At 69.7% G+C, this 46890-nt stretch carries 49 protein-coding genes and 1 other RNA gene; 39 read left to right on the top strand and 11 right to left on the bottom strand.

Annotation, left to right across the window (positions count from 1 at the left end):
• The first annotated feature begins 134 nt into the window (after positions 1–134).
• The 15 genes from ssrA to ACT6XY_RS09470 all read left to right on the top strand — a co-directional run bounded on the left by ssrA (position 135) and on the right by ACT6XY_RS09470 (position 10773).
• Positions 135–489: a transfer-messenger RNA gene (gene ssrA, locus ACT6XY_RS09540) on the top strand.
• 86 nt (positions 490–575) lie between these two features.
• The gene (locus ACT6XY_RS09535; protein ID WP_444748100.1) at positions 576–1130 is read left to right on the top strand and encodes an SspB family protein; all 555 of its coding nucleotides are present in this window, start codon (positions 576–578) and stop codon (positions 1128–1130) included.
• A 173-nt stretch (positions 1131–1303) separates the two neighbouring features.
• Positions 1304–1480: a DUF4169 family protein gene (locus ACT6XY_RS09530; RefSeq protein WP_444748099.1), complete on the top strand. Its 177-nt coding sequence runs from the start codon at positions 1304–1306 to the stop codon at positions 1478–1480.
• A 6-nt stretch (positions 1481–1486) separates the two neighbouring features.
• Positions 1487–1717, top strand: coding sequence for a ribbon-helix-helix domain-containing protein (locus tag ACT6XY_RS09525; protein ID WP_444748098.1), 231 nt, complete (start codon positions 1487–1489; stop codon positions 1715–1717).
• A gap of 151 nt (positions 1718–1868) precedes the next feature.
• Positions 1869–2408 (top strand): tripartite tricarboxylate transporter TctB family protein, encoded by a 540-nt coding sequence (locus ACT6XY_RS09520; RefSeq protein ID WP_444748097.1) that lies wholly within the window; start codon positions 1869–1871, stop codon positions 2406–2408.
• Between the two features lie 7 nt (positions 2409–2415).
• Positions 2416–3927, top strand: a complete 1512-nt coding sequence (locus ACT6XY_RS09515; protein WP_444748101.1) for a tripartite tricarboxylate transporter permease — start codon at positions 2416–2418, stop codon at positions 3925–3927.
• Positions 3928–4071: 144 nt separating this feature from the next.
• Positions 4072–4545: a YHS domain-containing (seleno)protein gene (locus ACT6XY_RS09510; protein WP_444748096.1), complete on the top strand. Its 474-nt coding sequence runs from the start codon at positions 4072–4074 to the stop codon at positions 4543–4545.
• Between the two features lie 131 nt (positions 4546–4676).
• On the top strand, positions 4677–4997 hold the full coding sequence (locus ACT6XY_RS09505) for a DUF2853 family protein (RefSeq protein WP_444748095.1): 321 nt from the start codon (positions 4677–4679) through the stop codon (positions 4995–4997).
• A gap of 136 nt (positions 4998–5133) precedes the next feature.
• Positions 5134–5928 (top strand): thymidylate synthase, encoded by a 795-nt coding sequence (locus tag ACT6XY_RS09500; RefSeq protein ID WP_444748094.1) that lies wholly within the window; start codon positions 5134–5136, stop codon positions 5926–5928.
• Positions 5925–6503, top strand: a complete 579-nt coding sequence (locus ACT6XY_RS09495) for a dihydrofolate reductase (protein WP_444748093.1) — start codon at positions 5925–5927, stop codon at positions 6501–6503. The genes ACT6XY_RS09500 and ACT6XY_RS09495 overlap by 4 nt, the downstream gene beginning before the upstream one ends.
• Positions 6504–6658: 155 nt before the next feature.
• Entirely contained in the window at positions 6659–7852 is a 1194-nt protein-coding gene (gene hflK / locus ACT6XY_RS09490) for an FtsH protease activity modulator HflK (RefSeq protein ID WP_444748092.1), read from the top strand.
• On the top strand, positions 7849–8778 hold the full coding sequence (hflC, locus tag ACT6XY_RS09485) for a protease modulator HflC (protein ID WP_444748091.1): 930 nt from the start codon (positions 7849–7851) through the stop codon (positions 8776–8778). Before hflK ends, hflC begins: the two co-directional genes overlap by 4 nt.
• Before the next feature lie 68 nt (positions 8779–8846).
• Positions 8847–9032, top strand: coding sequence for a DUF2065 domain-containing protein (locus ACT6XY_RS09480; RefSeq protein WP_444748090.1), 186 nt, complete (start codon positions 8847–8849; stop codon positions 9030–9032).
• Between the two features lie 106 nt (positions 9033–9138).
• On the top strand, positions 9139–9921 hold the full coding sequence (locus tag ACT6XY_RS09475; protein ID WP_444748089.1) for a succinate dehydrogenase iron-sulfur subunit: 783 nt from the start codon (positions 9139–9141) through the stop codon (positions 9919–9921).
• A gap of 171 nt (positions 9922–10092) precedes the next feature.
• The gene (locus ACT6XY_RS09470; protein ID WP_444748088.1) at positions 10093–10773 is read left to right on the top strand and encodes an AprI/Inh family metalloprotease inhibitor; all 681 of its coding nucleotides are present in this window, start codon (positions 10093–10095) and stop codon (positions 10771–10773) included.
• A gap of 6 nt (positions 10774–10779) precedes the next feature.
• On the opposite strand, the gene ACT6XY_RS09465 is transcribed toward ACT6XY_RS09470, so the two are convergent.
• Together ACT6XY_RS09465 and rpmE are read right to left on the bottom strand one after the other, a co-directional pair.
• On the bottom strand, positions 10780–11373 hold the full coding sequence (locus tag ACT6XY_RS09465; RefSeq protein ID WP_444748087.1) for a GNAT family N-acetyltransferase: 594 nt from the start codon (positions 11371–11373) through the stop codon (positions 10780–10782).
• 231 nt (positions 11374–11604) lie between these two features.
• Positions 11605–11835, bottom strand: coding sequence for a 50S ribosomal protein L31 (gene rpmE, locus ACT6XY_RS09460; protein WP_106746996.1), 231 nt, complete (start codon positions 11833–11835; stop codon positions 11605–11607).
• 150 nt (positions 11836–11985) lie between these two features.
• Between rpmE and ACT6XY_RS09455 the strand changes: the two genes are divergently transcribed.
• A complete protein-coding gene (locus ACT6XY_RS09455) occupies positions 11986–13806 on the top strand; it encodes an ABC transporter transmembrane domain-containing protein (RefSeq protein WP_444748086.1) in 1821 nt (606 codons plus the stop codon).
• Here the strand turns inward: ACT6XY_RS09455 and ACT6XY_RS09450 are convergent.
• The 5 genes from ACT6XY_RS09450 to ACT6XY_RS09430 form a co-directional block, all read right to left on the bottom strand.
• Positions 13763–14230, bottom strand: a complete 468-nt coding sequence (locus ACT6XY_RS09450; protein ID WP_444748085.1) for a GNAT family N-acetyltransferase — start codon at positions 14228–14230, stop codon at positions 13763–13765. The genes ACT6XY_RS09455 and ACT6XY_RS09450 overlap by 44 nt on opposite strands.
• Complete coding sequence (locus tag ACT6XY_RS09445) at positions 14227–15255, bottom strand: peptidoglycan -binding protein (protein WP_444748084.1); 1029 nt, start codon at positions 15253–15255, stop codon at positions 14227–14229. The genes ACT6XY_RS09450 and ACT6XY_RS09445 overlap by 4 nt, the downstream gene beginning before the upstream one ends.
• A complete protein-coding gene (locus ACT6XY_RS09440) occupies positions 15255–16247 on the bottom strand; it encodes a flagellar motor protein MotA (protein WP_444748083.1) in 993 nt (330 codons plus the stop codon). The genes ACT6XY_RS09445 and ACT6XY_RS09440 overlap by 1 nt, the downstream gene beginning before the upstream one ends.
• 117 nt (positions 16248–16364) lie before the next feature.
• Positions 16365–17747 (bottom strand): aminotransferase, encoded by a 1383-nt coding sequence (locus ACT6XY_RS09435; RefSeq protein WP_444748082.1) that lies wholly within the window; start codon positions 17745–17747, stop codon positions 16365–16367.
• 101 nt (positions 17748–17848) lie between these two features.
• Positions 17849–18517: a GNAT family N-acetyltransferase gene (locus tag ACT6XY_RS09430; protein ID WP_444748081.1), complete on the bottom strand. Its 669-nt coding sequence runs from the start codon at positions 18515–18517 to the stop codon at positions 17849–17851.
• Positions 18518–18694: 177 nt separating this feature from the next.
• On the opposite strand from ACT6XY_RS09430, the gene ACT6XY_RS09425 reads away from it, so the two are divergent.
• The 4 genes from ACT6XY_RS09425 to ACT6XY_RS09410 all read left to right on the top strand — a co-directional run bounded on the left by ACT6XY_RS09425 (position 18695) and on the right by ACT6XY_RS09410 (position 23512).
• Complete coding sequence (locus tag ACT6XY_RS09425) at positions 18695–20113, top strand: amidase (RefSeq protein ID WP_444748080.1); 1419 nt, start codon at positions 18695–18697, stop codon at positions 20111–20113.
• Between the two features lie 497 nt (positions 20114–20610).
• Entirely contained in the window at positions 20611–21537 is a 927-nt protein-coding gene (locus ACT6XY_RS09420) for a hypothetical protein (RefSeq protein ID WP_444748079.1), read from the top strand.
• Between the two features lie 68 nt (positions 21538–21605).
• Complete coding sequence (locus ACT6XY_RS09415) at positions 21606–22874, top strand: M16 family metallopeptidase (protein WP_444748078.1); 1269 nt, start codon at positions 21606–21608, stop codon at positions 22872–22874.
• Positions 22871–23512, top strand: a complete 642-nt coding sequence (locus tag ACT6XY_RS09410; protein ID WP_444748077.1) for a GNAT family N-acetyltransferase — start codon at positions 22871–22873, stop codon at positions 23510–23512. Before ACT6XY_RS09415 ends, ACT6XY_RS09410 begins: the two co-directional genes overlap by 4 nt.
• Positions 23513–23521: 9 nt before the next feature.
• Here the strand turns inward: ACT6XY_RS09410 and ACT6XY_RS09405 are convergent, their stop codons facing one another.
• Both ACT6XY_RS09405 and ACT6XY_RS09400 read right to left on the bottom strand, forming a co-directional pair.
• A complete protein-coding gene (locus ACT6XY_RS09405) occupies positions 23522–23863 on the bottom strand; it encodes a DHCW motif cupin fold protein (RefSeq protein WP_444748076.1) in 342 nt (113 codons plus the stop codon).
• Between the two features lie 13 nt (positions 23864–23876).
• Positions 23877–24440 carry a DUF4337 domain-containing protein gene (locus tag ACT6XY_RS09400; RefSeq protein WP_444748075.1) on the bottom strand — a complete coding sequence of 188 codons (564 nt, stop codon included), beginning with the start codon at positions 24438–24440 and terminating at the stop codon, positions 23877–23879.
• 122 nt (positions 24441–24562) lie between these two features.
• Here ACT6XY_RS09400 and ACT6XY_RS09395 point away from each other — a divergent pair, with 122 nt between their 5' ends.
• The 11 genes from ACT6XY_RS09395 (at position 24563) to murD (ending at position 36533) form a co-directional block, all read left to right on the top strand.
• Positions 24563–25291: a TerB family tellurite resistance protein gene (locus ACT6XY_RS09395; protein ID WP_444748074.1), complete on the top strand. Its 729-nt coding sequence runs from the start codon at positions 24563–24565 to the stop codon at positions 25289–25291.
• A complete protein-coding gene (locus ACT6XY_RS09390; protein WP_444748073.1) occupies positions 25288–26079 on the top strand; it encodes a peptidoglycan recognition protein family protein in 792 nt (263 codons plus the stop codon). Before ACT6XY_RS09395 ends, ACT6XY_RS09390 begins: the two co-directional genes overlap by 4 nt.
• Positions 26080–26119: 40 nt before the next feature.
• A complete protein-coding gene (locus ACT6XY_RS09385) occupies positions 26120–26860 on the top strand; it encodes a M15 family metallopeptidase (protein WP_444748072.1) in 741 nt (246 codons plus the stop codon).
• A gap of 71 nt (positions 26861–26931) precedes the next feature.
• Positions 26932–27549 carry an HdeD family acid-resistance protein gene (locus tag ACT6XY_RS09380; RefSeq protein ID WP_444748071.1) on the top strand — a complete coding sequence of 206 codons (618 nt, stop codon included), beginning with the start codon at positions 26932–26934 and terminating at the stop codon, positions 27547–27549.
• A 263-nt stretch (positions 27550–27812) separates the two neighbouring features.
• Positions 27813–28790, top strand: a complete 978-nt coding sequence (gene rsmH / locus ACT6XY_RS09375; protein WP_444748070.1) for a 16S rRNA (cytosine(1402)-N(4))-methyltransferase RsmH — start codon at positions 27813–27815, stop codon at positions 28788–28790.
• Positions 28787–29185 carry a cell division protein FtsL gene (gene ftsL / locus ACT6XY_RS09370; protein WP_444748069.1) on the top strand — a complete coding sequence of 133 codons (399 nt, stop codon included), beginning with the start codon at positions 28787–28789 and terminating at the stop codon, positions 29183–29185. The genes rsmH and ftsL overlap by 4 nt, the downstream gene beginning before the upstream one ends.
• Positions 29185–30930 (top strand): peptidoglycan D,D-transpeptidase FtsI family protein, encoded by a 1746-nt coding sequence (locus ACT6XY_RS09365; protein WP_444748068.1) that lies wholly within the window; start codon positions 29185–29187, stop codon positions 30928–30930. The genes ftsL and ACT6XY_RS09365 overlap by 1 nt, the downstream gene beginning before the upstream one ends.
• A 68-nt stretch (positions 30931–30998) precedes the next feature.
• The gene (locus tag ACT6XY_RS09360; protein ID WP_444748067.1) at positions 30999–32492 is read left to right on the top strand and encodes a UDP-N-acetylmuramoyl-L-alanyl-D-glutamate--2,6-diaminopimelate ligase; all 1494 of its coding nucleotides are present in this window, start codon (positions 30999–31001) and stop codon (positions 32490–32492) included.
• Positions 32489–33928 carry a UDP-N-acetylmuramoylalanyl-D-glutamyl-2,6-diaminopimelate--D-alanyl-D-alanine ligase gene (locus ACT6XY_RS09355; RefSeq protein ID WP_444748066.1) on the top strand — a complete coding sequence of 480 codons (1440 nt, stop codon included), beginning with the start codon at positions 32489–32491 and terminating at the stop codon, positions 33926–33928. Before ACT6XY_RS09360 ends, ACT6XY_RS09355 begins: the two co-directional genes overlap by 4 nt.
• Before the next feature lie 126 nt (positions 33929–34054).
• Positions 34055–35137: a phospho-N-acetylmuramoyl-pentapeptide-transferase gene (mraY, locus tag ACT6XY_RS09350; protein WP_444748065.1), complete on the top strand. Its 1083-nt coding sequence runs from the start codon at positions 34055–34057 to the stop codon at positions 35135–35137.
• A 1-nt stretch (position 35138) separates the two neighbouring features.
• Positions 35139–36533, top strand: a complete 1395-nt coding sequence (gene murD, locus ACT6XY_RS09345; RefSeq protein WP_444748064.1) for a UDP-N-acetylmuramoyl-L-alanine--D-glutamate ligase — start codon at positions 35139–35141, stop codon at positions 36531–36533.
• A 4-nt stretch (positions 36534–36537) separates the two neighbouring features.
• Here the strand turns inward: murD and ACT6XY_RS09340 are convergent, their stop codons facing one another.
• Positions 36538–36945 carry a type II toxin-antitoxin system VapC family toxin gene (locus tag ACT6XY_RS09340; protein WP_444748063.1) on the bottom strand — a complete coding sequence of 136 codons (408 nt, stop codon included), beginning with the start codon at positions 36943–36945 and terminating at the stop codon, positions 36538–36540.
• Positions 36946–37179 (bottom strand): AbrB/MazE/SpoVT family DNA-binding domain-containing protein, encoded by a 234-nt coding sequence (locus ACT6XY_RS09335; protein WP_444748062.1) that lies wholly within the window; start codon positions 37177–37179, stop codon positions 36946–36948.
• Positions 37180–37333: 154 nt separating this feature from the next.
• Between ACT6XY_RS09335 and ftsW the strand changes: the two genes are divergently transcribed.
• From ftsW to ftsZ, 8 genes are all read left to right on the top strand, one after another.
• Entirely contained in the window at positions 37334–38482 is a 1149-nt protein-coding gene (gene ftsW, locus ACT6XY_RS09330; protein WP_444748061.1) for a putative lipid II flippase FtsW, read from the top strand.
• A 1-nt stretch (position 38483) separates the two neighbouring features.
• Entirely contained in the window at positions 38484–39584 is a 1101-nt protein-coding gene (murG, locus tag ACT6XY_RS09325; protein WP_444748060.1) for an undecaprenyldiphospho-muramoylpentapeptide beta-N-acetylglucosaminyltransferase, read from the top strand.
• A gap of 77 nt (positions 39585–39661) precedes the next feature.
• On the top strand, positions 39662–41071 hold the full coding sequence (gene murC / locus ACT6XY_RS09320) for a UDP-N-acetylmuramate--L-alanine ligase (RefSeq protein WP_444748059.1): 1410 nt from the start codon (positions 39662–39664) through the stop codon (positions 41069–41071).
• The gene (murB, locus tag ACT6XY_RS09315; protein WP_444748058.1) at positions 41023–41994 is read left to right on the top strand and encodes a UDP-N-acetylmuramate dehydrogenase; all 972 of its coding nucleotides are present in this window, start codon (positions 41023–41025) and stop codon (positions 41992–41994) included. The genes murC and murB overlap by 49 nt, the downstream gene beginning before the upstream one ends.
• Positions 41995–42008: 14 nt before the next feature.
• Positions 42009–42932 carry a D-alanine--D-alanine ligase gene (locus tag ACT6XY_RS09310; RefSeq protein WP_444748057.1) on the top strand — a complete coding sequence of 308 codons (924 nt, stop codon included), beginning with the start codon at positions 42009–42011 and terminating at the stop codon, positions 42930–42932.
• On the top strand, positions 42929–43918 hold the full coding sequence (locus tag ACT6XY_RS09305) for a cell division protein FtsQ/DivIB (RefSeq protein WP_444748056.1): 990 nt from the start codon (positions 42929–42931) through the stop codon (positions 43916–43918). The genes ACT6XY_RS09310 and ACT6XY_RS09305 overlap by 4 nt, the downstream gene beginning before the upstream one ends.
• Positions 43915–45240, top strand: a complete 1326-nt coding sequence (ftsA, locus tag ACT6XY_RS09300; protein ID WP_444748055.1) for a cell division protein FtsA — start codon at positions 43915–43917, stop codon at positions 45238–45240. Before ACT6XY_RS09305 ends, ftsA begins: the two co-directional genes overlap by 4 nt.
• 121 nt (positions 45241–45361) lie before the next feature.
• Positions 45362–46890 (top strand): cell division protein FtsZ (gene ftsZ, locus ACT6XY_RS09295; protein WP_444748054.1); only part of this gene is annotated, 1529 nt, incomplete at its 3' end.

Raw genomic sequence — 46890 nt, 5'->3', positions numbered from 1 at the left:
GCCATCGGTCGTTCGCCGGGCGCTCGACGGCGCCCGTCCCGCACCGCCGGCTGCCACCGGTGCGCCCCTGTCGATCCTGCCGCCCCTGCCGCCGCCGGTCGAGGTCGGACCTGCGCCGGGGATACGTCGCTGAAGGCCTTTCGCTGGCGCGCGGCCTCCCCTATCTTCAGCGGGCCGGGGCAACCCGGCTATGGTGATAAACGGCCATCGCAATAAGCCTTTCGGACCCGGGGGCAGTACCCGGCGCCTCCACCACGAGCGCCCCTCAGGGGCGTTTCTGATGGGGGCGAAATAGGATCGACGAGGGTGTAAAGGGTGGGCTTTTGCTCGGCATGGTTCCGCCGTTATCGGGCCGTCTCAATAGTTGCCAACGACAACTATGCTCCGGTGGCCGTTGCCGCGTAATGCGGTGATGGTACCGAAATCAAGTCCTTGCGGGTAGCACTGTAAGGCGGGGTTCGGAGGCACCTGGCAACAGAAGCCTCCACTTCTCTCCGGTCCGCGGCGCGGTGGTCCGGGAGGGTCCTCCTCAGCGCGACAGAAGGCCCCGGGTCCGTTCCGCGATCGACCAGCTCATGCCAACAGACCTCATCCGCTACGATCTTCTGGCCCAGGACGCCCTTCGCGGCGTCGTCCGCCGCGTCCTCGTCGATGCAGCGCGCGACGGCCTGCCGGGCGACCATCATTTCTACATCACCTTCGATACCCGCGCTCCCGGTGTCCGCCTGTCGAACCGCATGCGCGAGAAATACCCGCTGGAGATGACGGTCGTCCTCCAGCACCAGTATTGGGACCTGATCATCACCGAGCACAGCTTCGAGGTCGGCCTGTCGTTCGGCGGCATTCCCGAGCGGCTCCTCGTGCCCTTCGACGCGGTGAAGGGCTTCTTCGATCCCTCCGTCCAGTTCGGCCTCCAGTTCGAGGTGGCCGGTGCCGAGACGGAGAAGGGCGACCTCGGCGTGCGGGAGATCGGCCCCCGGCCCTCGGCCGAGCCCGACCCCTCGGGCGTCTCCGCCCTTCCCCCGTCGGCGCCGCGCGCCGAGGCGGGCGATGCGCCGAAGGCCGAGCCCCCGGCTGCCGACGGCGGCGGCGCAGAGGTCGTCAGCCTGGACAAGTTCCGCAAGAAATAGGTCGCTGTCGCGGCATGTCGTCCGACAACGCAGTCCTCCCGTACCAGGGGTGGCGCGTGCGCCGCGCATGGCCGCCCTCCGTGGATGCAGGCCTGCGCCCCTGCGTCATAAGGCTGCCTTTTTTTTTGCCACACCCGGAACTGAAACTCTGCTTGCGAATTTGGACAGGTGCCATGGGTGACATCGTCAATTTGAAGCGCGCACGCAAACGCAAGGCGCGTGAAGCCGAGTCCCTCGGGGCTGACGCCAATCGTCTGCGTTTCGGTCGTCCAGCAAGCGAGCGAAAGCTCGACGAGGCACGCGAGGCCCTCGAGGCCAAGCGGCTGGACGGCCACAAGCGCCCGGAGTGAACCTGAATGAAGAGCCACGTAGTCAAACGTTCGATCGTGGTCGAGGGCCACAAGACCAGTGTCAGCCTGGAAGACGAATTCTGGAATGCCCTGAAGGAGATCGCCTCCGAACGCCGGGAGACGCTGTCCGATCTGGTCGGGCAGATCGACGGCGGACGCACGCAGGGCAACCTGTCGTCTTCGATCCGGCTTTTCGTGCTCGATCATTACCGTACGAGAAGTGCCGCCGCCGGCTGATCGTCGCCCGCGACTGCCCTCGCTCGTACGCATCCTCCCCTATCCGTGAATCGTCCCCGGCTTGTGTTCGGGGAGTTGACATGATGTCATCCGCGCGCAAGAGCACGGGGCGACACAACGTCTCGAGACAAGGCTCCGCAGCGGGGGGACGATGCACGACGATAACGCGAAAGCGGACGACAACACACGCGGTCTGGTCAAGAGCCCCCAGGACATGTTCGCCGGGCTCTTCATCATCGCCTTCGGGCTCGCCTGCCTGTGGGCGTCCTCGAACCTGACCGGTGGACGCGGCGCCAATCTCGGCCCGGGGTCGTTTCCGCGCGGCCTGTCCTTCCTCCTGATGGCGGTCGGCGCCGTGATCGTCGTCCAGGCGCTCACCGTGGTCGGTCCGCGCCTCGAGGCCTGGGCGATCCGGGGGCCGGTCTTCGTTCTCGGAGCCGTCCTGCTGTTCGCCATGACCATCCGTGGCACCACGCTCAACATTCCCGGCCTCGGCCGCACCGATCTCCTGCCGCCCCTCGGCCTCCTCGTCGCGGGGCCTCTGACCCTCATCGTGGCGAGCCTCGCCGCCAACGAGCGGAACTGGACGCAGACCCTGATCTTTTCGGCGTGCATGACGGCCTTCTGCATCCTGCTGTTCAAGGTCGCGCTGAGGCTGCCCATCCCGGTCGCCCCCTGGGCCGGTTGGTGAGGCGCTGATCATGGACATGTTTTCCAATCTGGCGCTCGGCTTCGGCGTCGCGCTCACCATCAAGAACCTCGGTCTCTGCTTCCTCGGCTGCATGATCGGCACGCTGATCGGCGTGCTGCCGGGCGTCGGCCCGATCGCCACGATCGCGATGCTGCTGCCGATCACCTTCGGCCTCGATCCCGTCGGCGCCCTCATCATGCTCGCCGGCATCTACTACGGCGCGCAGTACGGCGGCTCGACCACGGCCATCCTGGTCAACATCCCGGGCGAGGCGACCTCGGTCGTCACCGTGCTCGACGGCCACCAGATGGCCCGCAACGGCCGCGCCGGCGCCGCCCTCGGCATCTCCGCCATCGGCTCGTTCTTCGCCGGCTCGGTCGCGACCCTCGTGATCGCCGCCCTCGCCACCCCGCTGACGCGCGTGGCGCTGCTCTTCGGCCCGGCCGAGTATTTCTCGCTCATGGTCATGGGCCTGATCTTCGCGGTCGTGCTGGCGCGCGGCTCGGTGGTCAAGGCCATCGCCATGGTGCTCTGCGGCCTCATGCTCTCCACCGTCGGCCAGGACCTCGAGACCGGTGCCGACCGCATGACCTTCGCCTGGCCGGAGCTGTCTGACGGCATCGACTTCGCAACCATCGCCATGGGCATGTTCGGCTTCGCCGAGATTCTCCGGAACCTTGAGAATCCCGAGACCCGCGACGTGCTGAAGAGCCGCATTGGCTCGCTGCTGCCCAACTGGTCCGAGCTGAAGCAGTCGATCGCCCCCGTTCTGCGCGGCACCAGCATCGGCGCGGCGCTGGGCATCCTGCCCGGCAACGGCGCCGTTCTCGGCCCCTTCGCCAGCTACACGATGGAGAAGAAGCTCGCCAAGGATCCGTCCCGCTTCGGCAAGGGCGCGATCGAGGGCGTCGCAGGTCCGGAGAGCGCCAACAACGCCGGTGCCCAGACCTCCTTCATCCCGCTGCTCACCCTCGGCATTCCGCCGAACGCGGTGATGGCGCTGATGGTCGGCGCGATGACCATCCACGGCATCGTTCCCGGCCCCCAGGTCATGGAGAAGCGGCCCGACCTCTTCTGGGGCATGATCGCCTCCATGTGGATCGGCAACCTCATGCTGCTGATCATCAACCTGCCGATGATCGGCATCTGGGTGAAGCTCCTGAAGGTGCCTTACCGCATGCTGTTCCCGTCGATCCTGATGTTCTGCTGCATTGGCATCTACTCGGTGAACAATAACCCCTTCGACGTGATGATCACGGCCTTCTTCGGCCTCGTCGGCTACGCCTTCATCAAGATGGGCTTCGAGGTTGCGCCTCTGCTGCTCGGCTTCGTGCTCGGCAAGCTGATGGAGGAGTATCTGCGCCGGTCCATCCTCATGTCGCGCGGCGACTGGTCGGTCTTCGTCGACGTCGTCAACCGCCCCATCTCGGCCGGCCTGATCGCCATCGCCGTGCTGATGCTGCTCATCTCCTTCCTGCCGGCCATCACCAAGAAGCGCGACACCGTCTTCGTCGAGTGATTTCCGGCTCCATGGGAACCCAGCTGCCGGCGGCGCCTTCACGGGCGCCGCCGGTCGCGTTTGAGGCCCGCGTAACGGCGGGGCAGGGCGGTCCGTAGGTGCAGGTGGAGGCAGATGCCTCTCCCCGCACGAAAGGGTCGATCCATGCCGCCCTCCGCCAGCCTCACCCGCCGCGCCCTCGGACCACTCCTCGCGGGCGCCTCCGTCCTGCTCTCGGCCATGGCCGCCGTCGCCGGACCGGAGGTCTACACCGGTACGCTCTCGAGCCTCGCGGCCGACGGCTACGACGTCGTCGCCTATCACCGCGAGGGCCGCGCCACGCCGGGCGATCCCCGCTTCACCCACCGCTGGAAGAACGCCACCTGGCGCTTCGCCAGCGCCGATGCCCGCGACGCCTTCGCCGCCGATCCCGCGCGCTACGCGCCGGCCTATGGCGGCCACTGCTCCTGGGCAGCCGCCCAGGGCTATCGCGCCTCCGGCGATCCCCGCCATTGGCGCATCGTCGCCGGCCGGCTGCACTTCAACTACGACGCGCGGGTCCACCGCACGTGGCTCACCGACCCCGCCGGCTTCATCGCCGCCGCCGACATGAAGTGGCCTTCGGTTCTCGCCCAGTGAGAGGGCCCGCGGCCTCATCGGGGTTTTGACGGAGGCCGCAGCTCGGGACGCCCCGACGGGCCGATGCTAGTCTTCGACCGTTCCCGGTCCGAGAAGCCGGGCCTTGGCCGGAGAGCGTGGGAGAAATCGGCATGAGCGACTGGTTGGCTGACGTAAAGAAATATGCGCCGAAGGCTGACGAAGCCGCGGTCGCGGGCATCGTCAAATATCTCGGAATCGCCCTCAGGAACCGCGATTCCTCGCTCGTGTCCTTCGGCGACCCCGAGGAAGTCTCGCGGGTGAAGAAGAACTTCTGCATGAAGAAGCTGGCGCTGACCGACGAGGCGGCCATCGATGCAGCGCTCGCCAAGGTCGCGGCCGCACTCAAGGGCGACAAGACCAAGAACCGCGTCACCGTCTATTACCTGCTCGCCGAGCACTTCAAGAAGCTCGACCTCTTCGTCAAGAAGTGAGCGCCTGCGGGGCGGCCCGCGGCCGGTCTCGCCGATTCATGTGGGCGGCGCGCCGGTCGTGGCGCGGGCTGCTGCCAGCGGCCCGTCTTCCGCGCTATAGTCTCGCCTCTCGGATTCGCCCCGCCCGGAGGCCGCCATGCGCCAGTACCACGACCTGATGGAGCACGTGCTCAGGCACGGCGCCCGCAAGGACGACCGCACCGGCACGGGCACGCTCTCGGTCTTCGGCCACCAGATGCGCTTCGACCTGTCGGAGGGCTTTCCGATGGTCACCACCAAGAAGCTGCACCTGAAGTCGATCGTCCACGAGCTCCTCTGGTTCCTGAAGGGCGACACCAACATCGCCTATCTCAAGGCGAACGGCGTCAGCATCTGGGACGAGTGGGCCGATGCCGAGGGCAATCTCGGGCCGGTCTACGGCAAGCAGTGGCGCTCCTGGGCCGCTCCCGACGGGCGGACCATCGACCAGATCGCCAACCTCGTGGCGATGCTGCGGAAGAACCCCGATTCGCGCCGCCTCATCGTCTCGGCGTGGAACCCGGCGGACGTCGAGGCCATGGCGCTGCCGCCCTGCCACTGCCTGTTCCAGTTCTACGTGGCGGACGGCAAGCTCTCCTGCCAGCTCTACCAGCGCTCGGCGGACATCTTTTTGGGCGTGCCGTTCAACATCGCCTCCTATGCCCTGCTCACCCTCATGCTGGCGCAGGTGGCAGGGCTGAAGCCCGGCGACTTCGTCCACACGCTGGGCGATGCGCACCTCTACACGAACCATATCGAGCAGGCCGAGCTGCAGCTGACCCGTCCGCTGCGCCCGCTGCCGACCATGACACTGAACCCCGCGGTGACCGACCTCTTCGCCTTCACCTACGAGGACTTCACGCTGGCGGGCTATGATCCGCATCCGGCCATCAAGGCGCCGGTGGCGGTGTGACCCCCATCGTCCTCATCGCCGCCGTCGCCGCGAATGGAGCCATCGGCCGCGACAATCGCCTGCTCTGGCGCCTGAAATCCGACATGGCGCAGTTCCGCGCGGCCACCGCGGGCAAGCCGCTGGTCATGGGCCGCAAGACCTTCGAGAGCTTTGGCGGAAAGCCCCTGCCGAAGCGCCTCAACATCGTCGCCTCCCGCCAGCGCGGCCTGTCGCTGCCCGGCGCCGTCGTCACCGGCTCGCTGGACGAGGCCCTTGCCGTCGCCCGGGCCGAGACCCTGCGCTCGGGCGCCGACGAGATCGCCGTGCTGGGCGGCGCCGACATCTATGCCCAGGCCATGCCGCGCGCCGACCGGCTCCTCATCACCCACGTCGACGCCGCGCCGGAGGCCGACGCCTTCTTTCCCGCCATCGATCCCATGCTCTGGACCGCGCAGGTGATCGCCGAACACCCGGCAGGGCCCGGCGACGACCACGCTTTCCGCGTCGTCGCCTATCGGCGCACCAGCGGCGGAACGCCGCATGGCGCGGGCCGGGGCGCGGACACCTCCCCCCGAGAGGGCGCGTGCGGGGCCTGACGCGCCGCGTCATATTCACCAACTGTCCCTCTGGCACCAACTCGGCGGGCCCTCCGCGTTGAAAGCGGCGAGGCGGTCTTCTATATCCGGGCGTAACGTCAAGCGCCTGAGGGCGTGAGCAGGGCTTCCGTCCTGCCATCAAGCGAGGACAGTTCATGCCGTGGAACAATCAAGGCGGCGGCGGCCCCTGGGGCGGCGGCGGCACGGGCGGTGGCGGCGGCGGCGGACCGCGCGGTCCCTGGGGGCAGGGTCCCCAGGGTGGCGGCGGTGGCGGTGGCGGCGGCAATCAGCCCCCTGACCTCGAGGAACTGATCCGTCGCAGCCAGGAGCGCCTGAAGAACGTCCTCCCGGGCGGCGGCGGCAACATCGGCGCCAAGGGCATCGCCCTGATCGCCATCCTCGGCGTGATCATCTACGGCCTCACCGGCTTCTACACGGTGAGCCAGAACGAGGTCGGCGTGAACACCGTGTTCGGCCGCCACATCGGCAACGCCGCGCCGGGCCTCAACTGGAACCCGCCGGCCCCCTTCGGCGCCGTGTTCAAGGTGCCCGTCACCGACGTGCGCCGCACCGAGATCGGCTACCGCTCCGGCGGCGGCCCGCGCGGCGCCAACCGCGAGGTGCCGGAAGAGAGCCTGATGCTCACCGGCGACGAGAACATCGTCGACATCGACCTCGAGGTTCAGTGGGACGTGAACGCGGCGCAGGTCGCCAGCTTCGTGTTCCAGCTCCAGAACCCCGAGGGCACCGTCAAGGCGGTCGCCGAGAGCGCCCTGCGCGAGTCGATCGGCCGGCGCAACATCCAGAACATCCTGACCGTCGACCAGGCCGCCGTCGCGGCCGAGATCCGCCAGATCATGCAGCGGATCATGGACGACTATCAGTCGGGCGTGAACATCCGCGTCGTGCAGCTGCTGTCGGCCCTGCCGCCGGCCCAGGTGCGCAACGCCTTCCTCGACGTGAACGCCGCCCAGCAGGACCAGACCCGCGTCCAGAATGAGGCGCGCACCTATGCCAACCAGGTGGTTCCCGAGGCGCGCGGTCGCGCCTCGCAGATCCTCCAGGAGGCCGAGGCCTACCGCGACCGCGTCGTCGCAGAGGCCAGCGGTCAGGCGAGCCGCTTCACCCAGGTCTTCGAGCAGTACCGCCAGGCTCCGGACGTGACGCGCGAGCGCATGTTCCTCGAAACCATGGAACGGATCTTCGGCGGCACCGAGAAGGTCATCATCGACCAGGCCGGCGGCAATGCCGTCCAGCCCTTCCTGCCGCTCGACCAGATCATGCGTCGTCCCGGCCAGCAGCCCCCGGCGGGCGCTGCCACCACCGGCGCTCCGAGGACCCAGCGATGAACTCCTCCATCAAACTCGTCTTCGGCGTCGTCGCCGCGCTGGCGCTCTTCGCGCTCGCCAATTCGTTCTTCGTCGTGCAGATGACGCAGCACGCGATCGTGCTGCGTTTCGGACAGGTCGTCCGCATGCCGATCAGCGAGCCGGGCCTCTATTTCAAGGTCCCGTTCATCGAGAACGTGGTGACGGTCGACAAGCGCATCCTTGACCTCGACCTGCCGGTCCAGACGGTGCTCTCCACCGACCGCCAGAATCTCGACGTGGATGCATTCGCCCGCTACCGCATCACCCAGCCGCTGCGCTTCTTCCAGACGGTGCGGACCATCCCCAACGCCAACACCCGCCTGGCGAGCTTCGTCAATTCCTCGATGCGAAACATCATCGCCGGCGCCACCATGGCGCAGCTGATCCGCACGGATCGCGACCGGCTGATGAACCGCATCCAGGAAGAGGTGAACCGCGAGGCCACGACGCTGGGCGTCGCCATCGTCGACCTCCGCCTGACCCGGGTCGACCTGCCCCAGGTCAACCAGGAGGCGGTGTTCAACCGCATGCAGACCGAGCGTCGCCAGGAGGCCGCGGACCTGCGCGCCACCGGTCAGCAGGCCGCGGTGACCATCCGCGCCCGCGCGGACCGCGAGGTCGTCGGCATCCTCGCCGAGGCCGACCGTCGGTCGGAGGAACTGCGCGGTGCGGGCGATGCGGAGCGGAACAAGATCTTCGCCGAGGCCTTCAACCGTGATCCGGACTTCTTCTCCTTCTACCGGACCATGCAGGCCTACGAGCAGAGCCTGAAGAACGCCGACACCCGCATGGTGCTGTCGCCAAACTCCGACTTCTTCCGCTACTTCGGCGATCCAACCGGCCGTCGCAACGGCGTCAGGGGCGCTCCGTCACCCTCAGTGCCGGCACCGCCGACCGGCAATTGACCGATCCCGATCCCGGACAGGGCCGCCGCGATGACCTCGCAGCGGCCCTGTCACAATAAAACAGCGCCATGCAAGACTTTTTCGTCGCTTTAGGTCTCGTGCTCGTGATCGAGGGGCTGATCCTCGCAGCCTTTCCCTCGCGTATAAGGGATGCGCTCGAGACCATGCGCGTGACGCCCGACCAGCAGCTGCGCGTCGTCGGTCTCGTGGCGGCCGTTCTCGGTACGCTCGTCGTCTGGTGGATGCGGGGCTGACGGCGGCGCGGGCACCCGTCCCGCCAAAAGACCCGATTGACAAGGGCGCGCCAAGGCTCGATGGGAAGTCCAGCCTTGCTCGGCCCGCACGACAAGTAGACATCACATGGCTCAGTTCACGCTTCCGAAGAACTCGAAGATCACAGAGGGAAAGACCTGGCCGAAGCCGCCGGGGTCCAACCGCCTGAGCGAGTTCCGCATCTACCGCTGGAATCCGGAAGACGGCGCCAATCCGCGCATCGACACGTTCTACGTCGACCGCGACGATTGCGGCCCGATGGTCCTCGACGGCCTCATCTGGATCAAGAACAAGGTCGACCCGACCCTGACGTTCCGCCGCTCCTGCCGCGAAGGCATCTGCGGCTCCTGCGCCATGAACATCGACGGCACCAACACCCTCGCCTGCACCAAGGGCATGGACGAGGTGAATGCCGGCCAGGTGAAGATCTATCCGCTGCCGCATATGCCGGTGGTGAAGGACCTGGTCCCCGATCTCACCCGCTTCTACGCCCAGCACGCCTCCATCGAGCCCTGGCTGAAGACGACCACCGCCCGTCCCGAGAAGGAGTGGCGGCAGTCGAAGGAGGACCGCGAGAAGCTCGACGGCCTCTACGAGTGCATCCTCTGCGCCTGCTGCTCGACCTCCTGCCCCAGCTACTGGTGGAACGGGGACCGCTATCTCGGCCCCGCCATCCTGCTGCAGGCCTACCGCTGGCTGATCGACTCGCGCGACGAGGCCACCGGCGAGCGCCTCGACAATCTCGAGGACCCGTTCCGGCTCTATCGCTGCCACACGATCATGAACTGCTCGAAGGCCTGCCCGAAGGGCCTCAACCCCGCCAAGGCCATTGCCGAGATCAAGAAGATGATGGTGGCGCGCCAGGTCTGAGGCGCGCCCGCCCGCCGGGCACAAAAAATCGGCTGCAACAGCCTCAACGATCGGTTAACCAGAACGCGAACATCGTCAGCGTGTCGCAGCCCTGCCACTAATTCGCCGCTCCATGGCGTCACCGTGGCAAGGTTCGCGCGCCGCGCGACCTCATTCTGGGTGAACCGCTTCATGGGTATGCGCCCCGCCGCACTCGTCCTCTGCTCCGTCGTCCTCGCCGGCTGCACCTCCTCGTCCCGCTTCGGCGACACTGGCGGCGGCTCCGGAGGCTGGGGCCGCTCGCCGGCCGTGGCGCGCGCCGAGGTCCAGCCGCAGATCCGTCCGGCTCCCTCCGACGACATCATTCCCGGCGGTCAGCCCGGCGGCGCTCCCGCGATCGAGAGTCAGGAGATGGCGCCGCCCTCCGTCTCCGGCCGGTCGGACACCGGTCCGCCCGCCGTCGATACGGCGCTCGCCCCGAGCAGGCCTTCGGAACAGCCGCAGATCATGCAGCCCGAGCCCCCGCGGCCCGGCACCGCCTCGCCCTCGCCGCCGCCCGTCGTCTCCGCCCTGCCGCGGCAGGAGCGCGCCGCCAGCGGAGCCACCAGCATCGCTGGCACCTGGACGGTGACGGATGCCGGCGACCGCTGCCGGATCACGCTGACCTCGACGCCGCTCTTCGAATTCTACCGCGCCAGCCCGCAGAACTGCCGCGCGCCCTCGCTCGCCCGCATCAACGCCTGGGAGCAGCGCGGCTCGGAGATCGTCCTGCTGCAGCCCGGCGGCCGCGTTGCCGCGCGCCTGTCGCCCCAGGGCGGCGGCGCCTATGGCGGTGCCACCGCCACCGGCGCTCCGGTCTCCATGGCCCGCTAGGGGCCGTTAGCGGGCCCCTGCGGCCCGCCCCTGGCGGCCGGCGCGCCGCAGCAGGCCCATCTGCTTGTCGACCACGCTCTCCGCCGCGGCGGAGGTGTCCCTCCAGACTTCGCGCCAGAGCGACAGGGCCGTCGCCGGCCGCGCCGCGACCCGCGCGTGGCTGTCGCCCGAGGCATAGGTGATGCGCCCCTCGAAGCGGGCGGCCAGCCGCTGCATGCCGCGGTTGGTGGGCAGGCAGGACATCACGAGGCCGGTGAGGCCGCGGTTGCGCGCGGTGAGGAGAAGCCGGCCGAACAGTGCGGAGCCGACTCCGGTGAGCCGCCAGTCCTCTTCGACGCTCACCGCCACCTCGCCGGTCTGCCCCGGCATCAGGCGCAGCTCGGCAGCGCCGCGCAGGACGCCGTCGACGAGGAAACCGTGGACGATGGCATCCGGACCGAGGGCCTTCGCCGCATAGGCGACCACCGTCTCGTCGGAGACGCCGGCGGCGAAGCGGGCGTGACGGGCTTCCGCGTCGAGTCGCAGGAAATGCGTTGTCAGCAGCTCCGTCTCCCAGGGGAGGAGCTTGCGGATGACGCCGCTCGCGGTGAGGTCTTCCATGGGGCGGTCTCCGGGGCGCGCAGTGCGCCCGTCTGAACTGTCCCCTCTTGTCCGGCGTCGTCTCCCGTCCGCGCTGTAACCGACCGCCGCGGCCCGAGCAATGCCGATATTGCACTGCAACATGACGATCACGTCATACCTGCCGGCGCGGCAGTCCGTCGCGCCCACGCAAAAAGCCCCGGCCGTTGCGGGGCCGGGGCTCTTGCAGGACCGCCCGGAAGGGCGAAAGGCTTACTTCTTCAGGGCGCCGATGCCGCCGAACTTCTGGTTGAAGCGCGACAGGCGACCGCCGCGGTCCATCAGCTGCTGCGAACCGCCCGTCCAGGCCGGATGGACCTTCGGGTCAATGTCGAGCTGGAGGACATCACCCTCCTTGCCGTAGGTCGAGCGCGTCGTGTACTCGGTGCCATCGGTCATCACGATCTTGATGGTGTGATAGTCGGGATGGATGTCGGCTTTCATGGGTCGTCCTCGAAGGGCGCCGCTCTCGACGGGCAGGCGCAATGGGTCGTGTCCTGTGATGAGAAGCCGCGCTATTAAAGGAACTCGGCCGTCTTTTCAAGCGAAGACCTGGGTTCGATCAACAGCAACGGGAAGACGAGTCCGTCATTCATGTCCACGGTCGACACACTGAGCGGGGGCCCCGCCGCCGCAGCGCCACCGCGCCGCCCGAAGTTCCGCCCGCTGCTGCAGTTCATGCCCTTCATGCTGCGCCATCCCGGCATGCTCGCCGGCGCCGGCGTCGCGCTGCTCGTCGCCTCGCTCGCCACCCTCGCCGTGCCGCTCGCCATCCGCCGCATGATCGATTTCGGCTTCACCGCCGACGGCATGATCACCCAGTATTTCGGCATGCTCGTCGTCATCGCCGCCGTCCTGGCAGTGGCCTCCGCGGCGCGCTTCTACCTGGTGACGACCATCGGCGAGCGCGTCGTCGCCGACATCCGCACCAGCGTCTTCAACCACCTGGCGACGCTGTCGCCCTCCTTCTTCGACACCGCCCGCACCGGCGAGCTGGTCTCGCGCCTCACCGCCGACACGACGCAGCTGAAGTCGGCCCTCGGGGTCTCCGTCTCCATGGCCCTGCGCAACATCATCATGTTCGCCGGCGCCGTCGCCATGATGGTGATCACCTCGCCGCAGCTCTCCCTCTACGTGGTGGGCGCCATCCCCTTCCTCGTCCTGCCGCTGGTCGCCTTCGGCCGCAACGTCCGCCGCCGCTCCCGCGCCGCCCAGGACCGGCTCGCCGCCGCTTCCGCCTATGCGAGCGAGAACATCCAGGCCGTGCGCACCATGCAGTCCTTCACGGCCGAGGCGACGGTCACCCGGCGCTTCTCGGAAGCAGCGGAGGACGCCTACGAGGGCGCCCGCGGCGCCAACCGCGCCCGCGCCGTCCTCACCGCCGTCATCATCTTCCTCGTCTTCGCCAGCGTCGTGGCCGTGCTCTGGGCCGGCGCGCAGCAGGTGCTGGCCGGCACCATCAGCGGCGGCCGCCTGTCGCAGTTCGTCCTCTATGCCGTCTTCGCCGCAAGCTCGCTGTCGCAGCTCTCCGAGGTGTGGAGCGAGGTCAGCCAGGCGGCGGGCTCCGCCGAGCGGCTCGGCGAGATCCTCGCGGTGACCCCGGACATCAAGGCGCCGGAGAAGCCGCTGGCGCTGCCCGAGCCCGCCCGCGGCGAGGTTGCCTTCGTCGCGGTTCGCTTCGCCTATCCCACCCGGCCGGAGACGCGCATCATCGACGACGTCACCTTCGAGGTGAAGGCCGGTGAGCGCGTGGCGCTCGTCGGTCCCTCCGGCTCCGGCAAGTCGACGCTCTTCGCCCTCGTCCAGCGCTTCTACGACCCGCAGGGCGGCGTCGTCCGCTTCGACGGCGTGCCGGTCGCGGAGACGGACCCCGTGGCCCTGCGCTCGCGCATCGCGCTCGTGCCGCAGGACGTCGCCATCTTCGCTGCGTCGGTGGCCGAGAACATCCGCTATGGCCGGCCCGGCGCCACCGATGAGGAGGTGGCCGCCGCCGCCCGCATGGCCCATGCCGAGGAGTTCATCGCCCGCATGCCGGAGGGCTATGCCAGCCTCATCGGCGAGCGCGGCGTGACGCTCTCCGGCGGCCAGCGCCAGCGCATCGCCATCGCCCGCGCCATCCTGCGCGACGCGCCCCTGCTGCTGCTGGACGAGGCGACCTCGGCGCTGGACGCGGAGAGTGAGACGCTGGTCCAGGAAGCGTTGTCGCGGCTGATGACGGGTCGCACCACCCTCGTCATCGCCCATCGCCTCGCCACCGTGCTCGACTGCGACCGCATCCTCGTCATGGATGAGGGGCGGATCGTCGAACAGGGCACCCACGCTTCCCTCGTGGCGGCCGGCGGGCTCTACGCGCGCCTCGCCGAGCTTCAGTTCAAGACGGCGGACGGGGCGGCGAGGCTGGCGCCCACGCCATGAGGTCGATGGGGCGGCCCTGCTCGTTGACGCGGCCGCCGGTCCGCACGAAGCCCTGCCGCCGGTAGAAGGCGATGGCGCGGGCATTGTCCGCATTGACATCGAGGGTGAGACCCGCCGGGCGATGCCGCTTGGCGGCCGCCATCAGCGCGTCGGCGACCCCCCGGCCCTGGTGGGCGATGCCGACCAGCATCTGGTCGACCCAGCCCGTGTCAGGATGCACCGTCACGAAGCCGGCAGGGGTCTCGCTATCGAGCGCGACCAGGATAGCCGTGCCGTCCGTCTCCATCACCGCGATACGGTCGAGGAGCCAGCCCCGCCGCGTCTCGAAGTCGTAGATCGGATAGGCCCGCCCCCAGGCCGCTACCCAGAGGTCGGCCAGCGCCGGCTTGAGGGCGGGCTGGCAGGGCACGATGCGGACCGTCACCGGTCCGTCAGGCGCAGCTCGATGCGCCGGTTGCGGGCGAGCGCCTCGGGGCCCTCGCCCTGGTCGATGGGCTGGAACTCGCCGAAGCCGGCGGCCACCAGTCGCTGCGGCGCGATGCCCTTCGAGATGAGGTACTGCACCACGGCGATGGAGCGCGAGGCCGACAGCTCCCAGTTGGAGCGGAATCGCCCGCCCTGCATCGGCCGCGCGTCGGTATGGCCGTCGACCCGCAGCACCCAGGGAATGTCGCTCGGGATGTCCTTCTCGAGCTGGATCATGGCCGCCGCAAGCTTGTCGAGTTCGGCGCGGCCGCCGGGCTCCAGTTCAGCCTGGCTCGATCCGAAGAAGACCTCCGAGCCGAAGACGAAGCGGTCGCCGACGACGCGGATGTCCGAGCGCTCGGCGAGGATCTCGCGCAGGCGGCCGAAGAACTCGGACCGGTAGCGCGACAGCTCCTGCACGCGCTGCGCAAGCGCGAGGTTCAGCCGGCGCCCGAGATCGGTGATGCGTGTCTGCGCGTCGCGGTCGCGGGCCTCGCTGGCGCCCAGCGCCTCCTCCAGCGAGGCGAGCTGCCGGCGCAGCGCCGTGATCTGCTGGTTGAGGAGTTCGATCTGCGAAAGGGCCGCCTGCGCCGTCTGGCGCTGCTGGGCGAGCTGCTGCTCCAGCGAGGTCGCCCGGCCCACCTGGGCACCCGCCTGGCCCTGCGCGTCCTCCAGCAGGCCCTGCAGGCGTCGCCGCTCGGCATCAGAAGTGCCGAGCGTCGCCGTGATGGCGGCAAGGCCCTCCTGCAGCGTCTGGCGCTGGCCGCGTTCGAGCTGCAGCAGCTCGCCGAGTTCGGCGATCTGCCGCTGCAGACGCACCATGGCGTCGTCCTTGCCGGCGATGTCGCGCGACAGGAAATACTGCGCCAGCATGAAGACGGAAAGCATGAAGATGATCGCCAGCAGGAAGGTCGACAGCGCGTCGACGAAGCCCGGCCAGTAGTCGATCCCGCGCTCGCCGCGGCGCGACCGCGACAGCGCCATCAGACCGGTCCCCGCTCGCGCAGAACCTGTTCGAGCAGGCGCCGGAGCTCCTTCTGGTCGGCGGACTGCGCCTGCATCCAGTCACGCACCACCTGCTGCTCGGAGCGCATGTGCGTGACGAGGCCCTGGATGCCCTCGGCGAGGTTGGCCATGGCGGCGCTGGCGCGCTGGCTGGACGAACCCTCGCCCAGCGCCTCGCGCAGCTTGTCGAAGGCGCGCTGCAGGTCGGCGACGCTCACCTGCGGGGCGCCGCCCTCGGCCGAGGGGCTGATCACCGCCATGTCCTGCACGGTGGAGGAGAGCCAGTCCTCCACCTCGGTGTAGAAGCGGTTCTGCGCCTGGCTGGCCTGGAGGTCGAGGAAGCCGAGAACGAGCGAGCCGGCGAGGCCGAAGAGCGAGGACGAGAAGGCGATGCCCATGCCGCCCAGCGGCTCGGCGAGGCCGCGCTTCATGTCCTCGAAGATGGTGCCGAGTTCGCCCTGGTTGGACAGGCTGTTGATGACCCGGCCGACCGAGGTCACCGTCTCGATCAGGCCCCAGAACGTGCCGAGCAGGCCGAGGAAGACGAGGAGGCCCGTCAGGTACCGGGCGAGTTCGCGCCCCTCGTCGAGGCGGGTGGCGAGCGAATCCAGCAGCGAGCGCATGGTGACCGTCGAGATCGCCATCTGGCCGCTGCGGGCGCCGAGCATGGTCGCCATGGGTGCCAGCAGCACCGGCGGCTTCTCGACCGCGATGCCGGGATCGGCGAGGCGGAAGGTGTTGACCCAGCGCGCCTCGCGAAAGAGGCGGATCACCTGCCGGAACGACAGGACCACGCCGATGAGGCCGACGGCGACGATGACGCCGTTGAGGCCGGGATTGGCCATGAAGGCGGTCTGCACTTCACGCTGCAGCACGAACACGATGAGGCCGACCAGCGCCAGGAACACCAGCATGCGGAACAGGAAGATCCGCGGGGACGAGACCTTGAAGGGATCGAGTTCGCGGGCCATCGGCACTCATCGAATTGTTGCGGGTTCCGGCAGGCTAACCCTACCGGACCCAGAAATGAAGCGGACCTTGCGTCAGTTCCATGACGCCGCCCCGCCTGCGCTGCCGGCCCGGCCCGCTCAGGCGCCGAGGAGGCCCTCCGCCTTCGCCTTGTCGAGGGTGCGGTCGAGGGTACGCGCCACCCTGTCGAAGAGGTCGTCGATCTCCTCCGGCGTGATGATCAGCGGCGGGCACACGGCGAGGGAGTCGCCGAGATTGCGGATGATCAGGCCCTCCTCCTGCGCCACCATGGTGGCATAGGCGCCGAGGCCGGCCTTGGGCTCGAAGGCCTTCTTGGTCGGCTTGTGGGCGACCATTTCCAGCGCCCCGACGAGGCCGACGCCGCGCGCCTCGCCCACCAGCGGATGGTCGGCGAGCGCCCTCAGATGCGCCTGGAACTGCGGCGCCTTGGCCGCCGCCTTGGTGATGATGCCGTCGCGCTCGTAGATCTCGAGGGTCTTCAGCGCCACCGCCGCGCCGACCGGGTGGCCCGAATAGGTGAAGCCGTGGCCGAACGTGCCCGTCTTCTTCGATTCGATGATGGTCGCCTGATACATCTCCTCGGGGATCATCACTGCGCCCACCGGCATGTAGGCCGAGGTCAGCGCCTTGGCCACCGAGATGGCGTTCGGCTTGTAGCCGAGCACCGAGGAGCCGAACCATTCGCCGAGGCGCCCGAAGCCGCAGATCACCTCGTCGGCGATCATGTAGACGTCGTAGCGCTGGCACACCGCCATGATCTTCTCGAAGTAGCCCTTCGGCGGCACGATGACGCCGCCGGCGCCCATCACCGGCTCGGCGATGAAGGCGGCGACCGTCTCCGGTCCCTCGCGCAGGATCATGTCCTCGAGGTCCTGGGCGCAGCGCGTGGCGAACTCCTCCTCGGTCTCGCCCTCCAGGCCGAAGCGGTAGTGGTGCGGGCAGGACGTGTGCAGGATGCCGGAAATCGGCAGGTCGAAGTCGGTGTGGTTGGCCGGCAGGCCCGTCAGCGAGGCCGAGGCGATGGTGACGCCGTGATAGCCCTTGATGCGGGAGATGATCTTCTTCTTCTGCGGGCGGCCCAGCGCGTTGTTCATGTACCAGACCATCTTGATCTGGCTGTCGTTGGCCTCCGAGCCGGAGCAGACGAAGAACACCTTGGAGATCGGCACCGGCGCCTTCTCCTTCAGCTTCTCGGCGAGCTCGATGGCGGGGTCGTGGCTCTTGCCGCCGAACAGATGGGTGAAGGAGAGCTTCTTCATCTGCTGGTAGGCGGTCTCGGCGAGCTCCTCGTTGCCGTAGCCGAGCGCCGTGCACCACAGGCCCGCCATGCCCTCGATATAGGGCTTGCCGTCCACGTCGTAGACGTAGATGCCCTTGGCCCGCTCCAGGACCAGCGTGCCGGTGTCGCGGATCGTCGCCTGGTTCGTATAGGGATGAAGGACGGTTTCCAGGTCGCGGACCTGCAGGTTGGTCAAAGCCATGGCGGCCTCCGAAGCGGGGATGGCGGAGTGAACCCGATCGGCGGGCGGCCTGTCAAAGCAGGACAGGCTCGCAAAAGAACAGCCCCTGCTACAATGGGAACCTAGCCCTCGGGCGGCATGTCCTTCGGCTCGGACGGCGCGGTGACCGCCCCCGGCTGGGCCGTCGCGCGCGCCTTCGGCTCGCGCCGCTTCAGCCGCCGCGGCGGCAGGATCTCCGGGTCGCTCACCACCGTCTTGGCGAGGAAGATGGCCGCGTCCAGCTTGGTGAAGGACCGCCCGCGATAGAACTTCAGGGCGTTCTCGTTGTTCTCCGCCACCTCCAGCACGAGGTGGGTGCAGCCGCGGAGCTTGGCGAGATGTTCGAGCTGCTCCAGCACGAAGGTGCCGAGGCCGCGGCCCTGGAACTCCGGGTCCACCGCCAGCTCCTCCACGAAGAGCGGGCGCATGTCGCGGGCGCGGAAGTAGCGCTCGTTCATCCAGTTGTCGGTGCCGATGATGGTCAGCGCGCATTCGGCATAGCCGACGATCCGCTCCTTGCCGCCGGCGCGGATGACGAAGAGCAATTGCTCGATGCCCTTCTCGTCGAAGACCTCCAGGAAGCGCTTCTTCGACTTCGGCCGCTGGTACTCCACCGTCGAGCGGTTGACCTCGCGGAACACCGCCTTGATGAACTCCCAGGTGCGGTTGAGGTCGCGCTTGTTGAGATGGCGCACCCGCACCTGCGGCTCGGCGTCCAGAGTGCCCTCTGCGTCGCGGTCCTCGGCTGCCATTGTCGTCCCGGATGGTGTTGCGGTCCGTTCCTCTTAGCGCAGCCACCCCGCGCCTTCCTAGCTGCCGGCCCGACCCATTCGCCCGGCGCATGACGCGAAGGCAGCCCGCCGGGTTGCCGCGGTGCCTCAGGCAATGCCACCGTGCCCGCCGCATTCGAGGACCCGAGGGGACATGCCATGGCCGCCGATCTGTCGCTGATCGAGAAGAGCGCTACCGACATCGTCAAGCTGCTGAAGGCGGGGGAGGTGACGCCCATCGATCTCCTCGACACGCTGGAGAAGCGCATCAAGGCCGTGGACGGCAAGGTCAATGCCCTGCCGACGCTCTGCTTCGACCGGGCTCGCAAGCACGCCCGCGCGCTGATGAAGAAGCCGAAGGAGGGCAGGGGCCTGCTGCAGGGCATGCCGGTGCCGATCAAGGACCTCACCGACGTCGCCGGCGTCCTGTCGACGCAAGGCTCGCCCATCTTCAAGGACTTCGTGCCGGAGGCCTCCAACATCCTCGTCGAGCATCTCGAGGCCCAGGGCGGCGTCGTCTACGCCAAGTCCAACACGCCGGAGTTCGGCGCCGGCGCCAACACCTTCAACGAGGTCTTCGGCGCGACGGTGAACCCCTACAACACCAAGCTGTCGGCGGCCGGCTCGTCGGGCGGCGCAGCTGTGGCGCTCGCCACCGGCATGGCCTGGCTCGCCCACGGCTCCGACATGGGCGGCTCCCTGCGCAACCCCGCGAGCTTCTGCGGCATCGTCGGCATGCGCCCCTCGCCGGGCCGCGTCGCCGCCACGCCCGGCACCAAGATCGACGCGACGCTCGGCGTCGAGGGCCCGATGGCCCGCACGGTGACCGACCTCGCCCTGCTGCTCGACGCCATGAGCGGCGACGACCACCGCGACCCGCGCTCGCTGCCCGCGCCGAAGAAGAGCTTCCGCTCCATCCTCAAGGGTCCGTGGAAGCCGAGGCGCGTCGCCTGGTCGCCCGACCTCGGCATCACCCCGGTGGACCCGGAGGTGCGCGCCATCACGGAAGCCGCGGCGAAGCGCTTCAAGGAGGCCGGCGTCATCGTCGAGGAGGCCCATCCCGACTTCTCCGAGGTGCACGAGTGCTTTGGGACGCTCCGCGCCTATGCCTTCGCCACCACCAAGTTCGAGCTCCTCAAGACCCACCGCGACAAGCTAAAGCCGGAGGTCATCTGGAACATCGAGAAGGGCCTGAAGCTGACCATGGACGAGCTGACGCGCGCCGAGGCGCAGCGCCAGACCATGCTCAGGCGGACGCTCGCCTTCTTCGACCGCTACGACCTGCTGCTCACCCCTGCCACCATCGTCGCCGCCTATCCGGTCGAGCAGCGCTATGTCGCCGAATGCGACGGCTTCACCTTCCCCGACTACGTGCAGTGGCTCTCCATCGCCTATGCGCTGACGACGGTCTCCTGCCCCGCCCTGTCGCTGCCCTGCGGCTTCACGAAGGACGGCCGCCCGATCGGCCTGCAGATCGCCGCCCGGCCCCATGGCGAGGACCGCGTTCTGGCGGGCGCCAAGATCATGGAGGACATCCTCGGCGTCGGTTCGGTGAGGCCGGTCGATCCCAGGGGCTGAGGGCGGGGGTTGAGCCTTTCCTCTATCGGCGGGTAGGGCACCGCCCCGCGCGGGAGAGGTGGAGCACCGCCCCATCCGTCATGGCCGGGCTCGTCCCGGCCATCCACGACTTGAACACCGCGGTCTCAGGACAAGTCGTGGATGCCCGGCACGAGGCCGGGCATGACGGTGGAGGTTCCTGTGCCTGTTGGACGAGGACGCCTCTTCACCTCTCCCCGGCGGGGAGAGGTCGGCCGAAGGCCGGGTGAGGGGGGCTCGTCCTTCTCGTCGATCGCTATCCCCCTCACCCGCCTCGCTTGACGCTCGGCGACCTCTCCCCGCCGGGGAGAGGTAAAGGTGGAGCCCATTCCGACGGCCAAGGAGGTGAGGGCGGGGTCTTCCTGAAAGCCCGCCACCCCACCGTTAACGGACCATCCACCCTCATGCGCGGTTTTCGCGCTCCCCCGTCCACCCCGTGTTAAACATGAACCGGGTCGCGTCGGGTGGAGGAGACGGCCGTGGTTCGCCACGCCTTGCGGCTCGTCGTCGTGGTCGGGACCGTGCTCGCTGCCGCGGGCGCCGCGGCGCAGGACGTGCGCCATTCCGCCATCCCCGATTTCGACGCGGTCGCCGCCGCCAACCGCGGCTTCGGCGGCTTCTACGTCGCCGGCGGTTTCGGCTACGGCCTGCCCGCCCACCGCGACTTCAGCCTCGTCGACGGCTTCGCCTGCCCGGGCACGAATGTGCCCTATCTCGGGCCCGTCGCGCTCGGAGGCGGATCGGGCTGTCGCACCTCCGCGGGGCTTTCGGGCCTCACCGCCCACGTTCTCGCCGGCTGGAACTTCGGCGCCGGCCAGGGCTGGATCTCCGGCGTCGAGCTGCGCGGGCGGCTCGGCCGCGAGGCCGGCACGGGCCGCCTCGGCGGGTCGAGCGTGGTCGCCATTCCCGGCCTTGCGCCCTACACCAACACGGCCTCCGGCACCTACCGCGCCAGCATCGACAGCGGCCTCGCGGTCACCGGCCGCTGGGGCTATGCCTTCTCCGGCTTCATGCCCTTCGTGAAGGCCGGCCTCGGCATGGCGCGGCTCTCCGAACAGGTCGATTTCGACGCCACGGGATCGCGCTCCTGCACGGTCGGGCCGCCGGTCTCCTGCACCTCCGGCGGACGGGTGGCGAGCCGCACCGGCCGCTGGCTGCCCTCGGCCGTCTTCGGCGCCGGCGTCGAGGTGCCCGTCGGGCGCGCCTTCGTGCGCGTGGACGGCGAGGTGGAGGCGGTCTTCTCGCCCTCGCAGAACCTGACGCAGACCCTCGCCGGCCAGACGCTCGTCACGGCGGGCGGCGGCGGCACCGGCGGCGTACCCGCGACCGTCGGCCAGGCCTCGCTGCGCTCCGAGAACTGGATCATCTCCCGGAGGATCATGATCTCCGGTGGCTTCCGGTTCTGACCGCGCGTGACTATGTTCACCGGCTCAAGGACCGCGGGATGATCCCGGCGGCAGTGACCCCGGCGCTGATGACAACCACCCGAACGACGACGCTTCCCTCCGGCCTGACGGTCGTGACGGACGCCATGCCCCATCTGAAGACTGCCTCGATCCAGGTGACTTTCGGCGTCGGCGGCCGCGACGAGCGGCCCGACGAGCACGGCATCAGCCACCTGCTCGAGCACATGGCGTTCAAGGGCACGACCAGGCGCACGCCGCGCGGCCTTGCCGAGGAGATCGAGGCCGTCGGCGGCGACCTCAACGCCGCCACCGCCTCCGAGAACACCTCCTACTACGCGAAGGTGCTGGGCGAGGACCTGCCGGTCGCCATCGACATCCTCTCCGACATCCTCACCGACCCGCAGTTTCATCCGGCGGAGCTGGTGAAGGAGAAGAACGTCATCGTCCAGGAGATCGGCGCCGCCGAGGACGATCCCGACGACGTCGTCGTCGACCATTTCATCGCCGAGGCCTATCCGGGCCAGCCGCTGGGCCGCACCATTCTCGGCACGCCGCAGGCGGTGCGCGCCGCGACCCCTGACAAGCTGCGCGCCTATATGGGCCGCTCCTATGCCGCCCCGCGCGCCGTGGTGGCCGCGGCCGGCGCCGTCGATCACGACCGCGTCGTCGACGCCATCGCCCGCGCCTTCGAGACCCTGCCGCAGGAGGCGCCGCCCGCCTGCGAGGGCGCCCGCTACCAGGGCGGCGCGACCACCATTGCCCGGCCGCTGGAACAGACCAATCTCGTCTTCGGTTTCGAGGGGATGAGCTACCGCGATCCAGACATCTACGCCGTGGGTGTCTTCAACAATCTGCTCGGCGGCGGGCTGTCGTCGCGCCTTTTCCAGGACGTGCGCGAGGACAGGGGGCTCTGCTACGAGATCCACTCCTTCCACTGGTCCTACAGTGACACCGGCGTCTTCGGCATCTCCGCCGGCACCGATCCGGCCGATGCCGTCGACCTCTTCAACCTCACCATGGATGTGCTCAACGCCACCGTGGACGGGGCGAGCGAGGCCGAGGTGGGCCGCGCCAAGGCGCAGATGAAGGTCGGCCTCCTCGGCGCGCTCGAAAGCTCCTCCTCGCGAACCGACCAGATGGCGCGGCAGGTGCTGGTGTTCGGCCGCACGCTCGACCTCGAGGAGATCGCGGCGAAGATCGACGCCGTCACCGTCGAGGACGCCCGCGCGGCGGGCGCAAGGCTGGTGCGCTCCTCGCCCATGACCTTTGCCGCCATCGGGCCCAAGCGCGGGCTGGACAAGGTGCGGAAGCTGGCCGAACAATTCCGCTCGACATGAACCCCACGCCCAAGGCCCCCATCCGCCGCTTGCCCCCGGGTCGGCCCCTCTCCCTGTTGCGGGCGGTGGGGCTGGCCTATGCCGCGCCGGAGCCGGTGGTCGGGCCGAAGGTGAGCCTGCGCATGCCCGACATGGGCGATTACGACGCCTGGGCGCGGCTGCGCGAGGCGAGCCGCCGCTTCCTGGTGCCGTGGGAACCCGCCTGGCCGCCGGACGACCTCACCCGCACCGCCTTCCGCCGCCGCATTGCCCGCTACCGGCAGGACTGGCGCGACGACCAGGGCTACGCCTTCTTCCTCCACCGCAAGGACGACGGCGCCCTCGTCGGCGGCCTGACTCTCACCAACGTGCGTCGCGGGGTCGCCCAGACCGTTTCGCTCGGCTACTGGATGGGCGAGGCCTTCGCCGGCCAGGGCTACATGAGCGCCGGCGTCCGGGCGGTCATCCCCTATGCTTTCGGCGTGCTCGGCTTCCGCCGCATGGAGGCGGCCTGCGTGCCGCAGAACGCCGCCTCGGTCGGGCTGCTGGAGCGCGTCGGCTTCACCCGCGAGGGGCTCGCCCGGCAATATCTCTGCATCAACGGCACGTGGACCGACCACGCGCTCTATGCCTTCGTCCAGGGCGACCGGCTCGGCTGAGCCCGTGCCTCAGTCGACGATGAAGAGCTTCGCGCCCTTCGGCGCCTGCGACCGGTGCGCCTCGGCGCCGTCCGCCACCTGGTAGCTCATGCCGGGCGTCAGGACGAAGACCCGGCCGTCCTCCAGCGTCGTCTCGAGTTCGCCCTCGAGGCAGAACAGGACATGGCCTTTCGAGCACCAGTGGTCCGACACGTAGCCGGCCGAGTATTCCACCATGCGCACGCGGATGGCGTTGCCCTCGGGACCGAAATGCCGCGTGCGCCACAGCGCCTCGCCCACCTCGCCCGCGTGGCGTGTCGGTTCCACGGTGGACCAGTCCACCGTGCCGAAGGGGATGTCGGACATCTTCATGGGGCGGCCCGGATCAGAACAGGTGGATGAGGCCCGGCTTCAGGAGCCCGATGGCCGAGAAGGCGATGCCGACGATGCCGAGCCCGCCGGCGAGCCAGGCCAGCGCCATGGCGCCCGTCACCACGGCGGCAGAGGCCAGCACGATGGCGATCTGGAAGGCGGCCGAGGAGATCTCGAAGTCGTGGTAGCGCTTGTAGGAGACGTCCCGCTTCTTCTCGGCCGCCTGGGCGCGGGCGGAGAGCTGGCGCCGGCCCTCGTTGGTCTCGGGCTCGTTGTCCCAGCGGGCGGCGCGGCCCTGCCAGGTCTCGATCTGCCGGGTCATGGCGGCCTTGGCGGCCTCGTCGGTCACCGCGTTGCGGGTGATCGTCATGTCCTCGGCGGCCGTCGTCACCGCCGTCATGCGGATGGTCTTCGCCTGGAAGAAGGCCCAGAGGTTCGAGGCCTCCACGTTGGCGTTCAGCGCGTCGGTCTGCGAACTCTTCGCGGCGGTCTCGGCGAGCGCCAGGAAGAGGGCGAGGACGGCGATCAGCAGGGCGATCTTCTTGTTCGACGGGTCGATGTGGCCGTGGCCGGACATGGGGTGATTCCTCAAGGGAAGGGCGCTCGCGAGGCTTTGCCCCGTGCGGCGTTCCGGCGCAAGAGGCCCTGAGCGCGACCGCACTTTTGCCGAATGGCGGTGAACCGATTAAGACAGCCCTCATGACCATCTGGGGAAAACTGGCGGGGGCCGCCGCGGGCTTCATGCTGGGCGGGCCGATCGGCGCGCTGCTGGGCGCGCTCGCCGGCCATTTCATCGTCGACGAGGGCCTTCTCGCCCCCGAGCAGGGGCCGCCGCTGCAGTCGGTGGTCTTTACCATCGGCCTCATCGCCCTCGCCGCCAAGATGGCCAAGGCGGACGGCGTGGTGACGCGCGACGAAGTCGCCGCCTTCCGCCGTCTCGTGTCGGTGGCGCCGGAGGACGAGGCTCACGTCTCCCGCCTCTTCGACCTCGCTAAGCAGAGCACCGCCGGCTTCGACGCCTATGCTCGCCAGCTCGCCCAGCTCCTGAAGGACGAGCCGGACACGTTGGAGGATCTGGTCGACGGCCTCTTCGGCATCGCCACGGCCGACGGCGCCGTCCATGCCGACGAGCGCTCCTATCTCGCCGAGGTCGCCGCCATCTTCGGCGTGTCGGAGGCCGCCTTCGCCCGCATCGAGGCACGCCACGTCGTCGCCGGACCGCGCGATCCCTACCGCGTTCTCGGCATCGCGCCGGATGCCGCCGACGGCGAGATCAAGCAGGCCTGGCGTGCCCTCGTGCACCAGTATCATCCGGACCGCCTCATCGGCCGCGGCGTGCCGGCAGAGTTCGTCGCCATCGCCACGGGCAAGATGGCCGCCATCAACGAGGCCTACGACGTGTTGCGCCGGGCGAGGGGCTTCGCATGACCGGGTCCTGCGACCACGACCACCACCATCACGACGTCGGCCCGCTGGAGCGGCCCGATTCGCCCTGGGCGAACGGCCTCGCGCTCTCGCCGAACCACGACGAGCGCCGCGCGGCCGTCGACATCCTGATGATGCACTACACCGGCATGCGGGACGGCATGGCCGCGCTCCACCGGCTCTGCGATCCGAACCCGCCGAGGGTGTCGGCCCACTACGTCGTCTTCGAGGACGGCGAGATCGTCCAGTGCGTCGCCGAGGGCCGCCGCGCCTGGCACGCGGGCGCCGGCTCATGGCAGGGGAGGGAGGACGTCAACTCCCGGTCCATCGGCATCGAGATCGTCAATCCCGGCCACGAATTCGGCTACCGGCCCTTCCCCGAGGAGCAGGTCGCCGCGGTGGTGAACCTCTCGCGCGACATTCTCACCCGCCATGCCATCGCGCCCATGGGGGTCCTCGCCCATTCCGACACGGCGCCGGGCCGCAAGCAGGATCCCGGCGAGCTCTTCCCCTGGGCGCGCCTCGCGGAAGAGGGCGTCGGCCTGTGGGTGCCGCCGGCCCCGCTCCAGCCCGGCCCGACCTATCGCCGCGGCGAGGAGGGCCCCCCGGTCCAGGCGCTGCAGGCACTTCTCGGAATGGCCGGCTACGGGCTCCAGGTGACCGGCGTCTTCGACGCTGCGACCGAGGCGGTCGTGACCGCCTTCCAGCGTCACTGGCGGCAGGAGAAGGTGGACGGCATCGCCGACGCCTCGACGCTCAGGACGTTGCGGGACCTCCTCGCCGCGCGTTGACCGGCTTGCCAGGGCGCGCCGCGCGCGGGAGGCTCGCGCCATGCGCCTCGCCCTCCTCCTCGCTGCCCTCATCGTGCCCCTGCCGGCGGCGGCCCAGACCGGCCTGCCGGAAGGCTTCGTCCATCTTGCCGACGTCGCGCCGACCATCCGCCAGGACATCCGCTATGCCGGCGCGCGCAACTTCCTCGGCCGTCCCGTCGCCTTCTACCTCGCCGGCGAATGCATCCTCACCCGCCGCGCCGCCGAGGCGCTCTCCCGCGCGCAGGCGGAGATCGCGCCGCGCGGGCTCACCCTCGTCGTCTGGGACTGCTACCGGCCCGCCGGGGCGGTCGCCGACATGATGACCTGGACGCGCGATGCCGCCGACCAGCGGATGAAGGCGATTTTCTACCCGGCCGTCGACAAGGCCCGCCTCTCCCTCGACGGCTATCTCTCCGCGCGCTCCACCCATTCCCGCGGCTCGACCGTCGATCTCGGCATCGCCCGCGCCGGCGCGATGCCGGGGTACGCTACCGGCGCCTGCACCGCGGCGACCGGCCAGCGCTTCGACGACGGCGTGCTCGATTTCGGCACGTCCTACGACTGCTTCGATCCGCGCGCGCATGTGCGCGCCCCCGGCATCGGCCGCGAGGCCGCCGCCAACCGCGCCATGCTGGCCGCCCTGATGCAGCGCAATGGCTTCCGCGCCTATGCCAAGGAATGGTGGCACTTCCAGCTCGTGTCCGAGCCATTTCCCGGACGCAGCTTCGACTTTCCCGTCATGCGGCGGGGGCAGAGGTGACCTGATACGGTCGACGACGGGGAACGCCGGCGCCCCGGCTGCATTGTTGGAGGGCTACTGGAGGCTGACCCATGACCGACGTCCGAACCGCCACTTCCGAAACCGGCCGCACCGGCCACTCGCTCGGGGCGCATCTCGTGCCGCTCCGTCGCAACTGGGGCTGGCTGATGGGCGCCGGCATCGCGCTCATCGCCCTCGGCCTGTTCGGCCTCGTCGCGGCCAACCTCTTCACCGTGGTGAGCACCCTGTCATTCGGCGCGATGATGCTGGTCGCCGGCGGCGTGCTGCTCTTCGATTCCTTCCGCCGCGAGGGCTGGCAGAGCCGGCTGGCGATGATCGCCATCGGTCTGCTCTACATCGCCACCGGCGCGCTGGTTTTCTACAACCCGCTCCAGGCCGTCGTCGCCCTGACGCTGGTCTGCGCCACCATGCTCGTGGCCGTCGGCCTGCTGCGAATCATCACGGCGTTCCACATGCGCCCGCTCGTAGTCTGGGGCTGGGTGCTCGCCTCCGGCATGATCTCCCTGCTGCTCGGCCTGTTCATCTTCGTGCAACTGCCGCAGGCCGCGCCCTGGGTGCTCGGCACCTTCCTCGCCGTGGAGCTGATCTTCCAGGGCTGGTCCTACGTTTTCCTCGCCCGCGCCATCCGCTCCACCTTCGACGGCGTGCATCCCAAGCCGGTCGCCTGATCGCGGCCGGCATGGTCACCAAATCCTTGCCGGAAACCGTTTCTTAACGGCCGCTCGCGTTAATGAGGCGTTGACGACACGAGGCCCGCGGACAGGCCCGGCGGGCCGTGATCGTCACCGACGCCCGTGATGCCATGCCGGTCCGCAGCGAGCCGCCGATCCCCACGCACCCGACGCGCGCACCGCGCGCATGGTCGGCGCGGGACTGCCGCCCGTCCGACCGCCGGTCTCGCTCCGTCGGCGCGGCGCGCGGGAGGATCGGCATGACGGCTCTAGGCGGCATGGGAGGCACGGGCGATACGTCCCGGCACGTGCCCGTGCTGCTGGCCGAGGTCGTTGCCGCGCTGTCCCCCGCCGACGGCCAGGTCATCATCGACGGCACCTTCGGGGCCGGCGGCTACACCCGCGCCCTGCTCGAGGCCGCCGACACCCGCGTCGTCGCCATCGACCGCGATCCCACCGCCATCGCCGGCGGCGCTGCGATGGTGGACGCCTTCGCCGGCCGTCTGGCCCTCGTCCACGACCGCTTCGCCCGCCTCGATGCCGTCGCGGAGGAATGCGGCCATCAGACCGTCGACGGCGTCGTCCTCGACATCGGCGTCTCCTCCATGCAGATCGACGAGGCCGAGCGCGGCTTCTCCTTCCGCTTCGACGGCCCCCTCGACATGCGCATGGGCCGGGAGGGCGAGAGCGCCGCCGACCTCGTCGCCAGGCTCGAAGAGACGGCGCTCGCCAACCTCATCTACACCAATGGCGAGGAGCGTCTGTCGCGTCCCATCGCCAAGGCCATCGTGCGCGAGCGTGCCGTCGAGCCGATCGTCACCACCCGTCGGCTGGCCGACATCGTCGCCCGCGTCGTGCGCTCCAAGCCCGGCGACATCCATCCTGCGACCCGCACCTTCCAGGCGCTGCGCATCGCCGTGAACGACGAGCTCGGCGAGCTGGAAGCGGCGCTCGATGCCGCCGAGCGGGTGCTGAAGCCCGGCGGACGCCTCGCCGTCGTCACCTTCCATTCGCTGGAAGACCGCATCGTCAAGCAGTTCCTCGTCGAACGCTCCGGCAGGAGCCCCGCCGGCTCGCGCCACGCTCCGGCGAGCCGCCCGCCCGAGCCGACCTTCACCCTGATCACGCGCAAGGCGGTGGCGGCCTCCGAGGCCGAGAGCCGCGCCAACCCGCGCGCCCGCTCTGCCAAGCTGCGCGCCGCCGAGCGCACCGCCGCCAGCCCGAGGACCCGCTCATGATGCGCCTCCTCAACATCGTCGTGGTGGCGGCGCTCATCGTCGCGGCGGCCTATGTCTACCGCATCAAATACGAGGCGACCCGCCACGCCGAGCAGGTTGCCAGGCTCCAGCTCGAGATCAAGCGCGAGCGCGAGACCATCGCCGCGCTGAAGGCCCAGTGGGCCCAGCTCAACAGCCCCGACCGTCTGCAGGCGCTGGCCGAGAAGCATCTGAGGCTGCGCCCCCTGGCCATCAACCAGTTGCACGATCTCGCGGGCCTTCCCGACAAGCCCTTCGTCGATCCCGATCCGATCGGCTCCATGCTGGAGGCCCTCGGCTCCGGCGCCGATCCCGTGGTGACCGGGTCGGTCCCCGGCATGCCGCTGCCGCAACGCCGCCCGGCCGGAGGCCGCTGATGTCCCCACGGCCCTCCTTCCTCATGCGTGTCCGCCACGCCCTTGCCTGGGTCCTCGCCGGCCCGCAGTCCGAGCGGCTGAAGAAGGCGAAGTCCCGCGTGCGCCTCGCCATGCTCGGCTTCGGCGCGCTCTATGCCGTCATCGCGGTCAGCCTCGTCCTCTATGTCGTGCGCTACGACCGTTCGGCCCAGTCCGGCGTGCGCAGCGCCGAGGCGGTCTCCTCGACCCGGCCTGACATCCTCGACCGCAACGGCGAGGTGCTCGCCACCGACGTGCGCGCCATCTCGCTCTACGCCGAGCCGAAGAAGCTCGCCGCCAGCTTCGACGTCGACGAGGCGACCGAGCTCCTGACCGCCGTGCTGCCGGACCTCGACCAGCGCGAGGTGCGCGAGCGCCTGCGTTCCGGCAAAGGCTTCGTCTGGCTGCGCCGCGAGATCACGCCCACCCAGCGCGACCAGATCCACCGCCTCGGCATTCCCGGGGTCGGCTTCCTGCGCGAGGCCAAGCGCACCTATCCGAACGGCGCGACTCTCTCGCACGTCCTCGGCATGGTGAACGTGGATAACCAGGGTCTCGGCGGCATCGAGCGCTACATCGACAACCAGGGTCTCGCCGAGCTGCACCGCGCCGGCTTCGTCACCGACCGCAACCAGGCGGCCGTGCAGCTCTCCATCGACCTGCGCGTCCAGCACGTGCTGCGCGACGAGCTCGTCCAGGCGCACCAGAAGTTCCGCGCCAAGGCGGCGGCCGGCGTCATCGTCGACGTCAATACGGGCGAGATCCTCGCGCTCGCCTCGATCCCCGACTACGACCCGAACCGGCCCTCGACCGCCGCCGGCTTCGACCGCGCCAACCGCATCACCACCGGCGTCTACGAGATGGGCTCGGTGATGAAGTCGCTGACCACCGCCATGGCGCTGGATTCGGGCCGCTTCACCATCAACTCCACCCTCGACGCCCGCTTCCCCATGGCGGTCGGCCGCCACCAGGTGAAGGACTTCCACGCCCAGCGCCGCGTGCTGACCCTGCCCGAGGTCTTCACCTATTCCTCCAACATCGGCACCAGCCGCATGGCGCTGACCCTCGGCGGCGAGCACCAGCGCGCCTTCCTGCGTCGCCTCGGCCAGTTCGACCGCGTCGTCACCGAGATCGGCCCCTCCACCGCCCCGCTCGTGCCGCGCCGCTGGGCCGACATCACCGCGGCCACCGTCTCCTTCGGCCACGGCATGTCGGTCGCCCCGCTCCAGGCGGTGATGGGCACTGCGGCTCTCGTCAACGGCGGCCGGCTGATCCAGCCGACCTTCCTCCGCCGCACTCCGGAGGAGGCCAACGCCGTCGCCCGTCAGGTCATCCGTCCGGAGACTTCCCAGGCAATGCGCTTCCTGATGCGGCTCAATTCGGAGCGCGGCTCGGGCCGCCGCGCCGAAGTCGAAGGCTTCTATGTCGGCGGCAAGACCGGCACGTCGGAGAAGGTCATCGGCGGCCGCTATTCCAAGGACAAGCAGCTCAACTCCTTCATGGCGATCTTCCCCGCCGACCAGCCGCGCTACCTCCTGCTCGTCATGCTCGACGAGCCGCGCGGCATCCCGGAGACCCACGGCCTCGCCACCGCCGGCTTCAACGCCGCGCCCACCGCCGGCCGGGTCATCGCGAGGTCCGCGCCGCTCCTCGGGCTGCAGCCGCGCTTCGACATGCCGCCGGCCATGCAGGCCATCCAGGCGGGCTACCGGATGCCGGGGCGCTGAGGGCGGCGTTGCCCCATCTCCGCCACAGTGCCTGCCGCTGATGTCCGTGAATCTGGAACGCCGCCCCCATGCCGTCCCTCACCCTGAAAGCCCTGCTTGCCGAGGACACGCCCCCGGGGCTCGCGGCCCTCGCGGTATCCGGCGTCACCGCCGATAGCCGGGCGGTCGCGGCCGGCACCCTCTTCTTCGCGCTGAAGGGCGAGAAGACCGACGGGCTGGCCTATGCGCCGGCCGCCGCCGCGGCAGGAGCCGCCGCCATCGTCACCGACAGGGGGGATGCGCCGGCCGAGGTCGCGGGCGTCCCCGTCGTCACCGTCGCCAATGCCCGCTTGAGCCTGGCGCTTGCCGCGAGCCGCTTCCATCCGCGCCAGCCCGGCACCATCGCCGCCGTCACCGGCACGTCCGGCAAGACCTCCGTTGCCGCCTTCCTGCGGCAGATCTTCGCGGCCGAGGGCCATCCCGCCGCGTCCATCGGCACGGTCGGCGTGGTCCGCCCCTCGGGCGACGTCTATGGCGGGCTCACCACGCCCGACCCGATGACGCTGCACGAGATCCTCGACACCCTCGCCGGGGAGGGCGTCACCCACGTCGCCTTCGAGGCCTCCTCGCACGGGCTTGACCAGCACCGCCTCGACGGCGTGCGCATCCAGGCGGCCGGCTTCACCAACCTCTCCCGCGACCACCTCGACTATCACCACACGTTCGAGGCCTACCGGGCCGCCAAGCTCCGCCTCTTCACCGACCTGCTGCCGCCTGGCGGCACCGCCGTCGTAATGGCGGGCGAGGAAGGCGCGCCCTTCATCGCAGCGGCGCGGGCGCGCGGCCAGAAGCTCATCGTCATCGGTCGTGACCCCGCGCTGGCGGCAGAGGGTATCGCCATCCTCTCCGAGGTCATCGACGGCGCGGCGCAGAGGGTCGAGATCGCGGCCTTCGGCGCCCGCCAAGCCATCCGCATTCCGCTCCTCGGCCGCTTCCAGGTCGACAACGCCCTTCTCGCCGCGGGCCTCGCCATCGGCTGCGGCGTCGCCCCCGCGCGCGCCTTCGCCGCCCTCTCCGGGCTCGAGGGAGCGAAGGGCCGGCTCGAATTCGTCGGCGCCAAGGACGGCGCGCCCGTTGTCGTCGACTATGCCCACAAGCCCGGCGCCCTGGAGACGGTCCTCGACGCCGCCCGTCCCTTCGCCGCGGGACGCCTCGTCGTCGTGGTCGGCTGCGGCGGCGACCGCGATCCCGGCAAGCGGCCGATGATGGGCCGCATCGCCGTGGAGAAGGCCGACCGCGTCATCGTCACCGATGACAATCCGCGCTCCGAGGATCCGGCCGCCATCCGCGCCGCCATCATGGCCGCGGCCCCTGGCGCCGAGGAGATCGGCGACCGCGCCGAGGCGATCCGCGCCGCCGTCCGCGATCTCAAGGCCGGCGACCTCCTCGTCATCGCCGGCAAGGGCCACGAGACCGGTCAGATCGTCGGCTCCGTCACGCTTCCTTTCTCCGACCACGACGTCGCTGCTGCGGCGATCCGCGAATTCTCCACCTCCTCCGCCGTGAAAGGGCCGGCCGCATGAGCCAGCAGCCTCTGTGGACCACCGAAGCGCTGGCGCGTGCCATGGGCGGCCGCCTCGTCGGCGCGCCGGCCGCCACCGTCACCGACCTGTCCATCGACACCCGCACCCTCGCCGCGGGCGAAGCCTATGTCGCCATCAAGGGCCACGCCCATGACGGCCACGCCTTCGTTCAGGCGGCGCTCGACAAGGGCGCGGCGGTCGCCGTGGTCTCGCAGGAATGGGCTCAGGCCGCCCCTCCCGGCGCTTACCTGGTCGTCGCCGACCCGCTGAAGGCGCTGGAGAAGGCCGGCACCGTCGCCCGCTCCCGCACGGCCGCGAAAATCCTCGCGGTGACCGGCTCCATCGGCAAGACCTCCACCAAGGAGGCGCTCGCCCACGTCCTCTCACGCGAAGGGCGCACCCACGCTCCGCCGAAGAGCTTCAACAACCATATCGGCGTGCCTCTGACGCTCTCGCGCATGCCGGCGGGCAGCCAGTTCGGCGTCTTCGAGATCGGCATGAACCATGCCGGCGAGATCACGCCACTGACGCGGATGGTGAAGCCCGACATCGCCGTCATCACCAACATCGAGGCCGTCCACATCGAGAACCTCGGCACGATCGAAGCCATCGCCGATGCCAAGGCGGAGATCTTCGCGGGCGTCGAGCACGGAGGCGCGGCGGTCCTGCCGCGCGACAGCCGTCATTTCGAGCGCCTCGCCCGCGCGGCGCGCGCCGCCGGCATCGAGACCATCGTCAGCTTCGGCGAGCACGAGGAGGCGGACGTGCGCCTGCTGCGCGTCGTCCTCGCCGCCGACTGCTCCACCGTCTATGCCCGGGTGATGGAGACCGACGTCACCTACAAGCTCGGCTCCCCCGGCCGCCACCTCGCCATGAACTCCCTCGCCGTCCTCGCCGCGGCGAAGCTCGCCGGCGCCGACCTCGCCGTCGCCGCCCTGACGCTCGGCGAGACGCGGGCCGTGGCCGGGCGCGGCGAGCGCACCCAGCGGCGGCTCGCCTCCGGCTCCTTCACGCTCCTCGACGAGAGCTACAACGCCAATCCGGTCTCGGTACGGGCGGCGATCGCCGTGCTCGGCACCGCGCCGAAGGGTCCGGAGGGCCGCCGCATCGCCGTGCTCGGCGACATGCTGGAACTCGGGCCCGAGGGGGCGGCCCTCCACGCCGGCCTCGCCGAACCGCTCGACAAGGCCGGCATCGACCTCGTCTTCTGCTCCGGCCCGCTGATGGACAACCTGTGGAAGGTGCTGCCGCCGCACCGGCGCGGCGCCTGGACCGCGACCTCGGCCGAGCTCGAACCCCTGGTGATGCGGGCCCTCAGGGCGGGCGACGTCGCCATGGTCAAGGGCTCGCGCGGCAGCCTCATGGCGCCCGTGGTCGAGGCGCTGAAACGCCGGTTCCCGCCGGTTCCCGCCGACGAGCACCAGGGCGTGGCCTGAACGGTCGCGGCGGCGGACTTTGCGTCCGCCGCGCGGCAGGGCATATCGACATGAACCACACCGGGGGCGGCGGTGGTGATTCGCTTGCCGGCTTCGCGGCGCGACGGACGAAAGACGACGACAACGATGTTCGCCTTCCTTGCCGAATTCTCCGGCGTCTTCTCGCCGCTCAACATCTTCCGCTACATCACCTTCCGCACCGGCGGCGCCATCTTCACGGCGCTGATCTTCGTCTTCCTGTTCGGACCCGGGCTGATCCAGCTCCTGCGCCTGAAGCAGGGCAAGGGCCAGCCGATCCGCGCCGACGGCCCCGAGACGCACCTCGCCAAGAAGGGGACGCCCACCATGGGCGGGCTGATGATCCTCTCCGGCCTTCTGGTCGCGACCCTGCTCTGGGCGAACCTGCGCAGCCCCTATGTCTGGATCCTGCTCTTCGTCCTGCTCGGCTTCGGCGCCATCGGATTCTACGACGACTATCTCAAGGTGACGAAACAGACCCATGCGGGCTTTTCCAGCAAGGCCCGTCTGGCGCTGGAGTTCCTCATCGCCGGCCTCGCCGTCACCGCCGTCATGTCGGTCACCCGCGAGCCGCTCAACACCTCGATCTTCTTCCCCTTCATCAAGGACCTGTCGATCAACATCGGCTACCTGATGATCCTGTTCGGGGCCTTCGTCATCGTCGGCTCCGGCAACGCTGTGAACCTCACCGACGGGCTCGACGGCCTCGCCATCGTGCCGGTGATGATCGCCGCCGGCACCTTCGGCGTCATCGCGTACCTGTCCGGCAACGCCTTCTTCGCCAACTACCTGCAGATCACCCATGTGCCCGGCACCGGCGAGATCATCGTCATCATCGGCGCGCTGATCGGCGCCGGCCTCGGCTTCCTGTGGTTCAACGCGCCTCCCGCCCACATCTTCATGGGCGATACCGGTTCGCTCGCCCTCGGCGGCCTCATCGGCACCATCGCCGTGGCGGTGAAGCACGAGATCGTGCTGCTGGTGGTGGGCGGCCTGTTCGTACTCGAAGCCGTGTCGGTCATCGTCCAGGTCGTCTCCTTCAAGCTCACCGGCAAGCGCGTCTTCCGCATGGCGCCGATCCACCATCACTTCGAGAAGAAGGGCTGGTCGGAGCCGCAGGTGGTCGTCCGCTTCTGGATCATCGCCTTCGTCCTGGCTCTCGCCGGCCTGTCGACGCTGAAGCTGCGGTGACATGATCCCCGTCACCACCTTCAAGGGCGCCTCCGTCGCCGTCTTCGGGCTCGGCGGGTCGGGTCTCGCCACCTGCGCGGCGCTGGCGGCCGGCGGCGCCCGCGTCATCGCCTGGGACGACAGCCCCGCCTCCCTGGCCAGGGCCGAGGCCGCCGGCCACGAGACTGCCGACCTCCGCCATATCGACTGGTCGGGCATCGCCGCCCTGGTTCTTGCCCCCGGCGTGCCGCTCACCCTTCCGGCGCCGCACTGGAGCGTCGGCCTCGCCCGCGTCAACGGCGTCGAGGTGCTCGGCGACATTGAACTCTTCTGCCGCGAGCGCCGCGCCACCGCGCCCCGCTCGCCCTTCGTCGCCATCACCGGCACCAACGGCAAGTCGACCACCACGGCGCTGATCACCCACATCCTCGCCGAGACCGGCCGCGATCCGCAGATGGGTGGCAATATCGGCACCGCCGTCCTGTCGCTGGCGCCCCCCGCCGCCGGGCGCAGCCACGTGGTGGAGTGCTCCTCCTTCCAGATCGACCTGACGCCGTCGATCGATCCTCTCGTCGGCATCTGCCTCAACGTCACGCCCGACCATCTCGACCGCCACGGCACGATCGACCTCTATGCCGCCGTCAAGGAGCGCCTCGTCGCCGGCGTTCAGCCGGGAGGCACGGCGATCGTCGGCATCGACGACCGCCACAGCCAGACCATGGCCGACCGCGCCGAGCGGGCCGGGCACCGCACCGTGCGTATTTCCATCCGCAATCCCGTCGCCGACGGGCTCTGCCTCGAGGGGGGAGACATCCTGCGCATGCAGGCCGGCGCCGTGGTCCGCCGCTTTTCCATCGCCGCCGCGGGGGCCCTGCGCGGCACCCACAATGCCCAGAACGCCATGGCCGCCTATGCCGCCTGCGAGGCGCTCGGTCTGTCCCACGAGGCCATCGTCCGGGCCATGCTGACCTTCCCCGGCCTCGCCCACCGCATGGAACAGGTAGGGCGCATCGGCCGGGTGCTCTTCGTCAACGATTCCAAGGCGACCAATGCCGATTCCGCCGAGAAGGCCCTCGCCGCCTTCTCCGACGTCTACTGGATCGCCGGCGGCACCCCGAAGGAGGGCGGCATCGCCCCGCTTGCCCGCTTCTTCCCGCGCATCCGCAAGTCCTACCTGATCGGCAAGTCGGCGGCCGACTTTGCCGCAACCCTCGGCGACCATCCCCATGTGATCGCCGGAACCCTCGACCGGGCCGTGGCCCTGGCGGCGGCCGATGCCGCGGCCGACGGCGCCGCGGATCCCGTCGTGCTGCTCTCGCCAGCCTGCGCCAGCTACGACCAGTTCCCGAATTTCGAGGTGCGCGGCACGGCCTTCCGCGATCTGGTGCTCGCCATGCCGGGTGTGGCGAAGGTGTGAGCGGTCAGTCCGGCGCGATCAGCGCCAGGTCCGGGAAATAGGTCCGGTAGCGCCGGACATCCCGGGTCAGGAGCCGGTAGCCCGCCACGGTGGCATGGGCGCCGATGAAGAAGTCCGGGAGCGGCGAGGTCTTCTGGCCGCCGCGCCGACGATAGGCGAGGAAGGACTTGCCTGCCAGAAAAGCCGCGTCATAAGGCAAGGCTTCACGGTGAAGCACCGACGGAGGCAAAGCTGCGTCGGCGTCGGCCCTTCGGCTGAACCTTTGGGAGACCTCGGCAAAGATGATGGGGTTGATGACCAGCCGATAGTGGTCGGTTGCCTGCTCCAGCATCTGCGCTGACCAGAAAGACCAGCGTGCGTCCGTCGTCAAAACGTCCAGAAGGATATTGCTGTCGACCAGGATCGCGCTCATTCACTCCCCGCGTGTGAGAGCCATGATTTCGTCGGTCGTCATTTCGACGTCGCCACGTCCTCGCAGATGCGCGATCAGTCGTGCGCCCCGTCCCAGGATCGCGTCGGTGTGGACCGGCACGATCCGAACAGTCGAACCTTCAACCTGGAACGTGACTTCGGTATCGGGCAGAAGCCCCGCCTTCTCGCGAATGTCGGCAGGAATGGTGACCTGCCCCTTGGCTGTGACACGCATGGAGCACCCCTGTTCTTCGTCAAATCTAGGCCATCGCCCCCAACCCGGCAATCGCCGACGGCCCGCCTGCGCAGTTAACGAAGCGTTGAGCGACGCCCTTTAGATTTCCTGAAAGCCGTTGCGCGGACGGCGTCACAGGAAACGGGGACGGGGCATGATCTCCAGGGCTGAACGCACGGCCTTCGGCGAATGGTGGTGGACCGTCGACCGTCTCCTGCTCTCGGCCCTGTTCGGGCTGATGCTGGCCGGTATCGTCCTCTCGCTGGCGGCTTCCCCCGCCGTCGCCCATCGCATCGGCCTCGATACGTTCCATTTCGTCAACCGGCAGGTCTTCTTCCTCGTCCCGGCGACCGCCGTTCTGATCGCCACCTCCTTCCTGTCGCCCTACTGGATCCGCCGCCTCGCCTTCGTCGCCTTCCTCGGCGCGCTGGTGCTCGTGGTGGCGACGCTGTTCATCGGCGCCGAGATCAAGGGCGCCCGGCGCTGGCTCAACTTCGCCGGCATCGGCCTGCAGCCCTCCGAGTTCCTGAAGCCTGCCTTCGTGGTGCTCGCCGCCTGGCTCTTCGCCGAGAGCGCCAAGCGGCCGGAGATGCCGGCCAACCTCCTCGCCATGCTGCTGCTCGGCGCCACCGTCACGCCGCTCGTCCTCCAGCCCGACGTCGGCCAGACCTCGCTCATCATCGCCGTCTGGGCGGCGCTGTTCTTCATGGCGGGGATGCGCTGGCTCTGGGTCTTCGGCCTCGCGGGGGTGGGCGCTGCCGGCATCGCCGCCGCCTATTTCACCTTCCCGCACGTGCGCCGGCGCATCGACAAGTTCATGGAGCCGGGCACCTCCGACACCTTCCAGGTCGACGTCGCCATCGACGCCTTCCAGCAGGGCGGCTGGTTCGGCAAGGGCCCGGGCGAGGGCACGGTGAAGCGGATCATCCCCGATAGCCACACCGACTTCATCTTCGCCGTCGCGGCCGAGGAGTTCGGCGCGATCCTCTGCCTCGTCATCATCGCCCTCTTCGCCTTCGTGGTGCTGCGCTCGCTGAACCACGCGCTGAAGGACGAGGATCCGTTCTGCCGCTTTGCGGTCGCGGGCCTCGCCATGCTCTTCGGCCTGCAGAGCTGCATCAACCTGATGGTCAACCTGCACCTCATCCCGCCGAAGGGCATGACGCTGCCCTTCGTCTCCTATGGCGGCTCCTCGCTCATCGCGCTCGCCTTCGGCATGGGCATGCTCATCGCCCTGACGCGGCGGCGCCCCCGTGCCGAGACGCTCGCCGAACTCAGCCACTACCAGGCGAGCAGGGCCTGACATGGCGCAGCCGCTCATCCTCGTCTGCGCCGGCGGCACCGGCGGCCACCTCTTCCCGGCGGAAGCCCTGTCGGTGGCGCTCGCCGCCCGCGGCTGCCTCGTCGATCTCGTCACCGACGAGCGTGCCGAGAAGTACGGCCGGGCCTTCCCCGCCCGCGCCACCCACATCGTCTCCTCCGCCACCATCGGCTCGAAGAACCCGCTGGCGCTGGCCAAGACGGTCTTCGCGCTCGGCAGCGGCTATCTGCACGCCCGCAAGATCATCCGGGTGCTCAAGCCCGCCGCCGTGATCGGCTTCGGCGGCTATCCCACGCTGCCACCGATGTTCGCGGCGACCCAGCTCGGCGTGCCGAGCCTGATCCATGACCAGAACGCCGTGATGGGCCGCGCCAACCGCCAGCTCTCTGGCCGCGTGACGGCCATCGCCACGTCCTTCCCGGGCGTGCTCGACGGCGATCCCGCGCTCGCGGCCAAGGCGACCTTCACCGGCAATCCCGTCCGCCCGATGGTCATCGCGGCGGCGGCGACGCCCTATGACGCGCCGGTGGCGGACGGACCGTTCCGGCTCTGCGTCTTCGGCGGCAGCCAGGGCGCGCGGGTGATGAGCGAAATCCTGCCCGCGGCGCTCGAGCAGGTGGACGCGGCGCTGCGCTCCCGCCTTCACCTCGTCCAGCAGGCCCGCACCGAGGACAAGGCGTCGGTCGAGGCTGCCTATGCCCGGCTCGGTGTCGCGGCCGAGGTCGCACCCTTCTTCGTCGACCTGCCGGACCGCCTGGCGCGCGCCCATCTGGTCGTTGCCCGCTCCGGCGCCTCGACCGTGGCCGAACTCTCCGTCATCGGCCGGCCGTCCATTCTGGTGCCGTTGCCGCACGCCCTCGACCAGGACCAGCTGATGAATGCCGCGACGCTGGCCGCAGCGGGAGCGGCGACGGTCGTCAAGCAGGCGGACTTCACCCCAGCCTGGCTCGCCGGCGAACTCGCCCGGCTCCTCGCCGATCCGACGCCTCTGGCCACTGCCGCCGCCGCCGCCCGCGCCCAGGGCCATGCCGATGCCGCCGACCGCCTCGCCGACCTGGTGATGAAGACCGCGGGGATCGGATGATGGCCTCGCACTGACTTGATGCAGCCATCATTCTCCAGCTTCTGACCGCACCCTCCGAATCCGCAAGAAGACGCCTCATGAAACTGCCCCGCGACATCGGACCCATCCATTTCATCGGCATCGGCGGCATCGGCATGTCCGGCATCGCCGAGGTGCTGCTCAACCTCGGCTACAAGGTGCAGGGGTCGGACGCCGCCGAGGGCTACACGATCAAGCGGCTGAAGGACCGGGGCGCCACCGTCTCCATCGGCCATGCCGCCGAGAACCTCGGCGGGGCCGAGGTGGTCGTGGTCTCCACCGCCATCCGAAAGGACAATCCCGAACTCGTCGCCGCCCGCGAGCGGCGCATTCCTGTGGTGCGCCGCGCCGAGATGCTGGCCGAGCTGATGCGGCTGAAGTCCTGCGTCGCCATCGCCGGCACCCATGGCAAGACGACCACGACCTCGATGGTCTCGACCCTGCTCGACGCCGGCGGCTTCGATCCGACCATCGTCAATGGCGGCATCATCAATGCCCTCGGGACCAATGCCCGCCTTGGCGCCGGCAACTGGATGGTGGTCGAGGCGGACGAGAGTGACGGCTCCTTCCTCAAGCTGCCGGCTGATGTCGCCATCGTCACCAACATCGACCCCGAGCATCTCGACCATTACGGCACTTTCGACGCGGTGAAGACCGCCTTCCGCTCCTTCATCGAGAACCTGCCCTTCTACGGCTTCGGCGTCATGTGCATCGACCATCCGGTGGTGCAGGACATGGTCGGCGCCATCGCCGACCGTCGGGTCGTCACCTATGGCGAGAACCCGCAGGCCGACGTGCGCCTCATGGACGTCGACCTCACCGGCGGCCAGTGCCGTTTCAAGATCCAGTTCCGCGACCGGGCCGGCGCCCTTCTCGAGGAGATCGACGACCTCGTCCTGCCCATGCCCGGCCGCCACAACGCCCTCAACGCCACCGCCGCCATCGCGGTCGCGCGCGAGCTCGGCATGGCGGGCCCGCAGATCCGCAAGGCCCTCGCCGGCTTCGGCGGCGTCAAGCGGCGCTTCACCCGCACCGGCGCGTGGAACGGCGCCACCATCTTCGACGACTACGGCCACCACCCCGTGGAGATCGCCGCGGTGCTGAAGGCGGCGCGCGCCTCCACCGACAGCCAAGTCATCGCCATCGTCCAGCCGCACCGCTACACGCGGCTCGCCTCGCTGTTCAACGAGTTCTGCACCTGCTTCAACGACGCCGACCACGTCATCGTCGCCGAGGTCTATGCCGCCGGCGAGCAGCCGATCCCGGGCGCCTCGCGTGACGACCTCGTCTCGGGCCTCAAGACGCGCGGCCACAAGTCGGTGGTGGCGCTGGAGAGCCCGGCGCGCCTCGCCAGCCTGGTGGCGGGCGTGGCCAAGCCCGGCGACTACGTCATCTGCCTCGGCGCCGGCAACATCACGCAATGGGCCTACGCCCTGCCGGGCGAGCTCGAGGCCCTGGCGCGGGAGTGACCGTGTTCGACGACATCACGCCGCTGATCCGCAGCCTCGCGCCGGACCTGCGCGGGCGCCTGGCCGCCAACGAGCCGATGGCGCCGCTGACCTGGTTCCGCGTCGGCGGGCCGGCGCAGGTGCTCTTCACGCCGGAGGACGAGGCCGACCTCGCCTATCTGCTCTCCCGGCTTCCCGCCGACATGCCGGTCATGCCGGTGGGCGTCGGCTCCAACCTCATCGTCCGTGACGGTGGCGTCGAAGGCATCGTCGTGCGCCTTCGCCCGCGCGGCTTCGGCGAGGTGACGGTGGAGGGCACGCGTATCAGCGCCGGCGCCGTGGCCCCGGACAAGCGCGTGGCGGAGGCGGCCGCCGCCGCCGGCCTCGGCGGGCTCGAGTTCTACTATGGCATTCCCGGCACCATCGGCGGCGCGCTGACCATGAATGCCGGCGCCAACGGCGGCGAGACCAAGGACGTGCTGGTGGAGGCCCGCGCCCTCACCCGCGAGGGCGAGACGCTGATCCTCTCCAACGCCGCCATGAATTTCGCCTACCGCAAGTCCGACGTCGGCCGCCCTGTGATCTTCACCGGTGCCATCTTCGAGGGCGTGCCGACCGACGCCGCGATCATCCGCGAGCGGATGGAGGCCGTGCAGCACCATCGCGAGACGGTGCAGCCCATCCGCGAGAAGACCGGCGGCTCCACCTTCAAGAACCCGCCCGGCCATTCCGCCTGGAAACTGGTCGACGCCGCCGGCTGCCGCGGCCTCCGGCTCGGCGGCGCGCAGGTGTCCGAGATGCACTGCAACTTCCTCATCAACACCGGCACCGCCACCGCCGCCGACATCGAGGCGCTCGGCGAGGAGGTGCGCCGGCGGGTGAGGGAGACGAGCGGCGTCGAATTGCATTGGGAAATCAAGCGCGTGGGCCTGCCGCAGGCCTGACGGAAGGACTGACCATGACCAAACCCCACGTCGCCGTCCTCTATGGCGGCTGGTCCGCCGAACGCGAGGTCTCGCTCGCCTCCGGCACGGCCTGCGCCGACGCGCTGGAGAGCCGCGGCTACCGGGTGACGCGGGTGGACGTCGGCCGCGACATCGCGCTGAAGCTGGCCGAGCTGAAGCCGGACGTGGCGCTCAACGTCACCCACGGTCGCCCCGGCGAGGACGGCACGCTCGCCGGCATCCTCGAGGTCATGCAAATCCCCTACAGCCATTCCGGCGTCATGGCCTCGGCGCTCTGCATGGACAAGGCCATGGCCAAGAAGGTCATGGCGGCGGCGGGCGTCCCGGTCCCCGGCGGCTTCATCGTGCCGCGCCGGGAGGCCGCGCGCGAGCACCTGCTGCCGCGCCCCTACGTGATCAAGCCGAACACCGACGGCTCCTCGCTCGGCGTCTTCATCGTCACGAAGGACCACGAGCACCCGCCGCAGGAACTGCACTCCACCGAGTGGACCCTCGGCGAATCGGTGCTGGTCGAACCCTTCATTGCGGGCAAGGAGCTGACCTGTGCGGTAATGGGCGACCGCGCCCTCGGCGTCATCGAGATCACCTTCGCCGGAACCTTCTACGACTACGAGGCGAAATATGCCCCGGGAGGGTCCAAGCACCTGATTCCGGCGCCGCTTAAACCAAATATTTACTCTGAGGTTCAAAGACTGTCCCTCGCAGCGCATCAGGCGCTCGGCTGTAAAGGGGTCAGCCGTGCGGACTTCAGATACGACGATACGCCCGGCGGAACCGGGCAGCTCGTCTGCCTCGAAGTCAACACGCAGCCCGGGATGACCGGGACTTCGCTCGTCCCCGACATGGCCGCTCACGAAGGTGTCTCGTTCGCCGAGCTGGTCGAATGGATGGTATTGGACGCGTCTCTCGATCGTTGACCGCCAGGCTCGCCGGAGCCGGGGCGGACGCGCTCGCCCAGGCCAGCGACAGGCTGCGGTCCTCCGCCGCCCCGTCGCGCCGGGAGGCCGCGTTCGACGACTACAGCCGGCCGAGCGCCGCGGGCCTCCGCCTGCGCCGGCTGTCGAGCCGCATCGCCAGCATCCGCCTGCCGCGCCGGACCGGCCTCCTCGCCACCCTCGCCCTCTTCGCCGCCACCGGCCTCTACGGCGTCCAGCGCGGCGGCCACTGGCCCGTCGTCAACGAGGCGCTGCTCTCCGTCGGTGACCGCGCCGCCAATGCCGCGGGCCTCCAGGTGCGCGGCGTCCGCCTCACCGGCAACAGCCAGATGAGCCACGCCCAGGTCCTCGAGGCGGCGGGCGTCCACCCCGAGACCTCGGTGCTGTTCTTCGATGCCGACCAGGCCCGCGAGCGCCTGAAGGCCAATTCCTGGATCGCCGACGCCACGGTGCAGAAGCTCTATCCGGACCAGATCATGATCTCGGTCGTCGAGCGCGAGCCCTTCGCGCTGTGGCAGCGCGACGGCCGCATCCAGGTCATCGCCGCCGACGGCCGCGTCATCGTCGACCACCTCGATGCCCGCTTCCAGCACCTGCCGCTCCTCGTGGGCAAGGGCGCCGAGGAGCGCGCCCGCGAGATCGTCGGCCTTCTCGCCGACCATCGGGAGGTCGCCAAGGTGGTGCGCGCCGCCGTGCTCGTCGCCGAGCGCCGCTGGACCCTCGTGCTCAAGAACGGAATCGACGTGCGCCTGCCCGACACCGACCTCGACCGAGCCATGGTCGACCTCGCCCGCCTCGACGGGGAGCGCCGGCTGATGACCCGCGACGTCACCATGATCGACATGCGTATTCCAGGCCGTGTCACCGTCCGCCTGTCGGAGGACGCGATGCGGGCCCACGAGGCGGCCCTCAAGGAGCGCGACCGCGAGCGTGCCCGCCGTCGCGCCCAGCAGGGCCAGCGCACATGACCTCACCCTTCCGCCACGGCCTGACCCCGAAGATGCGCCCGATCTCGCCGAAGCGTTCGGCGATCATGTGCGTCCTCGACATCGGCACCTCCAAGATCGTCTGCATGATCGTGCGGCTGCGTCCGCGCGAGGGCACCGACATCCTGCCCAACCGCACCCACAAGGCGGAGATCCTCGGCATCGGCCACACCCGCGCCCGCGGCATGAAGGCCGGCGCCATCGCCGACATGGCCAAGGCCGAGGCGGCGATCCGTCAGGCGGTGGACGCCGCCGAGCGCATGGCCGAGGTCCAGGTCGACCGCGTCATCGTCACGGTCTCCGCCGGCCGCATCGGCTCGGAGCAGTACGAGGCCCGCGTCACCTGCCCCTCGCCCCGCGTCGAGGAGCAGGACCTGCACCGCGTGCTGCAGGCCGCCTCCGACCATTCGGTGCGGCAGGGCAGGGCGGTGCTGCACTCCATGCCCATCGGCTTCCGCCTCGACGACACCCGCGGCATCAAGGACCCGCGCGGCATGCTCGGCTCCTCGCTCGGCGTCGACATGCACGTCGTCACCTGCGACGCCGCCACCGCCCGCAACCTCATGCTCTGCATCGAGCGCTGCCACCTGACGGTGGAGGCCCTCGTCGCCGCCCCCTTCGCCGCCGGCCTCGCCGTGCTCACCGACGACGAGGCCGAGCTCGGCACGGTCTGCCTCGACATGGGCGCCGGCACCACGACCCTTTCGGTCTTCGCCGGCGGCCACTTCGTCCATGCCGACGCCGTGGCCGTGGGGTCCCACCACGTCACCATGGACCTCGCCCGCGGCCTGTCGACACGCCTCTCCGACGCCGAGCGGATCAAGGTGCTCAACGGCGCCTGCTTCGCCGCCAAGTCCGACGAGCGCGACATCGTCAACGTGCCCTCCATCTCCGAGGACGAGCGCGACATCCCCAATTCGGTCTCGCGGGCGCAGATCATCCGCATCATCCGGCCGCGCGTCGACGAGATCCTCGAAATGGTGCGCGACCGCCTGGTCGCCGCCGGCTCGGCCGCCGAAGTCGGCCGCCGCCTCGTCCTCACCGGCGGCGGCGCGCAGCTCCCCGGCCTCGCCGATCTCGCCGCACAGGTCTTCGGCCGCCAGGTCCGGGTCGCCCGGCCGGTCGGCATCACCGGATTGCCCGACAGCGCCAAGGGACCGCCCTTCGCGGCCGCGGTCGGGCTCACCGTCTATCCGCAGATCGCGGGTGCCGAGCATTTCGAACCGCAGCGGCGCTTCCTCGCCGCCACCGGGACGGACGGCTACTTCACCCGCGTCGGCCGCTGGATCAGGGACAGTTTCTAGACCATTCCGGTCGCGTCAATGCGGCCCGGACCCGAGCATGCGAAGCCGGTTGCCGCCGGTGAAGCACCGACAGTAGAAAAGCGACGTGGCAGTCGCGTGAGTGATTCGAACGAGGCTCATGATGACCATCAACCTGAAGATGCCCGACATTCGGGAACTGAAGCCCCGGATCACCGTATTCGGCGTCGGCGGTGCTGGCGGAAACGCCGTCAACAACATGATCGAGGGCGGCCTTCAGGGCTGTGACTTCGTCGTCGCCAATACCGACGCCCAGGCCCTGTCCTCGGCCAAGGCCGAGCGCATCATCCAGATGGGCCTCGCAGTCACGTCCGGCCTCGGCGCCGGTTCGCATCCGGAAGTCGGCGCCGCCGCGGCGGAAGAGGTCATCGACGAGATCCGTGACCAGCTCTCCGGCTCGCACATGGCCTTCATCACCGCCGGCATGGGTGGCGGCACGGGCACGGGCGCTGCCCCGGTCATCGCCCGCATCGCCCGCGAGCTCGGCATCCTCACCGTCGGCGTCGTCACCAAGCCCTTCCACTTCGAGGGCGTTCGCCGCATGAAGACGGCCGAGGCCGGCATCATCGAGCTGCAGAAGTCGGTCGACACCCTCATCGTCATCCCGAACCAGAACCTGTTCCGGGTGGCCAACGAGAAGACCACCTTCACCGACGCCTTCGCCATGGCCGACCAGGTGCTCTACTCGGGCGTCGCCTGCATCACCGACCTGATGGTCAAGGAAGGCCTGATCAACCTCGACTTCGCCGACGTCCGCGCCGTCATGCGCGACATGGGCAAGGCGATGATGGGCACGGGCGAGGCCACCGGCGAGCGCCGCGCCATCACCGCCGCCGAGGCCGCCATCGCCAACCCGCTCCTCGACGAGACCTCGATGAAGGGCGCCCGCGGCCTCCTCATCTCGATCACCGGTGGCAACGACCTCACCCTGTTCGAGGTGGACGAGGCTGCGACCCGCATCCGCGAGGAAGTGGACCCCGAGGCCAACATCATCCTCGGCGCCACCTTCGACACCGCTCTCGACGGCACCATCCGCGTCTCGGTCGTCGCCACGGGCATCGATCTGTCTGCCCAGGGCGCCAACACCCAGACCATCGCCGAGATGACCGCCAAGCTGCGCCAGAGCGCCCAGCGCATGGCCAACCTCCAGCAGCCCGCCCCGGCGCCGGCCCCCGCGCCGCAGCCGGTTGCCCAGGCACCGGTCGAGGCCGAGCCGCAGATCTACGACCTTCCCGCTGCCGAGGCGCCGGCCCCCGCCGCCGTCGTCACCGAGAGCGAGGTCGTCCTGCAGCCCGTCGTCGCGAAGCCCGCCCTCTTCCGCGAGGCCCCGGTCGAGCTCGACCAGCCGCTGATGCCGCCGCGCGACGAGCCGATCCCGGCCCGCGACTTCATCCCGCCGGCCGCCGAGAAGCCGATGCGCCCGGTCCGCATGCCCACGACGGACGAGCTGCCGCCCATCGTCCGCCAGCAGCTGCGCGCCGAGCCCGCCCCGGCCCCCCGGGCCGAGGACAACCCGGTGGAGCGCAAGCGCACCTCGCTGATGGAGAAGCTCCAGTCGATCGGCTTCACCCGCAAGGCGGAGACCGTCGAGGCTCCGGCCCCGGCGCCCCGCGCCGCCCCGCCGCTGCAGCC

The organism is Phreatobacter sp. (genome assembly GCF_052440005.1).
Lineage (GTDB): Bacteria > Pseudomonadota > Alphaproteobacteria > Rhizobiales > Phreatobacteraceae > Phreatobacter.
This window is presented reverse-complemented; position numbering and strand designations above follow the sequence as displayed.

Bases quoted from the DNA above. Each gene is read 5' to 3' on its own strand.
- ACT6XY_RS09535 (WP_444748100.1), top strand. From the start codon at position 576: ATGCCAACAGACCTCATCCGCTACGATCTTCTGGCCCAGGACGCCCTT.
- ACT6XY_RS09530 (WP_444748099.1), top strand. From the start codon at position 1,304: ATGGGTGACATCGTCAATTTGAAGCGCGCACGCAAACGCAAGGCGCGT.
- ACT6XY_RS09525 (WP_444748098.1), top strand. From the start codon at position 1,487: ATGAAGAGCCACGTAGTCAAACGTTCGATCGTGGTCGAGGGCCACAAG.
- ACT6XY_RS09520 (WP_444748097.1), top strand. From the start codon at position 1,869: ATGCACGACGATAACGCGAAAGCGGACGACAACACACGCGGTCTGGTC.
- ACT6XY_RS09510 (WP_444748096.1), top strand. From the start codon at position 4,072: ATGCCGCCCTCCGCCAGCCTCACCCGCCGCGCCCTCGGACCACTCCTC.
- ACT6XY_RS09505 (WP_444748095.1), top strand. From the start codon at position 4,677: ATGAGCGACTGGTTGGCTGACGTAAAGAAATATGCGCCGAAGGCTGAC.
- ACT6XY_RS09500 (WP_444748094.1), top strand. From the start codon at position 5,134: ATGCGCCAGTACCACGACCTGATGGAGCACGTGCTCAGGCACGGCGCC.
- hflK (WP_444748092.1), top strand. From the start codon at position 6,659: ATGCCGTGGAACAATCAAGGCGGCGGCGGCCCCTGGGGCGGCGGCGGC.
- hflC (WP_444748091.1), top strand. From the start codon at position 7,849: ATGAACTCCTCCATCAAACTCGTCTTCGGCGTCGTCGCCGCGCTGGCG.
- ACT6XY_RS09480 (WP_444748090.1), top strand. From the start codon at position 8,847: ATGCAAGACTTTTTCGTCGCTTTAGGTCTCGTGCTCGTGATCGAGGGG.
- ACT6XY_RS09475 (WP_444748089.1), top strand. From the start codon at position 9,139: ATGGCTCAGTTCACGCTTCCGAAGAACTCGAAGATCACAGAGGGAAAG.
- ACT6XY_RS09470 (WP_444748088.1), top strand. From the start codon at position 10,093: ATGGGTATGCGCCCCGCCGCACTCGTCCTCTGCTCCGTCGTCCTCGCC.
- ACT6XY_RS09465 (WP_444748087.1), bottom strand. From the start codon at position 11,373: ATGGAAGACCTCACCGCGAGCGGCGTCATCCGCAAGCTCCTCCCCTGG.
- rpmE (WP_106746996.1), bottom strand. From the start codon at position 11,835: ATGAAAGCCGACATCCATCCCGACTATCACACCATCAAGATCGTGATG.
- ACT6XY_RS09455 (WP_444748086.1), top strand. From the start codon at position 11,986: ATGTCCACGGTCGACACACTGAGCGGGGGCCCCGCCGCCGCAGCGCCA.
- ACT6XY_RS09445 (WP_444748084.1), bottom strand. From the start codon at position 15,255: ATGGCGCTGTCGCGGTCGCGCCGCGGCGAGCGCGGGATCGACTACTGG.
- ACT6XY_RS09440 (WP_444748083.1), bottom strand. From the start codon at position 16,247: ATGGCCCGCGAACTCGATCCCTTCAAGGTCTCGTCCCCGCGGATCTTC.
- ACT6XY_RS09435 (WP_444748082.1), bottom strand. From the start codon at position 17,747: ATGGCTTTGACCAACCTGCAGGTCCGCGACCTGGAAACCGTCCTTCAT.
- ACT6XY_RS09430 (WP_444748081.1), bottom strand. From the start codon at position 18,517: ATGGCAGCCGAGGACCGCGACGCAGAGGGCACTCTGGACGCCGAGCCG.
- ACT6XY_RS09425 (WP_444748080.1), top strand. From the start codon at position 18,695: ATGGCCGCCGATCTGTCGCTGATCGAGAAGAGCGCTACCGACATCGTC.
- ACT6XY_RS09415 (WP_444748078.1), top strand. From the start codon at position 21,606: ATGACAACCACCCGAACGACGACGCTTCCCTCCGGCCTGACGGTCGTG.
- ACT6XY_RS09410 (WP_444748077.1), top strand. From the start codon at position 22,871: ATGAACCCCACGCCCAAGGCCCCCATCCGCCGCTTGCCCCCGGGTCGG.
- ACT6XY_RS09405 (WP_444748076.1), bottom strand. From the start codon at position 23,863: ATGAAGATGTCCGACATCCCCTTCGGCACGGTGGACTGGTCCACCGTG.
- ACT6XY_RS09400 (WP_444748075.1), bottom strand. From the start codon at position 24,440: ATGTCCGGCCACGGCCACATCGACCCGTCGAACAAGAAGATCGCCCTG.
- ACT6XY_RS09395 (WP_444748074.1), top strand. From the start codon at position 24,563: ATGACCATCTGGGGAAAACTGGCGGGGGCCGCCGCGGGCTTCATGCTG.
- ACT6XY_RS09390 (WP_444748073.1), top strand. From the start codon at position 25,288: ATGACCGGGTCCTGCGACCACGACCACCACCATCACGACGTCGGCCCG.
- ACT6XY_RS09385 (WP_444748072.1), top strand. From the start codon at position 26,120: ATGCGCCTCGCCCTCCTCCTCGCTGCCCTCATCGTGCCCCTGCCGGCG.
- ACT6XY_RS09380 (WP_444748071.1), top strand. From the start codon at position 26,932: ATGACCGACGTCCGAACCGCCACTTCCGAAACCGGCCGCACCGGCCAC.
- rsmH (WP_444748070.1), top strand. From the start codon at position 27,813: ATGACGGCTCTAGGCGGCATGGGAGGCACGGGCGATACGTCCCGGCAC.
- ftsL (WP_444748069.1), top strand. From the start codon at position 28,787: ATGATGCGCCTCCTCAACATCGTCGTGGTGGCGGCGCTCATCGTCGCG.
- ACT6XY_RS09365 (WP_444748068.1), top strand. From the start codon at position 29,185: ATGTCCCCACGGCCCTCCTTCCTCATGCGTGTCCGCCACGCCCTTGCC.
- ACT6XY_RS09360 (WP_444748067.1), top strand. From the start codon at position 30,999: ATGCCGTCCCTCACCCTGAAAGCCCTGCTTGCCGAGGACACGCCCCCG.
- ACT6XY_RS09355 (WP_444748066.1), top strand. From the start codon at position 32,489: ATGAGCCAGCAGCCTCTGTGGACCACCGAAGCGCTGGCGCGTGCCATG.
- mraY (WP_444748065.1), top strand. From the start codon at position 34,055: ATGTTCGCCTTCCTTGCCGAATTCTCCGGCGTCTTCTCGCCGCTCAAC.
- murD (WP_444748064.1), top strand. From the start codon at position 35,139: ATGATCCCCGTCACCACCTTCAAGGGCGCCTCCGTCGCCGTCTTCGGG.
- ACT6XY_RS09340 (WP_444748063.1), bottom strand. From the start codon at position 36,945: ATGAGCGCGATCCTGGTCGACAGCAATATCCTTCTGGACGTTTTGACG.
- ACT6XY_RS09335 (WP_444748062.1), bottom strand. From the start codon at position 37,179: ATGCGTGTCACAGCCAAGGGGCAGGTCACCATTCCTGCCGACATTCGC.
- ftsW (WP_444748061.1), top strand. From the start codon at position 37,334: ATGATCTCCAGGGCTGAACGCACGGCCTTCGGCGAATGGTGGTGGACC.
- murG (WP_444748060.1), top strand. From the start codon at position 38,484: ATGGCGCAGCCGCTCATCCTCGTCTGCGCCGGCGGCACCGGCGGCCAC.
- murC (WP_444748059.1), top strand. From the start codon at position 39,662: ATGAAACTGCCCCGCGACATCGGACCCATCCATTTCATCGGCATCGGC.
- murB (WP_444748058.1), top strand. From the start codon at position 41,023: ATGGGCCTACGCCCTGCCGGGCGAGCTCGAGGCCCTGGCGCGGGAGTG.
- ACT6XY_RS09310 (WP_444748057.1), top strand. From the start codon at position 42,009: ATGACCAAACCCCACGTCGCCGTCCTCTATGGCGGCTGGTCCGCCGAA.
- ftsA (WP_444748055.1), top strand. From the start codon at position 43,915: ATGACCTCACCCTTCCGCCACGGCCTGACCCCGAAGATGCGCCCGATC.